Raw genomic sequence first — 46,718 nt, 5'->3', positions numbered from 1 at the left:
TCCCGGCGGCCACCCCGAGCGCCGCCCGCACCAGCGCCCTGCGCCGCCCCCGCGCCAGCAGCACCCCGCCCGCGACCAGCAGCAGCGACAGCAGCGGGGCGAGCCACTTCAGCACCCCGGCCCACCCGTAGTAGGTCTGCGCCTTCGCGAGCTGGTCGGAGCGGATCAGCGCGAAGGTCGGGTTGACGTCGGGGATCTGCTCGGCGACGGTCATCCCGTCCGCGATCAGCCGTTCCTTGACGGCCGCGACCAGCGGCCCCAGCTCCAGATCGACGGTCTCGCCGCCCGTCTGGACGAGCGCGGCGTCGTCTCCCGACAGGATCAGGTTGATCCGGCCGTGGGCGATCCGGTTGGTCTGGTCCCAGACCGTCCCGAACCCGTCGCTGGCCAGGACCTCGCCGGTCTGCTCCCGGACGAACCCGCGGACGAACGAGGCGGCGGGCCCCGACACCAGCGAGACCAGTTTTCCCGCTTTCGGCGGCAGCGCCCCGGAGGCGTTCCCGACCAGCCGCGGCACGTTCAGCTCCGTCATGATCACGGCCGTGACCTGGTCGGCGACGGCGTTCCGCACGGCGGGGTCGTCGGCGAGCGGGGAGACCGTCGCCACATAGCGGTCGGTGTCGGTGATCTGGTTCGCGGTCCAGGCGGCCGTCACGGCTACCGGCGCGCACAGGCACCCGGCCACGATCAGCAGAGCGGAGAGGACACGGCGCATACCCGGGGACGTATCCGGATCTCTGCCAAGCGAAAGTCACCCGCCGATCACGGGCCCGCCCCTTCGGTCAGGAGGGGGACGGGCAGGCCCGTGCGGCCAGCTCGTCCTCGACGGTGACGTCGCGGGCGGCGCGCAGCCCGGCCAGGAGCTGCGGAACCAGCAGCGCCACCAGCAGGACCAGCGGCACCGTCCAGGAACCGGTGTGCTGGTGGAGCACGCCGACCAGCAGCGGCCCGGGGATCGACAGCAGGTAGCCGCCGCTCTGCGCGAACGACGACAGCCGGGCGACGCCCTCGTGGCTGCGGGAGCGGAGCCCGAGCATGGTCAGCGCCAGCGAGAACGCCGACAGCGACACCCCGGCCAGCGCCGCCCACAGCCACGGCAGGGTCGCCGGGGCGAGGATCAGCCCGGTGTAGGCGACGACCCCGCAGGAGAGCAGCGCGGCGACGAGCAGCCGCTGGTCGCGGCGGCGGGCGGCCAGCGACGGCAGCACGAACGACAGCGGGACGCCCAGCAGCATGGTCAGCGACAGCATCAGCCCGGACGAGGCCGCCGAAAGCCCGGCGTCCTGGTAGATCTGCGGCATCCAGCCCATCAGCGAGTAGGCGGCCGTCGAGCAGAGGCCGAAGAACAGCGCCATCGACTTGGCGGTCGGGCTCTGCCACAGCGGCGGCCCCGACCGCTTCACCCCGGCGACCGGACGGCCGTCGCGGCGCAGGTAGGCGAGGTAGGCGCCCAGCAGTGCGGGCAGCGCCCAGACCGCGAGCCCGATCCGCCACGAACCGCCCAGCGCCTGCGTCACCGGGACGACCGTCGCCGCGGTGATCGCGGAACCGGCCGCCATGACGGTCGCGTACAGGCCCGTCATCGGCCCGGTCCTGCCGGGGAAGTAGCGGCTGATGATCGCGGGCATCGGCACGTCCGCGACCGCGATCCCGGCCAGCGCGCGCCCGGTCAGCAGCAGGAAGACGATCTCGGAGGGGGCGGCCGAGCGCAGCGCGATCCCGCCCGCGACCAGGGCGAGCCCGCCGCCGAGCACCCCCAGCAGCCCGAATCTGCGGGCCAGGGCGGGCGCGAGCGGGCCGAACAGCGCGAAGCAGAGCGGCGGCAGCGACGTCAGCAGCCCGGCGACCGCGCCGTTCATCCCCAGCGTCCCGCTGACGTCGGGGAGCAGCGGGCCGAGCGTGGTGATCGCGGGCCGGAGGTTCAGGGCGGCGATCACGACCAGCACCAGCAGCGCGGTCGCCGTCCTGGCCCGCGCGGGAGTGAGGGGGGTGGAGGGGCTCAGGGGGAGAGGGGTCGTGGTCGCCATACCTTCAATCATATAATCATTGGATGAATGCGACCAGTGAGAGAATGCTCTCATGAGCCTGTCGTCCGCGCGCCGCGCGCCCCTGTTCGATCAGGTCGTCGAGCAGCTCCGCGAGCAGATCACCACCGGCCGCTGGCCGGTCGGCAGCCGGATCCCCACCGAACCCGAACTGGCCGAACAGCTCGGCGTCGCCCGCAACACCCTGCGCGAGGCCGTCCGCGCCCTCGCCCACAACGGGCTGCTCGCCATCCGCCAGGGCTCCGGCACCTACGTCGTCGCCACCAGCGAACTGGCCGGCGTGATGAGCCGCCGCTTCGCCGGCGTCGCCCCCGCCGACATCAAAGAGCTCCGCTTCATGCTCGAGACCTCCGCCGCAGGCCTGGCCGCCACCCGCCGCACCGACGCCGACCTCGCCGACCTCGAAGCCGCACTGATCCGCCGCGAAGAAGCCTGGAAGTCCGACGATCTGGAAGCGTTCGTCGCCACCGACACCGCCTTCCACCGCGCCGTGGTCGCCGCCGCCCACAATCCGGCCCTCACCACCCTGTACGCCGACCTCGGCGACGTCCTCCACGACGAGCTCAAGGGCTACTTCTCCGGCGCCTCCCTCACCCCCGACCGGCACATCGACCACGCACGGCTCGTCGCCGCGATCCGCTCCGGCGACCCCGACGCCGCCACCAGGGAGGCCGCCTGTGTCTTCAACCAGCAGGCGTGATTCTTCAATCGGGACAGAAGTACCGATAGTTTTCACTTCCCAGGCCTGACCAGGAGGAGAGACACAAGGTGCCGCACAGGTCCGTGATCGGATGCGAAGGGGTCGTGACCGTCGCGACCCGCGGGGCCGCCGGGCCCGGCGAGGTGCTCGTCAAGATCAGAGGCGGGTCGGAAACCTATCTGGCCTGGTCGGAGCAGCCTCTCGCCCAGGGCACGAAAATTCTTGTGTTCGATTCGCGCGGAAACAGAACCGTTGACGTCATGGAATGGTCTGACCCTTTGACGCGCCCCTTGATTTAGGAGAAGAACCCGCATGTTCCTCTACCGTGTGCCCGTTCCCGACGAAGCGATGCTGATCTCCGGCGGCAAGCGGCAGAAGGGCGACGCCCCGTTCCGCGTGATCATCGGTCATGGCGCCTTCGTCATCCCGATCTTCCGCAAGGCCGAGTTCCTCTCCCTCGCCATGCACGAGGCCGAAGTGGCCGACATCTGCGTGACCAGGCAGGGCATCTCGCTGAAGGTCAAGGCGATCATCGCGTTCAAGGTCGGCAACGACCTCGAGAGCATCGTCAACGCGGGCCAGCGGTTCCAGTCCGACCAGGGCCAGATGGCCATCCTCACCGGCCGGATCTTCTCCGGCCACCTGCGCGCGATCGTCGGCTCGATGACCGTCGAGGAGATCGTCACCGAGCGGCAGAAACTCGCCACGGCCGTCCTCGACACCGCCACCCCCGAAATGCTGAAGATCGGTCTGACGATCGACTCGCTGCAGATCCAGTCGATCGACGACATGGGCGCCGGCTACATCGACGCGATGGCCGCCCCGCACGTCGCGGCGATCCAGCGGCAGGCCCAGATCGCCCAGGCGCAGGCCAAGCAGCAGTCGGCCGAGGCCGAGCAGGAGTCCGAGCGCAACCAGGCCGAGTACGCCCGGCAGACCGCGGTCGTCCGGGCCCAGTACAAGGCCGAGATCGACCGGGCGCAGGCCGAGTCCAACCAGGCAGGGCCGCTCGCCCAGGCGCACGCCCAGCAGGAGGTCGTCGCCGCGCAGACCGAGCTGGCCCAGAAGAACGCCGAACTGCGTCAGCAGGAGCTCGTCGCCGAGGTCGTCCGGCCCGCGCAGGCCGACGCCGAACGCATCAAGATCCTCGCCGAGGCGGAGGCCGAGCGGATGCGGATCCAGGCCGACGCCGCCGCGTCGCACGACCGCGTCGCCCTCGACCGGATGCTGATCGAGCAGCTCCCGCTGATCGTGGAGAAGGCCGCGCAGGGAATGCAGGGCGCCAACGTCAACATCCTGAACGGCGCCGACGGCCTGTCCGAACTCGCCGCTGGGCTCGTCGGACAGGGCCTCGCCATTCTCGACGCCGTGAAGCGCGACATCGATTCCGACAAGAAGCCGCAGCTCGACGCCTGATCATCTGGGTACCGGCCCCGCGCTGAGCGGGGCCGTTTCCAGTTCGCGTAGTCGGTGTGGACCGTGTATGGTTTTCCCTGCGAGCACGACAAGCCCCTTTAGCTCAGTCGGCAGAGCGTCTCCATGGTAAGGAGAAGGTCTACGGTTCGATTCCGTAAAGGGGCTCTAGAAACACCCAGGCCCGGCCCGCACCGTGTGGTCAGTGACACATACGGAACCGAGGCGGGCCTTCTGGTTGTTTCGAGACCGTCCGGCCTCAGGTACGCTGAACGAGGTTCAACCTGAGCCCGAGGACGGTTCACCCTGGCGGGGTAGCTCAGTCTGGCAGAGCAAGCGGCTCATAATCGCTGTGTCGCCGGTTCAAGTCCGGCCCTCGCTACTAACCTGAAGGAAGTCCCCCGGACTTCCCTTCGGGCTGTTTATCCAGATATCCCTTGAGCAGAAAGGCACTCCACCGTGGCTGCCACCGACGTTCGGCCGAAGATCACGCTGGCCTGCCAGGAGTGCAAGCACCGCAACTACATCACGCGGAAGAACCGGCGCAACGACCCGGACCGCATGGAGCTGAAGAAGTACTGCCCCAACTGCCGTACTCACCAGGCCCACCGCGAGACCCGCTAGCACTTCTGGATCCCGGGCGATCCACCGAACGGCCCTCCGACCACGCGTCGGGGGGCCGTTCGTCGTTTCCCGGCTCCCGGGCCAGCGGCCAGAACGCCATTCTGTTACCTTCTGCCGAGGCGCGAGATTCGTCACCTCGGAAGGATCGGCATGGCTCTGAACACCGACTTCATCGGGCGCACCTACCCGCCCACCCCACCCTACGAAGTCTCCCGCATCAAGATCCGCGAGTTCGCGCTGGCGATCGGCGACCACAACCCGATCTACCTCGACGGCGAAGCGGCCCGCGCCGCCGGCCACGACGACGTCATCGCGCCCCCCACCTTCCCCATCGTGGTCTCCCTCGGCGGCGACTTCTTCGCCGACCCCGACCTCGGCATCAACATGGCGATGGTCGTCCACGGCGAGCAGAAGTTCGCGTTCGAACGCCCCATCACCGCGGGCGACGTCCTCACCTGCCAGACCACGATCACCGACATCCGCAAAGCAGGCAGCAACCACCTGCTGAAACTGACCACGGAGATCCGCGACGACCAGGGCGAACTCGTCGTCACCACCTACAACACCATCGTGGAACGGGGCGCGTGAGATGACGGCGACAGTGAAGTACAGTGACGTCGAGGTCGGCGCCGAACTCCCCGCCGTCACCTACCCGGTGCAGCGGCTCAACCTGGTGATGTACGCGGGCGCGTCCGGCGACTTCAACCCCATCCACTGGAACGAGTCGTTCGCCAAGGCCGTCGGGCTGCCCGACGTCATCGCCCACGGCATGTTCACCATGGCCCAGGCCGGCCGCTACGTCACCGACTGGGCGGGCGACCCCGCCGCCGTCCTCGACTTCGGCGTCCGCTTCTCCGGCATGGTCGTCGTCCCCGACGCCACCGGCGCCGAAATCGTGATCAGCGGCGTCGTCGAAGAGAAGCTGGACGACAACAAGGTCACCGTCGGGCTCACCGCGCGCACCGGCGACCTCAAGGTCCTCACCCAGGCCAAGGCCACCGTCAAACTGGCCTAGGCTCCTAGAGGATCACAGGCCCAGCGGAGGGGGATCAGGATGACTGTTCGGTGCCAGGACGTCCGGCTTGCCGGATACACCACCCTCCGCCTGGGCGGGCCCGCCAGGACCTTCGTCGAAGTCGACACCGAAGACGACCTGATCTCCGAGCTGCGCCGCGCCGACGCCGCGGGCGAACCCGTCCTGGTGCTCGGCGGCGGCAGCAACCTCGTGATCTCCGACGCCGGGTTCGCCGGGACCGTCGTCCACATCTCCACCCGAGGGCAGGCGACCAGGGACGGCGGCGACGGCCGCAAACTCCTCACCGTCCAGGCGGGCGAGGACTGGGACGCGTTCGTGGCCCGCTGCGTCGCCGGCGGGCTGTCCGGCGTCGAATGCCTGTCCGGCATCCCCGGCCGGGTCGGCTCCACCCCCATCCAGAACGTCGGCGCCTACGGGCAGGACGTCAGCGAGACCATCACCGAGGTCCGCGTCTACGACCGCGCCACCGGCGAGATCCTGACGATGCCCGCCGCCGACTGCCGCTTCACCTACCGGCACAGCGTCTTCAAGAACAACGACCGGTACGTGGTGCTCGCCGTCACCTTCCAGCTCGAACTGTCCCCCGACTCCGCGCCGATCAAATACGCGGAGCTGGCCCGCCGCCTCGGCGTCGCCGTCGGCGAGACCGTCCCGCTCGCCCAGGCCCGCGAGACCGTCCTGGAGCTGCGCCGCGGCAAGGGCATGGTGCTCGACCCCGCCGACCCCGACACCCGCAGCGCCGGCAGCTTCTTCACCAACCCCCTCCTCGACGAGCAGCAGCTCAAAGAGCTCGCCACCCGAGGCGAAGGCTTCCCCGCCTTCCCCGAGGCAGACGGCCGCACCAAGACCTCCGCCGCCTGGCTCATCGACCACGCTGGCTTCCCCAAAGGCCACGCCAGGGGGCCCGTCCGGATCTCCACCAAGCACACTCTCGCCCTCACCAACCCCACCGGCGAGGCCACCGCCGAAGACCTGCTGGCCCTGGCCCGCGAGGTTCGCGACGGGGTACGCGCCGCGTTCGGCGTCACCCTCGTCAACGAGCCCGTCTTCATCGGCCTTACACTGGATCCCGTCGAGGGGGAGTAGCCCGCAATCGACCGGTCGACACACTGACGTCCCCTATGGACGTCCGGCCGGCGAACCAGCCAACACTGGTGGGCGAGACCTTCGGCCTGGTGACAATGTCGCCGGGCCGAGGTCGCGATTTCCCCGCCCTTCGCTCGGCGCGAGCGAAAGGGCACTCGTGCAAGCGTTCCTTCTGAGCACCGCGGTGATCTTCATCGCCGAGCTCGGCGACAAAAGCCAGCTCATGGCCATGACGTTCGCCACCCGGTTCACGATCCGCCAGGTGCTGATCGGGATCACCGCCGCGACCGCCCTCGTCCACCTGGCCAGCGTCGCCCTCGGCGCGCTCGTCGGCGCCGCGCTCCCCACCCGGCCGATCAACATCCTCGCCGGGCTCGCCTTCTTCGGCTTCGCCGCCTGGACGATGCGCGGCGACTCCCTCGACGACGAGGAGCAGAACAAGGCTGCCAAGGCCACCGGCTCGGCGATCCTCGCCGTCGGCGGCGCGTTCTTCCTCGCCGAACTCGGCGACAAGACCATGCTCGCCACCGTCACCCTCGCCGCCCAGGACACCGGCTGGTGGAACTGGACCGGCATCTGGCTCGGCTCCACCATCGGCATGGTCGCCGCCGACGCCCTCGCCATCGTCGTCGGCGGTCTGCTCGCCAGGAAGCTGCCCGACCGAGTGATCCAGATCGGCGCGGCGGCCAGCTTCGCCATTTTCGGCGCGCTGCTCCTCTTCGAAGGCATCACCGGTTGAATTTCCTCACCCTGACCGTGTTCCGAAAGTGCGGACCAGCGCGCAATATGGAACACACGGCTCGGTGAGGCGGTTATGGGGTTGACGGTTCCACGGGCAGGGCTGGGGCTAAGGCCCCAGCTCAGCGATGAGGTGGCGGCTCGAATACGTGAACAAATCATGTACGGGCAGGTCCGGCCCGGACAATTCCTACGGCTCGAACGGCTCGCCGCTGAATTCGGTATCAGTGTCACGCCCGTACGCGAAGCACTCCAGTCACTGCGCAGCGAGGGCTTCGTCGAACTCGAACCACGGCGCGGCTTCGTCGTCGCCGAGCTGTCCCGGCAGGACATCGACGACCTGTTCTGGATCCAGGCGCTGATCAGCCAGGAGCTGTCCGCGCGGGCCTGCCGCCAGCTCACCCCCGCCCTGCTCGCCGAACTGGAAGAGATCCACGCCCGGATGGTCGGGGCCGTCGCCGCCCGCTCCTTCGAACTGGTCGAAGACCACAACGACCGGTTCCACCGCGTCGTCCACCAGGCGGGGGCGTCCCGGAAACTGGCGTGGGTGCTGGGGGCCGTCACCCGCTACTTCCCCAGCGGGTTCTACGCCCGGATCCCGGGCTGGCCGGAGGCGTCCGCGCAGGGCCACACCGCGATGATGGAGGCGTTCCGGCAGGGCGACCCGCAGGCCGCGGCCGCCGCCACCCGGATGCACGTCGTCCGCGCCGGCGACCTGCTCATGGAGCATCTGGAACGTCAGGGCCTCTGGAACTAAGCGAGGGGGGCGGCCAGCCAGTCGTCGACGCCCTCCAGGAGGCGCTTCTGGACGTCGGAGGGGGCCGCCGAGCCGGTGATCGAACCGCGGGCCAGGTCGGCCAGTTCGGAGTCGGTGAAGCCGTGCTCGGTGCGGGCGATCTCGTACTGGGTGCCGAGCCGGGAGCCGAACAGCAGCGGGTCGTCCGCGCCCAGCGCCATCCGGACGCCCGCGTCGAACAGCCGCCGCACCGGCACCTCCGCCGGATCGTCGAACACCCCCAGCGAGACGTTCGACGCCGGGCACACCTCCAGGGTCACGCCGCTCGCCGCGATCCTGTCCACAAGGTGTGGATCCTCGATCGACCTGACGCCGTGCCCGATCCGGTCCGCCTGCAGCAGATCGAGGCACGGCCGCACCGCCTCGGGCCCCTGCAGCTCGCCGCCGTGCGGAGTCGACAGCAGCCCGCCCCGCTTCGCGATCCGGAACGCGCCCTCGAACTCGTACGGACGTCCGCGCCGCTCGTCGTTGGACAGCCCGAACCCCACCACGCCCCGGTCCCGGTACTGGACGGCCAGCCGCGCCAGCGACTTGGCGTCGAGCGGATGCCGGGTCCGGTTCGCCGCGATGATCACCCCGATGCCGACCCCGGTCTTGCGTGACGCGTCGTGCACCGCGTCCAGCACCAGTTCCACGGTCGGCGTCAACCCGCCGAACTTCGCGGCGTAACCGGACGGATCCACCTGGATCTCCAGCCACCCCGACCCTTCGGACGCCTCGTCCTCTGCGGTCTCCCGCACCAGCCGCCGCAGGTCGTCCTCTTCGCGCAGCACGGACCGCGCGATGTCGTACAGCCGCTGAAACCTGAACCACCCCCGCTCGTCGGTCGCCTTGAGTTGCGGCGGCCACTCCCCGGCGAGCGCCCCGGGCAGATGCTGCCCGTACTTCGCCGCCAGGTCGACCAGGGTGCTGTGGCGCATGGACCCCGTGAAATGCAGATGCAGATGCGCCTTGGGAAGCCGTGAAACGGCACGGAGCTCCATCGCCCAATCCTGCCCGATCCCCCCCAACCGACACGCCGACCACCCCCGACAACCACCCGTAAGAACTACCCTCCCTCCGGGCAACCTCCCGCACGGGCCACGTGTATGAGCAGGTGAAAGAGAGGAACTCCCCTTGGACGACGACTTCGAGGCCTTCGTCACAGCACGCGGCTCCGCCCTCCTCCGCACGGCCGTCCTGCTGTCGGCGGGCTCCCGCCACGACGCAGAGGACACCCTCCAGACCGCTCTGGAGAAGGCATACCGGCACTGGCGCCGCATCGACGGCGATCCCGAGCCCTACGTGCGGCGCATCCTCGTCAACCTGACGATCAACCGGACCCGAAGGTTCCGGATCCTCCGCGAGTTCAGCTTCGCCGACCCTCCCGACCCTCCCGACCGCCCCGGCGACGGCCCGGACGTCCCGCTCCGCACCACCCTCCTCGCCGAGCTCCGCACCCTCCCGCCCCGCCAGCGGGCCGTCCTCGTCCTCCGCTACTGGGAGGACCTGTCGGAGGCCGAGACCGCCGCGCTTCTCGGCTGTGCTGTCGGCACCGTCAAGTCCCAGGCCGCCAAGGGCCTCGCCAAACTCCGTGCCCGCACCCTGGAGGACGTCCGATGACCGAGCAGCAGTTCCGCGACGCCCTCCGGGCCGAAGTCGCCGACCTCACCGCCTCGCCCGCGCTTCTCGAAGGAATCGCCATAAAACGCCGCCGCAGGATAGTCCGGAACCGGGCCTTCGCCGCGACCGCCGCGGCCCTGGTGGTCATCGGCGGGGTGCCCCTCGCCCTCGACGGCGGCGGGGAGAAGCCCGCTCCACCTGCGGCGACCGCCACCGCGGCCGTTGTGCCGAGCCCGGCAGCGGACATCCATGTGGGCAGCGAGGCGACCTATGACGGCAAGGATGCCGATCTGCTCTGGGAGTCGAAAGATGAACAGATTCCGGTTGCCGACGCTCCCTTCGGTGTGGACTATCCGGCTGAGCCCGGGACTTACTTCCTCGCCGCGACCTGCGACGCGGAGCGCTCCGACTACAAGATCGTGCTGGAGCTGCGCGCTCCCGGCGCGAAACCGGTCGTCAAGACCATCAGGCCGAACAAGGGCATCGCCTTCGAGATCACCGCGTTGAAGCGGGGGGTGGTGAGCGCCGTCGCCCGGCCGGTGGGGGAGGGGCGGGCCGCCATCACGTGGCGGCTGTACAGGGACAAATAGGGTGATGGGGGTATCCGGTTCGACGTATGGGGCTGGGGGACGTATGCTTCTGGTCCTAGCGGAGCATGACGCCTCAGGCGGCGCGCCCTGCTGGTGAAGGGCAATGGCTCAATTGGTAGAGCTCCGGTCTCCAAAACCGGCGGTTGGGGGTTCGAGTCCCTCTTGCCCTGCGGAGCAGCGTCTCGTTCCTAATCCACGGGACCACGCATACAGTGGACGCGAGCACGGCGCCGGCCCAGCCCGCCGTGTCGGATTGATCGCAAACCGATTCCGAGCGAGGGTGACATGGCGACTGAGACGCGCGACGCCGCGACCGAGGACAAGGGCAAGCCTGCCAAGCGCAAGCGCACCAGCCCTGCCCTGTTCATCCGTCAGGTCGTAGGCGAACTGCGCAAGGTCATCTGGCCGACGCGCAAGGAGCTCATCAACTACACGATGATCTCGATGGCCTTCGTCCTGGTCATGATCGGTATCGTGTCTCTGCTCGACTGGGGTCTGTCGAAGGGTATTTTCGCGCTCTTCGCCGACTAGGCTGAGTCTCAGCGCGTCACCTTTCCACCACAGACTTCAGAAAGAGAGTCACTGCCGTGTCCGAGTACTCGCAGTTCCACGATGAGCTCCCCGAGGAGTCGCTGGTGGAGGGAGTGGCGGGCACGCCGGCCGAATCGAAGATCGAGGACCTCGAGCAGATCGAGGGCATCGAAGGCCTGGAAGTCGTCGGCGACGAAGCCGCCGAGACCGACGAAGAGTTCGAGAAGGCCGACGAGGGTCTCGAAGCCGTCGAAGACGCGGACATCGAAGACGCTGAAGAGGCCGAGGCCGACGCCGTCGAACTCCCGGTCGGCGACCCGTACGAGGACTTCAAGCGCGAACTGCGGATGCAGCCGGGCGACTGGTACGTGATCCACTCCTACGCGGGCTACGAGAACCGGGTCAAGAGCAACATCGAGACCCGGACGACGACCCTCAACATGGAAGACTTCATCTTCCAGATCGAGGTGCCCCAGCAGGAGGTCACCGAGATCAAGAACGGCAAGCGCCAGAAGGTCAACGAGAAGGTCCTGCCGGGCTACATCCTGGTGCGCATGGACCTGACCGACGAGTCCTGGGGCGCCGTCCGCAACACCCCGGGCGTCACCGGCTTCGTCGGCCTGTCGAACAAGCCGTCGCCGCTGAGCCTGGACGAGGTCGCGAAGCTGCTGGCCCCCGAGCCCGCCGAAGTTCCCGGCGCGCCTGCCGGCAAGTCCTCCTCGTCGAAGTCCGTCGCCACCGTCGACTTCGAGGTCGGCGAGTCGGTCACCGTCATGGACGGCCCGTTCGCCACCCTCCCCGCCACGGTCAACGAGATCAACCTCGACACCCAGAAGCTCAAGGTGCTCGTCTCGATCTTCGGCCGCGAGACCCCGGTCGAGCTCTCGTTCAACCAGGTCACGAAGATCTGACCTTCGGGTAGACTGACTCAGTCTCGGCCCCCGCTGTCTCTGACACCGGGGGCTTTATACCGGGCTCCAACATCCAGGTTCACGTTCCGACCATGATGTTGCCTGCGCAGCAGGAGCCGGAGCCACAGCACAACGGAACGAAAGGACGGCGTCATGCCTCCGAAGAAAAAGAAAATTAGCGCGATCGTCAAGGTCCAGCTCAAGGCCGGTGCCGCGACCCCCGCGCCGCCCGTCGGTACCGCTCTCGGTCCGCACGGCGTCAACATCATGGACTTCTGCAAGCAGTACAACGCTGCTACCGAAGCCCAGCGCGGCAGCGTGATCCCCGTTGAGATCACCATCTACGAAGACCGCTCGTTCACGTTCGTCACCAAGACGCCCCCGGCGCCGAAGATGATCCTGAGCGCCGCCGGCCTCGACAAGGGCTCCTCGAACCCGCTCAAGACCAAGGTCGGCTCGATCACCGAGGCGCAGGTCCGCGAGATCGCCGAGTTCAAGATGAAGGACCTCAACGCCAACGACATCGAGGCCGCCGCGAAGATCATCGCCGGCACCGCCCGTTCCATGGGCATCGAGGTCAAGTAGTCCCGCTCCAGGCGTGAGCCTGGTGTTTCCACCAGTGGTAGGGCCCGCGCGGTCCGTCAAGCCACGAACTCCCGGAAAGGGGAGCAGCATGAAGCGCAGCAAGGGTTACCGCAACGCCCAGGCGAAGATCAACGACGACGAGCTGTACTCGCCGCTCGCCGCCGTCCGTCTCGCCAAGGAGACCACGGTCACCAAGTTCGACCCGACCGTCGAGGTGAACACCCGCCTCGGTGTCGACCCGCGTAAGGCCGACCAGATGGTCCGCGGCACCGTCAACCTGCCGCACGGCACCGGTAAGACCGCCCGCGTGGCCGTCATCGCCGGTGGCGCGAAGGCCGACGAGGCCCGTGAGGCCGGCGCCGACATCGTCGGTGCGGACGACCTGATCGAGCAGATCGCCGGCGGAATGCTGGACTTCGACTCGGTCGTGGCGACCCCGGACATGATGGGCAAGGTCGGTCGTCTGGGCCGCGTGCTCGGTCCGCGTGGTCTCATGCCGAACCCGAAGACCGGCACGGTCACGATGGACGTCGCGAAGGCGATCACCGAGATCAAGGGCGGCAAGATCGAGTTCCGCGTGGACCGTCACGCGAACCTCCACTTCATCATCGGCAAGGCCTCGTTCACCGAGCGTCAGCTGGTGGAGAACTACGCCGCCGCTCTCGAAGAGGTGCTGCGTCTCAAGCCGTCCGCGGCGAAGGGTCGCTACATCAAGAAGATCACCGTCACCTCGACGATGGCCCCCGGCATCCCCGTGGACCCGTCGGTGACCCGCGGCTTCACCGCGGAGATCGACGAGGCCTGAGGGTCGCGCTAGTGCTTTAGCACCGCAGTACGGAGCCCCATCCCGATCTTCGGGGTGGGGCTTTCGTACGTCTCAGGTCTAACCCTTAGGGGTGAGGTTGGTCCCGACGAGGGATGTGTGCACCTTAGAGTGCATTGCACACTCGGAGGCATGATGAAGAAGCTCGCCACCGGCGCAGTGGCCGGTACCGCCCTCGCCCTGGCCCTCACCGCTTGCGGCGGGCAGGGCGCGAACAACCCCAAGACCGTGAACCTGAGCGCCAACCAGGCGTTGACGGAGTCCGTCAGCAAGACCGAGGACGTGAAGTCGTTCGGTGCGGAGCTGACGGTCGGCGGCGGCGCGACCGTGCACGGCGTCGGCAGGTTCCAGATCAAGCCCGAGGTGGCGCTGAGCGTCGACCTCGACCAGATCTCTCTCGGTGGCCTGAACATCGGGACGGGCGGCACGAAGGTGTTGCTGGTCGGCCAGAACGTCTATGTGTCGAACAAGCAGCTCAACCAGTTCACCGGCGGCACCAAGCCGTGGATCAAGGTGGATCTGGGGACGGTCGGCAGTGCCGTCGGCTTCAACCCGCAGGACATCCTGAAGCAGGTCACCCAGGCCAACCCGGCCGACCTGGCGAAGATCGTCTCTCAGTCGACCGATGTGGCCAAGGTCGGCGAGGAGAAGATCGACGGCGTGCAGACCACCCACTACAAGGGCACGGTCGACGTCCAGAAGGCGCTCAAGGAGCTCGCCCCCGACCTGAAGGTGAAGGCCGAGGAGCTGGCTAAGGGCGCCGAGTCGCTGTCGTTCGACTACTGGCTGGACGGCGACCAGCTTCCGCGCAAGGTCACCGCCCACGCGACGTCCACGGAGAACAAGTCCTACGACGTGACCGTGGTCTTCCGCGACTACAACACGAAGGTCTCCGTCGCCGCCCCGCCGGCCGACCAGACCAGCGACTTCAAGCTCCCGTAGTAAGCGGGAACACCCTCGGGAAGAGGCGGCGGGACGCTCGATTTGGCGTCCGCCGCCTCTTGACGTACTCTGGCTCTTGCCGAAGACCGCCGGTCGCTGCCTGCTAGGGCAGCCGAAGGTTCCTGGACCGCTCAGGGCGACCCGCGCATGGTGCGAAGATAGATCAAGATCTCTTGTGACGTCCCGTGCGCCTGCGCCGGGACGTTTTGTGTGTTTCAGGGCTCTTCGGTGCATCGGCGGAGACATTTGGAAGGAGTCCCATGGCGAGGGCGGACAAGGGCGCGACAGTCGCCGAGCTCAAGAATGAATTCGAGAGCTCCAACGGCGCTGTCCTGACCGAGTACCGCGGGCTCACCGTGGCGCAGCTCAAGGAGCTCCGTCGCGGCCTCGGTGACACGACGAAGTTCGCGGTCGTGAAGAACACGCTGACCAAGATCGCCGCGAAGGACGCGGGCGTCAACGGACTGGACGAGCTTCTCGTCGGTCCGTCCGCCATCGCGTTCGTCAAGGGCGATGTGGTCGAGGCCGCCAAGGGCCTGCGTGACTTCGCGAAGGCGAACCCGCTGCTCGTGATCAAGGGCGGCTTCATCGACGGTAAGCCGATGAACGCCGACGAGATCAAGAAGCTGGCCGACCTGGAGTCGCGCGAGGTTCTGCTCGCGAAGCTCGCGGGTGCGATGAAGGCGTCGATGAGCAACGCTGCGGCGACGTTCAACGCGCTTCCCACGCAGATGGCGCAGCTCGCCGAGGCTCTGCGCGCCAAGCGCGCCGAGGGTGGAGAGACCGTCGCGGAAGTCGTCACCGAGGAGGCTGCGGCCGAGTAATCGGCTTCAGCTCACCCCCGTGGTCGTAAGACACACAAGTACTTAAGCAAGCCTGTTCTGGAGGAACACATCATGGCGAAGCTCAGCACCGAAGAGCTGCTGGACACCTTCAAGGAGATGACTCTCCTCGAGCTCTCCGACTTCGTGAAGCTCTTCGAGGAGACCTTCGACGTCAAGGCCGCCGCTCCGGCTGCCGTCTTCGCCGGTGGCCCGGTCGGCGGCGGCGCCGCCGCTGAGGCCCCCGAGGAGAAGGACGAGTTCGACGTCATCCTCGAGTCCGCCGGCGACAAGAAGATCCAGGTCATCAAGGAGGTCCGCACCCTGACCTCCCTCGGCCTCAAGGAGGCCAAGGACCTGGTCGACGGCGCTCCGAAGCCGCTCCTGGAGAAGGTCAACAAGGAGGCCGCGGACAAGGCCAAGGCTGCCCTCGAGGCCGCCGGCGCCACGGTGTCCGTCAAGTAAGTAGCTCTGTTTCGGTTCTGTAACGAACCGATCGGCTCTTCGCAACGGCCGGTCACCCCGGAAACGGGGTGACCGGCCGTTCGCATTCCCCCATGCCGAACAATCGCCGGACCGTTTTTGTCACGTCACTGACAAGACGGGAAACGATCTTTGTTGCGGCCGGTGGACCGCTCGGGCCCTGCACTTGAGCAGGGAAACCGCAGCCCAGTAGGCTCTCCTGTGACATAAGTAACGATTGCCTTACAGCGTCGCTTTTGTGCCTACAACTTAGTCTCAGACCCTTCCTTTTTGCGAAAAGGTCACTAAGTTAGTGGAACCCGCCAGATTGCTACTGGCCGGTAGTCACGAGGCCGACGCGCTGAGTGACGTAGGAACTTCTACTCGCTCATGGATCCGGATATCCCCCCCGGCTGGACGAGAGGTGACGAGTGGGCGTCGAAATCAGGGTCGAAGGACTGACCAAGCGCTTCGGCCGACAGACCATTTGGGAAGACGTCTCATTGACGCTTCCCGCAGGTGAGATCAGCGTCCTGCTGGGCCCCTCCGGAACCGGCAAGTCCGTGTTCCTGAAGACCCTCGTCGGCCTGCTCAAGCCCGAACGAGGCAACGTCTGGATCGGTGACCGCAACCTGCCGCAGCTGCCCGAGAACCTGCTGTACGAGACCCGGAAGCTGTTCGGGGTCCTGTTCCAGGACGGCGCGCTGTTCGGCTCGATGAACCTCTTCGACAACATCGCGTTCCCCCTGCGCGAGCACACGAAGAAGTCCGAGTCCGAGGTCAAGCGGATCGTGATGGAGAAGATGGACATGGTCGGCCTCATCGGGGCCGAGGGCAAGCTGCCCGGCGAGATCTCGGGCGGTATGCGCAAGCGTGCCGGCCTGGCTCGCGCCCTGGTCCTCGACCCCGAGATCATCCTGTTCGACGAGCCGGACTCCGGCCTGGACCCGGTCCGCACCGCGTACCTGAACCAGCTCATCGTCGACCTGAACGCGCAGATCGGCGCGACGTTCCTGATCGTCACGCACGACATCAACACCGCCAGGACCGTCCCGGACAACATCGGGCTGCTCTTCCGCCGTGAACTGGTCATGTTCGGCCAGCGGGAGATGCTCCTGTCGTCCGAGGAGCCCGTGGTCCGCCAGTTCCTCAACGCCCGCCGCGTCGGCCCCATCGGCATGTCCGAGGAGAAGGACGTCAGCGAGCTCGAGGCCGAGGCCGCCGCCGGTAACGACCCGGGCAAGCTCCCCCCGATCCCCCCGCAGCTCATGCCGTCTTCCGGCCTGATCCGCCCGACCCAGCACGCGCCCGGTTCGTGGCTGCGCGCCCACGGTGTCACCCCGCCGCCCGGTTCGTTCATCGACGACCTGGGCCGCAACTGGGTGGAAGAGTGGCCGCGTTACGTCGCTTCCGTCAACGCGGCATCCGCCGGAGGCTACCAGCGATGACATCCCGACCCGGCGCAGGCGCACACCCCGGCCGCCTGCGCCCCGTCGCCGATGGTGCCGTCAACCTCCTGATCAAGGAGCCCGGCCGTTTCTTCGGCCTGTGTCTCGACGTGTTCCGGGCCATGTTCCAGTGGCCTTTCCAGTGGCGCGAGTTCATTCAGCAGGCGTGGTTCATCGTCGGTGTGACGGTGGTCCCGACCGCTCTGGTGGCGATTCCGTTCGGCGCCGTCCTGTCCCTCCAGATGGGCGGCCTCATCCGCCAGCTCGGCGCGCAGTCCTACATCGGCGCGACGAGCGTCGTGGCGATCGTCCGCGAGGCTTCGCCGATCGTGACGGCGCTGCTGATCGCCGGTGCGGCGGGCAGCGCGATGTGCGCCGACATCGGCGCGCGGAAGATCCGTGAAGAGATCGACGCCATGGAGGTGCTGGGCATCAACCCGCTGCACCGCCTGGTCGTCCCGCGGATGCTGGCCTGCGCGTTCATCGGGCTGTTCCTGAACGGCCTGGTGTCGGTCGTCGGCATCGTCGGCGGTTATGTCTTCAACGTGATGCTGCAGGGCGGCACTCCGGGCGCCTACCTGTCGAGCTTCAGTGGCATGGCCCAGCTTCCCGACCTCTACCAGGCGGAGGCGAAGGCGTTCGTCTTCGGTCTGACCGCCGGTCTGGTCGCGGCCTACAAGGGCCTCAACGCGAAGGGCGGCCCGAAGGGCGTGGGCGACGCGGTGAACCAGACCGTCGTCATTACCTTCATGCTGCTCTTCCTGGAGAACTTCTTGATCAGCGCGCTGTACCTGCAGCTCGTCCCGGCGAAGGGCATGTGATGGCGCCGCTCTACCGCAAGCCCATCGACAGTCTCGACGACCTGGGCCGTCAGCTCTCCTTCTACGCGCGTGCGTTCGCCTGGTTCTTCCGGGCGATGACCCGCTACCGGACCGAGGTCCTGCGGCTGCTCGCCGAGGTGACCCTCGGGACGGGCGGTCTGGCGGTCGTCGGCGGTTCCGCCGCGATCGTCGGCTTCATGACGTTCTTCACCGGTACCGAGGTCGGTCTCCAGGGCTACCAGGCCCTGAACCAGATCGGTTCGGAGGCGTTCACCGGGTTCATCTCGTCGTACTTCAACACCCGTGAGCTCGCCCCGCTGGTGAGCGCGCTGGCGCTGTCGGCGACGGTCGGTTGCGGTTTCACCGCGCAGCTCGGCGCGATGCGGATCTCGGATGAGATCGACGCGCTGGAGGTCATGGCCGTCCCGTCGCTGCCGTTCCTCGTCTCGACCCGCCTGGTGGCGGGCATGATCGCGGTCATTCCGCTGTACGTGATCGGCCTGCTGGCCTCCTACGTGGCGACCCGGATCATGGTGACGACGTTCTTCGGCCAGTCCGCCGGTACGTATGACCACTACTTCAATCTGTTCCTGTCGCCGTACGACATCCTGTGGTCGTTCGGCAAGGTGATCATCTTCGCGGTGATCGTCATGCTGATCCACTGCTACTACGGCTTCAACGCCTCCGGCGGCCCCGCCGGGGTGGGCATCGCCGTCGGCCGTGCGGTGCGGACCTCCATCGTGACCGTCAACGTCCTGGACCTGATGCTCGGCATCGCCATCTGGGGCGCGACCACGAGCGTCAGAGTGGCGGGGTAGCGAAAATGCCAGAGAAGATCCGGAACCGCGTCTCCGGCGTGTCGTTCCTCATCGTGTGCGCGTTGCTGTTCGTCCTCTGCATCGCCTTCTACAACCGGGCGTTCTCGGACGTCGTGAAGATCAAGTACACCGCTGACCGGGCGGGGCTCCAGTTGCTGCCCCACTCGGACGTCAAGATCCGCGGCCTGATCATCGGCGAGGTCAAGTCCATCAGGTCGGCGCCCGACGGCAGCGCCGTCATGGAGCTGGCGATCCAGAAGGACAAGGCAGGGCACGTCCCGTCGAACGCGACGGGCCGGCTGCTCCCCAAGACCCTGTTCGGTGAGAAGTACATCGATCTGTCGGTCTCGGCGCAGCCCGCGGCCCCGATCAAGAACGGCTCGGTGCTGACGCAGGACAAGTCGGCGGTGTCGGTCGAGATCGACCAGGTGCTGAACGACATCATGCCGCTGCTGGAGGCGGTCGAGCCGGCGAAGCTGAACGCGACGCTCAACGCCGTCGCCACGGCGCTCGACGGCCGGGGTGACCAGCTCGGCGAGACCGCGGAGCAGCTCGACACCCTGCTCGCCAAGGTCAACCCGAACCTGAAGACGTTCCTGTACGACCTGAAGGCCCTCGGTGACGTGTCGGACGTGTACGCGGCCGCCACTCCCGACCTGATGCGCGTGCTGCGGAACCTCAACTTCACCAGCGGGACCATCGTGGAGAAGCGTGCCGCGATCGAGGAGCTGATCCCGAGCGTGACCCAGGTGGCCGACAAGGGCACCCGGTTCATGAACGACAACAGCAGCAAGATCATCGGCATCAACATCTCCTGGAAGGCGCCGCTCAAGGTGCTGGCCAAGTACTCGGTGTCGTTCCCCTGCGTGATGTCCGGTCTGGACACCCTCAGCAAGAACAACAACGACGCGGTCGGTGCGGGCAAGCGTCCGTCCAGCAACCTGTGGATCGAGATCGTGAAGCCGCGGCCCGGCTACAAGTACCCGCTCAACAAGCCCGAGGCCCGCGACTACCGCAACCCGCGCTGCTACGGCCTGCCCAACCCCAAGGTGCCGTTCGACGACTGGCTGGCCCTGGACGGCAACGAGGACGACATCTGGTGGAAGAAGAACCGCGAGGTCTCGAACCTGTTCGTGACCCCCGGCCCCGGACAGTCCCAGAACGACGTGATCAAGGCCGTGGTCGCCCCCACCCTGGACATGGAAGCCGATGACGTGCCCGACTTCGCGACCCTGCTGTTCGGTCCGCTGGCCACGGGAGGGGTGGTGAACGTCCAGTGAGCGAGAACCGCAGAACCGTCGTCGACGGCCTCAAGCTGACCGCGTTCGTCGCCTTCACCTCGCTGATCACGGGCATTCTCGCCGTGACCATCGCCAACCACCGGTTCGGCCCGTCCACCGACTACAAGGCGATCTTCGTCGACTCCTCGGGCCTGCTCAAGGGCGACGAGGTGCGCGTCGCGGGCGTCCGGATCGGGCAGGTCAACGAGATCAAGCTGGCCCCCAACGGCACCCAGGCGGAAGTCCACTTCTCGCTGGAGCGGTCGGGTCCGTTCAGCGGCGGCGTGCCCGCCTCGACCCTCGCCCAGGTCCGGTACCGCAACCTCATCGGGCAGCGGTACCTGTCGCTGACGCAGGGCCCCGGCACCTCCGGTGAGGTGCTGTCGGGCAACGGGACCATCCCGGTCGAGCACACCGAGCCGGCCCTCGACCTCACCGCCCTGTTCAACGGCTTCCGGCCGCTGTTCCAGGCGCTGAACCCCGAGGACGTCAACAAGCTGTCGTTCGAGATCGTCAAGGTGCTCCAGGGTGAGGGCGGCACGATCAACTCGCTGCTCACGCATGTGGCGTCGCTGACCAACACCCTCGCCGACCGCGACGAGGTCATCGGCCGTGTCATCACCAACCTCAGTGAGGTGCTCGGCACCATCTCCGACCGCACCGACCAGACGAACACGCTGCTCAAGGAGCTGTCGGGTTTCGTGTCGGGGGTCGCGGACGACCGCAAGGCCATCATGGACTCGCTGTCGTCGCTGAACACCCTGACCGGCGTCACCGCCGACCTGCTGAAGCAGGCCCGCCCGTCGATCCAGACCGACATCGACGGCCTGAACACCCTGACCAGGACCCTCGCCGACAACGACGCGGTGCTGGACAAGTCGTTCAAGAACATGCGGAGCCGGCTGGAGAAGCTGAACCGGACCACCTCCTACGGTTCCTGGTTCAACTACTACCTCTGCAGCATGGACGCGCGGATCGTGCTGCCCGGCGCGCCGGCCTACTTCACGCCGAAGATCGTGAACGACAACGCGAGGTGCAAGCAGTGAGGATCCCGTTCCGAGAGAAGAACCCCACGGTCCTCGGCCTGGTCTCGCTCGGCTCGATCGCCCTGGGCGTCGCGCTGGCGTTGAACCTCGACAGCCTTCCGCTGGTCGGCGGCGGCACCACCTACCACGCGGAGTTCGCCGAGGCGGCGGGTCTGCGCGATGGCGAGGAGGTGCGGATCGCGGGCGTCAAGGTCGGCAAGGTGACCGGGCTCGACCTGGAGGGCGACCACGTGCGGGTCGACTTCAAGATCAACGACGGGGTGAAGATCGGCAACGCCACCCGCGTCGAGATCAAGATCAAGACCCTGCTGGGCTCGCACTACCTCGACGTCCATCCGCGCGGCCCCGAGAAGCAGCGGCCGTCCCTGGCCATCCCGCGCTCCCGCACCACCACGCCCTACGAGGTCGTCCCCGCGATCGCCGATCTGTCGAAGAACCTCACGCAGATCGACGACAAGCAGCTCGCGACCGCCTTCGACACCATGTCGGAGACGTTCAAGAACTCGCCCGAGGAGATCAAGGCCTCGCTCCAGGGCCTCCAGCGGCTGTCGAAGACGATCTCCTCGCGGGACGACGAGCTCGCGCAGCTCATCACCCGCGCCAAGGACGTCACCGGGGTGCTGGCCGACCGCAAGGACGACTTCCTGAAGGTCGTCCAGCGGGGCGACCAGATCCTCCAGGCCGTCCAGGCGCGCCGCGACACGATCCACCAGCTCCTGCTCAACACCTACGCGGTGTCCCAGCAGATCAACGCGGTGATCGACGAGAACGACGACGAGCTCAAGCCGCTGCTCAAGAACCTGCAGACCGTCTCGGCGCTCCTGTTGAGGAACAAGGAGACGCTCGACCGCAACCTCCAGCTGATGGCGGTCTACGGCCGGCAGTTCACCGACGCGACCGGCAGCGGCCGCTGGTTCGACAGCTACATCCAGAACTTCATCCCCATCCCCGCCAGCATCGGCCCGGCGTCCAAGGACAAGAAGCCGAAGAACAACGACAAGAAGAATTCCAACGACCCGCTCCCGCTGCTCCCGTGAGGCCCGCTGTGAGAACCCTCTTGCGTGTCGCGGTGCCGTTCCTGGTGGTGGTGGTCGCCGTCGCAGCCGTCGTGCTGTTCTGGCCGAGCGCACCCCAGAACAAGATCACCGCTTATTTCTCGAACACGGTCGGCCTCTACCCCGGGGCCGACGTCAGGATCCTCGGCATCCCCGTCGGAAAAGTCGACAGCATCCAGCCCGCGGGCGAGACCGTCAAGGTCGAGATGTCCTACGACCGGAAGCGGAAGATCCCGGCGGACGCCCAGGCCGTCATCGTCGCCCAGTCGCTGGTCTCCGACCGGTTCGTGCAGATCACCCCGGTCTACACCGGGGGAGCGGTGCTCGCGAAGTCGGCGACCTTCGACATCCGCCGCACCGCGGTGCCCGTCGAGGTCGACGAGGTCGCCCAGAGCCTGAACGACCTGAACAAGGCGCTCGGCCCCGACGGAGCCAACAAGGACGGCGCGCTGTCCCGCTTCCTCGAGGTCGGCGCCGCCAACCTCGAAGGCAACGGCGACGACCTGCGCAAGACCATCTCCGCCTCGGCCGACGTCCTGTCGACCCTGTCGGAGAACCGGCAGGACATCACCGCCTCCATCAACAACCTCGAGGCGCTGACCAAGGTCCTGGCCGACAACGACGGCGACGTCCGGCGGTTCACCGACCATCTGTCGTCGGTGTCGACCCAGCTCAACGGCGAGAAGGAGGAGCTCAGCCAGGCGCTGCAGATCCTCGGCCCGACGCTGCAGAAGGTCACCAAGTTCGTCAAGGAGAACAAGGGCAGCATCTCCAAGAGCACCGCCGACCTGGCGGCCGCGACGGCGGTGCTGGTCAAGCAGAAGGAAGCGCTCGGCGACTTCCTCGGGACCGCGCCGCTGGGCATCGCCAACATGGCGCGCGCCTACGACCCGATCTCCGGGACCCTGCACACGCGCACCAACTTCCTCCAGTTCAAGAACCCCGCGGACTGGATCTGCTCGCTGGCCTACTCCCTCGGCAGCCCGCCCCAGGACTGCCTGAAGACCCTCGCGCCGATCGCGGGCGGCCTCGGCTTCGACCTGAAGTTCGACCTGTCGTGGATCACCGCGCTGACCACCACCTACAACCCGCACCCCGTGCCCTGCGACGCCTACGCGCCGAACGACAAGCGCAAGCCGGCCAAGTGCAAGGGCGTCAAGACCGGCCAGGCGGGCGGCAAGCCCGACCAGACGCTCGGCGGGTTGCTCCCGGACGGAGGAGGCCAGTGAAGAAGCGGCTAGCTCTCGCCACCGCCGCGGTACTCGCGGTGTCGGGCTGCTCGTTCGACGGGGTCTCCTCGATCCCGCTGCCCGGCGGCCCCGACCTGGGATCGCACCCGTACGAGGTGCACATCCAGTTCGCGAACGTCCTCGACCTGGTGCCCCAGGCGACCGTCAAGGTCAACGACGTGTCCGTCGGCCGGATCGAGGAGATCAAGCTGGACGGCTGGCGCGCCGACGTCACCGTCAAGCTGAACGGGTCGGTCAAACTGCCCGACAACGCCACCGCCACCATCGCCCAGACCTCACTTCTGGGTGAGAAGTATGTTGCGCTGAAGCCACCGGCTTCCGGAGCGAGCGGTGAGCTCTCAGGCGGCGACCTCATCCCGATCGAGGCGACCAAGCAGAACACCGAGGTCGAAGAGGTCCTGTCGGCGCTGTCGATGCTCCTCAACGGCGGCGGCATCGAGCAGATCTCCACGATCACCCGGGAGCTCAACGCGGCGATGTCCGGCCGCGAGGAGACGATCAAGTCGGTGCTCAAGCGGGTCGACAAGTTCGTCACCGTGATCGACAAGCAGAAGTACGTCATCACCGACGCCCTCGACAAGATCGACAAGCTGATGGTGAAGCTCGAGGCGGAGAAGGGCACGATCGCCGACACGCTCGAGCAGACCGCGCCGGCCGTGTCGATCCTCCGCCAGAACCGCGCCGACCTCACCAAGATGCTGGTCGGGCTCTCCAAGTTCGGCGACATCACCTCCAGCACGATCACGAAGTCCAAGAAGGACTTCCTGGCCAACCTGAAGGCGCTCCAGCCGGTCCTGAAGAACATCAACAAGAGCGGTGACCTGGTGCCGAAGAACATCGGCAACCTGCTGACGTTCCCGTTCCCCGACGACTTCGCCAACACCGTCCGCGGTGACTTCGCGAACATGAACATGACGGTCTCGCTCGACATGAACGAGATCATGCACAACCTGCTCACCGGCACCTCGGCCGACAAGTCACTCGCCAAGTCGCTGTCCAAGCAGGCCGCCGCGCTGCGCAACCTCATCGCGCCGCCCGGCACCTCCCTCACCCAGCAGCCGCCGGGCGTGCTCGGCGTCGGCGACGGCAGCGGCCCGGGCACCTCGATCCTCCCGACGGTCGGGATGACCGACCCGTCGCTCGACGCACTCCTGGGAGGCACGTCGTGATCCTCAAGCCGGGCGTCAAAGTCCAGTTGCTCGTGTTCCTGATCATCACGGTGCTGGGCGTCGGGTACACCGCCTACCGGTACATCGGGGTCGGTCAGCAGTTGCTGAACAACAGCTACACGGCCTACGTCGAGCTGCCGGACTCCGGCGGCGCGTTCACCAACTCCGAGGTCACCTACCGCGGCGTCACCATCGGCAAGGTCGGGCCGATCAAGCTCACCGACACCGGGGTCCGGATCGAGCTGCTGCTCAAGAAGGACCACAAGGTGCCCGCCGACACCCTCGCGGTCGTCGCCAACCGGTCCGCGGTCGGCGAGCAGTACGTCGACCTGCAGCCGCGCAGCGACAAGGCGCCCTACCTGTCCGACGGTCCCGCCCACACGATCCCGGCGACCGACACCCGCATCCCGGTGCGCGTGTCCGAGCTGCTGGTCAACCTGGACAACACCGTCGCGTCGGTCAACCCGAAGAACCTCAAGACCATCGTCGACGAGCTCGACAAGGCGTTCAAGGGCACCGGCTCGGACCTGCAGTCGATCCTCGACGACAGCGGCCGGATCATCAAGGAGATGGACCAGAACTACGCGACCACCGAGGACCTGCTGGACAACAGCAAGGTTGTGCTGACCACCCAGCGCGACAAGGGCACCGCCATCCAGAACTTCGCGCGGCAGCTCGCCTCGTTCACCGACCAGATCCGCAAGGACGACGCCGCCATCCGCAAGGACATCGACGTCACCGTCCCCGCCGTGGACCAGGCCGACGACCTCATCGACCGGCTCGCGCCCGACCTGCCCGTCCTGCTCGCCAACCTCACCTCCACCGGCCAGGTCATCACCCGGTACGAGGACGGCCTGCGGACCCTGCTCCTGCTGTTTCCCGCCGCGCTCGGCGGCGGCCCGACGATCCTGCCGGGCGACGGCTACCAGCACATGGGCCTGGTGCTCAACGGCGACACCCCGGCGCCGTGCACCAAGGGCTACGAGAAGACCAAGAAGCGCTGGCCCCAGTTCACGCAGGAGACCCCCGCCCGTCTCGACATCGGCTGCACCGACCCGGACAAGAACATCGCGGTCCGCGGCGCGAAGAACGCGCCGAAGCCGCGTCCGGCTCCGATCCTGCCGCCCGGCGCCCTCGACGGAGCGGGCGAACCCCCCGCCGCGTCCGTCGTCAGGAACGTCTCGGACGAGGACTCCGACGACGACCAGCGCAAGCCGTACCAGACGCAAACGTCCAAGTCGGTCTATGTGACCGGCTACGATCCGACCACCGGAAAGTACGTCGGACCGGACGGAAAGACGTATGTCGTCGGTTCGACCGGCGGTCAGAAGAGCCTCTTGGGGGATGAATCGTGGAAGTGGCTGCTCCTCGGCCCGCTGTCATGAGGCGCGTCGCCGCGCAATGGCGCTGGGGGGTGACGGCCCTGCTGGTCGTCGCCCTGCTCGTCGCCGGCGCGCTGCTCGTCCCGCCCGCCCAGAAGGCCTGGTCCGCCTCGTCCGACATGGACCGGCGGAACGAGGCCCTCACGGCCGCACGGCAGGTCGCGCTCAACATGGTGACCATGAACTACGACACCGTCGACGCCGACGTGCAGCGCGTGCTGTCCGGCGCGACGGGCGGGTTCAAGGACCAGTGGGGCGGCGAGACCAAGAACCTCGCCGACCAGCTCACCAAGAACCAGTCGAAGTCGAGCGGATCGGTGCTCAGCGCCGGAGTGGTCTCGCTCGACGAGGACTCCGCCGAGGTCATCGTGGCCGTCACCTCCGTGGTGACCACCCCTCAGGTGCCCAACGGAGCCGCCCGGAACATGCGGTTCCGGATGAGCCTCGTCAAGGAACACGGCAAGTGGCTCGTGTCGGACTTTGCGATGGTGCAGTGAACCTCTTCAAGAAGTCCTCGTCCGCGATCGCCGAGATCGAGACCGAGGAAGACGCCACCGTCATCGAGCCCGTCGAGGGCCAGCTCAGCCTCGACGACCTCGACGGCACGCCCACCACCTCCGACGAGGAGGTCGAGGACCAGCTCGCGCTGGACGTCGACCTGCCGGAGGACGAGACGGTCGCCGACGAGCCGGAGAAGACCCCGGCCAAGGCGCCCGCGGCCAAGAAGAAGATCTCCACGGCCAAACCCGCCGCAGCCAAGCCCGCCGCCGCCAAGCCCGCCACGGACAAGCCCGCCACGGACAAGCCCGCCACGGACAAGCCCGCCACGGACAAGCCCGCCGGCGGTCCGCCGCTCTGGGTGATGATCACCCTGGGTCTGGTGGCCGCGGCGCTGCTCGGCGGCGCGTTCTTCCTGCGGGCCGAGACCGACGGCAAGTACTCCGAGAAGGAGCTCGACTCGGCGAGCCGGGCGGCCGTCAACGCCGCGCAGGACATCTCCTCCTGGGACTACCGGACCATCGAGTCCGACACCAAGAACGTCCTGAAGGAGACCACCGGCGACTTCCGGGCCGCCTACGAGAAGAGCGCCGCCAAGCTCCTCGCGCAGGCCCCCGAGCAGGAGGCCGTCGTGCTGGGCACCGCCAGCAAGGCCGGGGTCGAGTCGGCCGACGAGAACGGCGTGCGGGTCCTGGTGTTCCTCAACCAGTCCACCAACCGCAAGGGCGCGGAGCCCTCGACCGACCTGCACCGGCTCCGGCTGACCATGGTCGAGTCGGGCGGCTCCTGGCTGGTCTCCAAGCTGGAAGTGCTCTGACCGCTTTCCCTTCGAGTTTCCCTTCGAGGAACGGCACCGGTCTCCCCCGACCGGTGCCGTTCTTCTTTTTCCTAACGCACCAGCTTCAGATTGAAGTGGGAAGTCCCCGTCGCCTGCATGATCCGCAGCCAGAGGGGGAGCAGCATCTCGGTGCCCCTGGCCGTCGACAGATCCCCGAGATCGACGACGTCCCGGTGGCCGATCTCGGTGAGCAGCCCCGCGACGGCCTTCTTGGCGCCGGCGTCGTCCCCCGACACGAAGATCGTGTGATCGCCGTCCGCCAGGGTCTCCGGATGGACCATCAGATCGGCCGTCATCGTGTTGAACGTCTTGACGACCAGCGCGTCGGGGAACGCCGCCTGGATCCGCTCGGCGAGCGAGTCGGTGTCCTTGACGAACAGGGTGGGCGGGAACCCCTGCGAGAAGTCCAGCGGATTGGTGACGTCAATGAGGATCTTGCCCGCCAGGTTCCCCGCTCCCGCCCCCTCCAGGGTCTGCAGCGTGGTCTGCCCGGACGAGGCGTTGACGACGATCTCAGCCCCGGCCGCCGCCTCGGCGAGGGTCGCCACCCCGATCCGCCCGTGCCGCGCCGCCCAGACCCCGAACCCCTCCTGGCCCTGCTGATCGGGCTCCGTCCTGGCCAGGGTCGCCGCGACGTCCCGCGTCCCGACCGTCACGGTGTGGCCGAGTTCGGCGAACCGCCCCGCCAACGCCCGTCCGACCCCGCCGGTCCCCAACACGGCAATCCGCATGATCTTCTCCTAGCGAGTACGCACTGATGAACGGCTCGAACAACCCCGCCGAACCGCTCGGTATTTCCCCTTCCGCCCGCCGATTCTGATCAAGTCACGCCTTCTGATCAAGCCACGCCTGATCAAGCAACGCCGCGAACCCGTGGGCCTACTCCCGCCGCGCCAGGATGTGCCCGTCAAGGAATCCCGGTCGTCCGCCGCCTTCACCGACGAACCGCGCGACGGGGGCCAGCCCCGCCTCGCCGAGCATCCTTCCCACAATTCCCGCGGGCCATGCGAACGCGGGCGCCACTTGATGCGCGAATTCCAGCGGCCCGTCGCCCTCGATCGCGAAGAAGCTGACCAGGGTGTGCCGGCCGGGTGCCAGCACCCGGGCGAACTCGGTGAAGATCGCGGGCACCTCGGCCACCGGCGTGTGGATCACCGAGTACCGGGCGAGCAGCCCGCCGAGCGCCCCGTCGGCGACGGGCAGCGCCCCCAGTTCGCCCCGGACGAAGGTCAGTTCCGGCCACGCCCGCCGGGCGAGCTCCACCATCTCGGCGGAGGCGTCAAGCCCGAACGCGTCCACCCCGAGCGTGCGCAGCAGCCCCGTCACATGCCCGGGCCCGCACCCCACGTCGGCGACGGGCCCCCGGGTGAGCTCGGCGAAGGCGCCCAGCATGGCCCGCGCGAACGGCTCGTCCTCCAGCGCGTTCCCGAACCGCTCCGCATAGAGCTCCGCGACACCGTCGTAGGCCGCCGCGACCCGCCGTGTATGGTCCCCCACGCCACAGCAATCTAGCCCTGCCACCACCCCCGCAGGAACCCTCTTCTCCACGCTCCAGGCGTCCGCGTACGCGGCGTAGCCGGTGAGGGTCGGGCGAGCCTTCCGGTAGGTCCGGTTCGTCCGTTGAGGTCAAGATCTTGCCAAGGCGGGGCAGGTGTGGGCAACGTCAAGATCGTTTGGTGACGGCCTGGGGCGGGCTTGATCCAAGGGGGCCGCGACGTGTCCGGTAAGCAGCGGGTTTGTGGTTATTCCTTGTGAGCCGCGTCTCTAAACTATGAACCTCGTCACTGCTGCTCAGAGCCCGAAAAGTCCGCGTGCGGCCTTGACTTGTAGGGCCTGAAGGACGATGCTGCGAGGCAACGATGATGTGCATAGAGACCGTAGAGTTGCGTGCAGTGTGCCAGTCGGCTACACTGCCCCTTTGCGCTGCCCTTTAACTATCCGCCGTGGCAACCTTGTCGTGATCTTGACTTATGATCACTGTTTTCTCGGGGATGGTTTGGCGTGCACGCCCGTCACCGCCGCGAGCCCTCGGAAGGACCACTCTTGGCAGCCTCGCGCAACGCCTCGAAGACCCTGACCGGTCCGAACCGCGTCTCTTTCGCGCGCATCGATGAACCGCTTGAAGTCCCGGATCTTCTCGCTCTGCAGACAGAGTCCTTTGACACTCTGCTCGGCAATGAGCGTTGGAAGAACCGTGTCCAGGCGGCCCAGGATGCCGGTCGCAAGGACGTCCCGACCCAGTCGGGTCTCGAAGAGATCTTTGAGGAGATCAGTCCCATTGAGGACTTCTCCGGGACCATGTCGCTCTCGTTCCGCGACCACCGGTTCGAGCCGCCCAAGTACTCCGTTGAGGAGTGCAAGGACAAGGACATGACCTACTCCGCCCCGATGTTCGTCACGGCGGAGTTCATCAACAACACCACTGGTGAGATCAAGAGCCAGACGGTGTTCATGGGTGACTTCCCGCTCATGACGCCCAAGGGCACTTTCATTATCAACGGCACCGAGCGTGTCGTCGTCTCTCAGCTCGTCCGCTCCCCGGGCGTCTACTTCGAGCGTCAGCTCGACAAGACCTCGGACAAGGACATCTACAGCTGCAAGGTGATCCCCTCGCGGGGCGCCTGGCTCGAGTTCGAGATCGACAAGCGCGACAACGTCGGCGTCCGTATCGACCGCAAGCGCAAGCAGGGCGTCACCGTCCTGCTCAAGGCGCTCGGCTGGGACGAGGCCCGCATCCTCGAGCGCTTCGGCGACTACGAGTCGATGCGCATCACCCTCGAGAAGGACCACACCGCTGGTCAGGACGAGGCGCTGCTCGACATCTACCGCAAGCTGCGGCCGGGCGAGCCCCCCACGAAGGAGTCCGCGCAGACCCTTCTCAACAACCTGTACTTCAACCCGAAGCGGTACGACCTCGCCAAGGTCGGTCGGTACAAGGTCAACAAGAAGCTCGGCCTGGACATCGAGATGAACCAGGGCACCCTGACCGAGGACGACATCGTCGCCACGATCGAGTACCTGGTCCGCCTGCACGCCGGCGAGGAGGAGTTCAACGCTCCCGACGGCCGTGACCTGCCGGTCGAGGTCGACGACATCGACCACTTCGGCAACCGCCGCCTGCGCAGCGTCGGCGAGCTCATCCAGAACCAGGTCCGTCTCGGCCTGGCCCGGATGGAGCGCGTCGTCCGCGAGCGGATGACGACTCAGGACGTCGAGGCGATCACGCCGCAGACCCTGATCAACATCCGCCCGGTCGTGGCGTCGATCAAGGAGTTCTTCGGCACCTCCCAGCTGTCGCAGTTCATGGACCAGACCAACCCCCTCGCGGGCCTGACGCACAAGCGTCGTCTCTCCGCGCTGGGCCCGGGTGGTCTGTCCCGTGAGCGCGCCGGCATGGAGGTCCGTGACGTCCACCCGTCGCACTACGGCCGCATGTGCCCGATCGAGACCCCGGAAGGCCCGAACATCGGCCTGATCGGCTCGCTCGCCGCCTTCGGCCGGGTCAACCCGTTCGGTTTCATCGAGACCCCGTACCGCAAGGTCATCGACGGCAAGGTCACCGAGCAGATCGACTACCTGACGGCCGACGAGGAGGACCGCTTCGTCAAGGCGCAGGCCAACTCGGGCCTCAACGCCGACGGCACCTTCGCCGAGGCACGGGTCCTGGTCCGCACCAAGGGCGGTGAGACCGAACTGGCTCGCGCGTCCGAGGTCGACTACATGGACGTGTCCGCGCGTCAGATGACGTCGGTCGCGACCGCGATGATCCCGTTCCTCGAGCACGACGACGCCAACCGCGCCCTCATGGGCTCGAACATGCAGCGTCAGTCCGTCCCGCTGCTCCGCTCCGAGGCCCCGCTCGTGGGCACCGGCATGGAGTACCGCGCCGCCACCGACGCCGGTGACGTGATCACCGCGGAGAAGGCCGGCGTGGTCGAGGAAGTGTCCGCCGACTACGTGACCGTCATGAACGACGACGGCACCCGGCAGACCTACCGCGTCGCCAAGTTCAAGCGTTCCAACCAGGGCACCTGCTTCAACCAGAAGCCCATCGTGGACGAGGGCCAGCGGGTCGAGTTCGGCCAGGTCCTCGCCGACGGCCCCTGCACCGACCAGGGCGAGATGGCCCTCGGCAAGAACCTCCTCGTGGCGTTCATGCCGTGGGAAGGCCACAACTACGAAGACGCGATCATCCTCAGCCAGCGGCTGGTCCAGGACGACGTCCTGTCCTCGATCCACATCGAGGAGCACGAGGTCGACGCCCGCGACACCAAGCTCGGCCCCGAAGAGATCACCCGGGACATCCCGAACGTCTCCGAAGAAGTGCTCGCCGACCTCGACGAGCGCGGCATCATCCGGATCGGCGCGGACGTCGTCACCGGCGACATCCTCGTCGGCAAGGTCACGCCCAAGGGCGAGACCGAGCTGACCCCGGAAGAGCGCCTGCTCCGCGCGATCTTCGGTGAGAAGGCGCGCGAAGTGCGCGACACCTCCCTGAAGGTCCCGCACGGCGAGTCCGGCAAGGTCATCGGAGTCCGCGTGTTCTCGCGCGACGAGGGCGACGAGCTCCCGCCGGGCGTCAACGAACTGGTCCGCGTGTACGTGGCCCAGAAGCGCAAGATCACCGACGGTGACAAGCTGGCCGGCCGCCACGGCAACAAGGGCGTCATCTCCAAGGTGCTGCCCGTCGAGGACATGCCGTTCCTCGAAGACGGCACCCCGGTCGACATCGTCCTCAACCCGCTGGGTGTTCCGGGCCGGATGAACGTCGGCCAGGTCCTCGAAACCCACCTCGGCTGGGTCGCCTCGCGCGGCTGGAAGATCGAGGGCGACGACGAGGACTGGAAGCGCTCCCTCAAGGCCATCGGCCTGGAGGAGGCCCCGCCGTGGACCAACACGGCGACCCCGGTCTTCGACGGCGCGCACCAGGAGGACGTCACCGGCCTGCTGGCCAGCACCATCCCCAACCGGGACGGCCAGCGCATGGTCAGCGGCGGCGGCAAGGCGATGCTCTTCGACGGCCGCTCCGGCGAGCCGTTCAAGGACGCGATCTCCGTCGGCTACATCTACATCCTGAAGCTGCTCCACCTGGTGGACGACAAGATCCACGCCCGCTCGACCGGCCCGTACTCGATGATCACGCAGCAGCCGCTGGGTGGTAAGGCGCAGTTCGGTGGTCAGCGGTTCGGTGAGATGGAAGTGTGGGCCCTCGAGGCCTACGGCGCGGCCTACGCGCTCCAGGAGCTGCTCACCATCAAGTCCGACGACGTCCTCGGCCGCGTGAAGGTGTACGAGGCCATCGTCAAGGGCGAGAACATTCCGGAACCGGGCATTCCTGAGTCCTTCAAGGTCCTCATCAAGGAAATGCAGTCCCTGTGCCTGAATGTGGAAGTGCTTTCTTCGGACGGCATGAACATCGAGCTTCGCGACAGCGACGAAGACGTGTTCCGCGCCGCCGAAGAGCTGGGCATCGACCTTTCTCGGCGTGAGCCGAGCTCGGTCGAGGAAGTCTGAGAGGGGAGCCAGTGCTAGACGTCAACTTCTTCGACGAGCTCCGCATCGGCCTTGCGACCGCCGACGACATCCGTCAGTGGTCGCACGGCGAGGTGAAGAAGCCCGAGACCATCAACTACCGGACCCTCAAGCCCGAGAAGGACGGACTCTTCTGCGAGAAGATCTTCGGTCCGACCCGGGACTGGGAGTGCTACTGCGGTAAGTACAAGCGCGTCCGGTTCAAGGGCATCATCTGTGAGCGCTGCGGCGTCGAGGTCACTCGCGCCAAGGTGCGTCGTGAGCGGATGGGCCACATCGAGCTGGCCGCCCCCGTCACCCACATCTGGTACTTCAAGGGCGTCCCGTCGCGGCTCGGATACCTTCTCGACCTTGCTCCCAAGGACCTCGAGAAGATCATCTACTTCGCGGCGTACATGATCACGTCGGTGGACACCGAGAAGCGCGACCGCGACCTGCCGACGCTGGAGGCGCACGTCTCCGTCGAGCGTCAGCAGCTCGAGCAGCGCCGTGACGCGGACGTGGAGAACCGGCAGCAGAAGCTCGAGTCCGACCTGGCCGAGCTCGAAGCCGCCGGCGCCAAGGCCGACCAGCGCCGCAAGGTCCGTGAAGGCGCCGAGCGTGAGATGAAGCAGCTGCGCGACCGTACGCAGCGCGAGATCGACCGCCTCGACGAAGTGTGGACGCGTTTCAAGAACCTCAAGGTCCAGGACCTCGAGGGCGACGAGATGCTCTACCGCGAGATGCGCGACCGGTTCGGCAAGTACTTCCAGGGCGGCATGGGCGCCGCGGCCATCCAGGCCCGGCTCCAGAACTTCGACCTCGACCTCGAGGCCGAGAAGCTGCGCGAGATCATCCGCACGGGCAAGGGCCAGAAGAAGGCTCGTTCGCTCAAGCGGCTGAAGGTCGTCAGCGCCTTCCTGAACACCACCAACAGCCCGCTGGGCATGGTGCTGGACTGCATCCCGGTGATCCCGCCGGACCTGCGTCCGATGGTGCAGCTGGACGGTGGCCGCTTCGCGACCTCCGACCTGAACGACCTGTACCGCCGCGTCATCAACCGGAACAACCGGCTGAAGCGCCTCCTCGACCTCGGCGCGCCCGAGATCATCGTGAACAACGAGAAGCGGATGCTTCAGGAGGCCGTCGACGCCCTGTTCGACAACGGCCGTCGCGGCCGTCCCGTCACCGGGCCCGGCAACCGGCCCCTGAAGTCCCTGAGCGACATGCTCAAGGGCAAGCAGGGACGTTTCCGCCAGAACCTGCTCGGCAAGCGCGTCGACTACTCCGGCCGTTCGGTCATCGTCGTCGGCCCGCAGCTGAAGCTGCACCAGTGCGGTCTGCCCAAGCAGATGGCCCTGGAGCTGTTCAAGCCGTTCGTGATGAAGCGCCTGGTCGATCTCAACCACGCGCAGAACATCAAGTCGGCCAAGCGCATGGTCGAGCGCGCCCGCCCCGTCGTGTGGGACGTCCTCGAAGAGGTCATCACCGAACACCCGGTGCTCCTCAACCGTGCGCCCACGCTGCACCGTCTGGGCATCCAGGCGTTCGAGCCGCAGCTCGTCGAGGGCAAGGCCATCCAGATCCACCCGCTCGTCTGCACCGCGTTCAACGCGGACTTCGACGGCGACCAGATGGCGGTGCACCTGCCGCTGTCCGCTGAGGCCCAGGCCGAGGCGCGGATCCTGATGCTGTCGACGAACAACATCCTCAAGCCGTCCGACGGCAAGCCCGTGACGATGCCCACCCAGGACATGGTCATCGGCCTGTACTGGCTGACCGGCACCGACCCGGACCTCGCCGGCGAAGGCCGCGTGTTCTCGACGGTGTCCGAGGCGATCATGGCCTACGACCGGAACGAGCTCTCGCTCCAGGCCGAAGTCCAGATCCGGTTCAAGGACATCGTCCCGCCGCGCGGCTGGGTGGCGCCCGAGAACTACGAGGCCGGCGACCCGATCCGTCTCACGACGACCCTCGGCCGCGCCCTGTTCAACGAGACCCTGCCCGCCGACTACCCCTTCGTGAACTTCGAAGTCGGTAAGAAGCAGCTTTCGGTCATCGTGAACGAGCTCGCCGAGACCTACCCCAAGGTCCAGGTCGCCGCCGCGCTGGACGCCCTCAAGAGCGCCGGTTTCCACTGGGCCACCCGGTCCGGTGTCACCATCGCCATCGACGACGTCATCTCGCCGCCCAACAAGGCCGAGATCCTCGGCGGGTACGAGAAGCGCGCCGAGAAGGTCCAGCGGGAGTACGAGCGCGGTCTGATCACCGACGACGAGCGCCGCCAGGAGCTCATCGAGATCTGGACCCACGCCACGACGGACGTCGCGGACGACATGATGAAGTCGTTCCCGAAGCACAACCCGATCTGGATGATGGTGAACTCCGGAGCGCGAGGCAACCCGCTCCAGGTCCGCCAGATCTCCGGTATGCGTGGTCTGGTGTCCAACCCCAAGGGTGAGACGATCCCGCGTCCGATCAAGTCCTCGTTCCGCGAGGGCCTGTCGGTCCTGGAGTACTTCATCTCCACCCACGGTGCCCGCAAGGGTCTGGCCGACACCGCGCTGCGCACCGCCGACTCGGGTTACCTGACCCGTCGTCTGGTGGACGTCGCGCAGGACGTCATCGTCCGGGAAGAGGACTGCGGCACCGACCGCACCATCCCCTTCCGGATCGCCGAGGACGAGCGCGCCGCCGACGGTTCGCTGGTCAAGCTGGCGACGTCGGAGTCCAGCCTCGTCGGCCGCACCATCGCGGTGGACATCGAGGTCGACGGGACCGTGATCTTCCCGGCCGACACCGACCTGTCCGACGCCGTCATCTCCAAGCTGGTCGAGGTGGGCGTCGAAGAGGTCAGGACGCGCTCCGCCCTGGTCTGCGAGGCCAAGATCGGCGTCTGTGCCGCCTGCTACGGCCGTTCGCTGGCCACCGGCAAGCGCGTGGACGTCGGTGAGGCCGTCGGTATCATCGCGGCGCAGTCCATCGGTGAGCCCGGCACCCAGCTGACCATGCGTACCTTCCACACCGGTGGTGTGGCGGGTGGCGACATCACGCACGGTCTGCCGCGTGTCCAGGAACTGTTCGAGGCGCGCATCCCCAAGGGTGTCGCCCCGATCACCGAGGTCGCCGGCCGCGTCAAGATCGACGAGACCGACCGCACCCGCAAGATCGTCATCGTGCCGGACGACGGCAGCGACGAGATCGCCTACCCCGTCTCGATGCGTTCGCGCTTCGAGGAGGGCGTGTCCGAGGGTGCGCACGTCTCCGTCGGCCAGCAGCTCATCAAGGGTGCGATCAACCCGCACGAGGTGCTCCGCATCCTCGGCCCGCGCGCGGTCCAGCTTCACCTCGTCGCCGAGGTGCAGGAGGTCTACCGCTCGCAGGGTGTGTCGATCCACGACAAGCACATCGAGATCATCGTCCGCCAGATGCTCAAGCGCGTGAACGTGCTCGAGGCTGGCGACACCGCGCTCCTCCCGGGTGACCTGGTCGAGCGTCCGATCTTCGAGCGCACCAACCGCGCCGTCGTGGCCGAGGGTGGAACCCCCGCGGCCGGACGTCCGGTCCTGATGGGCATCACCAAGGCGTCGCTCGCCACCGAGTCCTGGCTGTCGGCGGCCTCCTTCCAGGAGACCACCCGAGTCCTCACCGAGGCGGCCATGCACTCCAAGAGCGACTCCCTGCTGGGCCTCAAGGAGAACGTCATCATCGGTAAGCTCATCCCGGCCGGTACGGGTATGCCCCAGTACCGCAACGTCCGGGTCGAGCCCACCGAGGAAGCGAAGGCGGCCGTCTACTCGGTCGGCTCCTACGACGACACCTCCGAATACACCTTCGGCACGGGCTCCGGCGAAGCCGTCCCCCTGGAGGAATACGACTTCGGCCAGTACGGCCGCTAGTCACACAGCACGACAGAAGGGCCGCCTCCCCTCGGGAGGCGGCCCTTCGCCGTTAGGGTGGCCACGTATATACATAGGGAGGCACCGGTTGTCTGCGATCTTTGAATGGGCGACGCCCGAGAACCTCCAGCCGGAACCGATCACCGAGGAGATCTGGCGGGAGCTGCCCGAGGATTTCTGCCGTCTCGTCGAGGTGGTCAACGGGCAGGCGATCCGCTGCGACTCGCCGACCCGGGAGCACCAGAGCGCCGTGGCCAGGCTCACGGAGATGTTGGACGCGAACATCGACCGGTATGTGAGTGCGGACCGCCACGGCTGCGTCGACGTCAGCATGGACTTCGATGTCCGGCTGTGGCGGGTCCCCTTTCTCACGATCCGCCGTCCCGACGTGGCGCTCTTCTCCTGCTCCGATGAGAGGCCGTTGCCGGCCCAGCTGGTGAAGGTGGTGATCGAGGTGGTGTCGGGCAACGGCAAGGCCGAGACCGCCGACAAGATGGGGGAGTACGCGCTGGCGGGCATCCCGTGGTACTGGCTGGTGTGGCTGTCGGGGAACGAGGTCGCCTCCGTTGACGTGCACGTTCTCGACCACACCGTCGGCCAGTACCGCAAGTACCGGACCTTCTATCCCGAGGAGGAGACCCTGGTGATGGACGCGCCGTTCCCGATCCGGCTGGAATGGTCACGTCTCGCGCGGCTCACCCGATAGATTCCGGCCCATGGAGATCATCAATGTGATCGTGCTGCTGGTCTGCCTGGTGTCCGTGGTGGTGGGGTGTGTTGGGCTGGTCAGGGCGTTGGGGAGGTTGAGGTAGGGCTACGCTTGGTGAGCATGGAGCTCGAGTTCTCGTATGACCTGCATCCGGATCTGAAGAACCTCGAATGGCTGCTGGGCACCTGGGAAGGTGACGGCATCGGGGACTATCCGACGATCGAGAAATTCCGGTTCGCCCAGCAGCTGTCGATCAGCCATGTGGGGAAGCCCTACCTGATCCACACCAGCCGCACCTGGAAGCTGGACGACGAATTCAAGAAAGGGCCGCTGCTCGCGGTCGAGACGGGGTTCTGGCGGGTGCCCGGCGGGGAACGCGACGTCGAGCTGATGCTCACCCACCCGACCGGGATCATGGAGCTTTACGTCGGGGAGATCGCGTTCAACCAGGTCCAGCTCGTCACCGACGCGGTCGTCCGCACCCCGACGGCCAAGGAGGTGACGGCCGGGAAGCGCCTGTACGGGCTGTTCCCTGCCGCCGAAGGCCAGGAGGAACGGGACCTCGGCTGGGTCCACGAGATGGCCGCCGAAGGGCAGGACCTCCAGGTCCACATGTCGGCGCAGCTCAAGCGGGTGCCGGGAGTCACGGGCCACGAGTACAAGCCGTAGCGGGCCCGGAAAAGAGGCGATCCCCGGACCTTCCGCGGGTGCGGAGTGCCGACGGGACTGGTCGGCGGTCCGGGGATCGGGTGTCTGCCGCGTATTGCCAGGAGACAGTCCCGAAAACGGGCTGCTACCGGCGAGCAGCCACCTCGCTAGTCCCAGTGCGAATCATTACTTGGACCACCTCCTTTCGAGCGTGCGCCCAAGTTATGCGAGCTCCCCGCGGCAGGCAAATGTTTTTCCGGACGTAGGATTCGGGTATGTCGGCTACGTGGCAGGACGAGCTTCGGGCGCGCGGGTATCGCGTCACCCCGCAGCGGCAGCTTGTTCTGGAGGCGGTCGCCGCGCTGGAGCACGGCACTCCTGAGGAGATCTGCACGCAGGTGCAGCGGACGGCCACCGGCGTCAACATCTCGACGATCTACCGGACTCTGGAGCTCCTGGAGGAGCTCGGACTGGTCAAGCACGCCCATATCGGGCACGGTCCGCCGAATTACCACCTGGCGACGGAAGCAGATCACGTCCATCTGCGTTGTCGTGGATGCGGCAAGGTGGAGGACGTTCCGCCGACCGTGGCGGACGGCCTCGTCCAGGCCCTCGAGGACGGGTACGGGTTCGAGACCGACGTCCACCATCTGACGGTCTTCGGACGCTGCCGCCAGTGCCGGAGTTGAACCAGAAACCGGGGCAGGAATTGATCATTTACGCGGACGCGCCGGACGACACCGTTCCGGCCCATTTCGGGGATTTCTACGGCGAGCAGAAGGCGCTGGAAGCGGGCACGGCGCTCGTGGACCGGGGCAACCGGGGCGTGGTGACCGTCAGCGGCCCCGACCGGCTGTCGTGGCTGCACAGCCTGCTCAGCCAGCATCTGACGGCCCTCAAGCCGGGCGAGGCGACGCAGGCGCTGCTGCTGAGCCCCAACGGCCATCTGGAGCATCTGCTGCATCTCGTCGACGACGGCGAGAAGGTGTGGATCCATGTGGAGCCGGGCACGGCCGCCGAGCTGGCCGCGTTCCTGGACCGGATGCGGTTCATGCTCCGTGTCGAGGTCGCCGACGTCTCCGCCGACTACCGGGTCGTCACCGGGGAGCCGGGCCGCGCCCTGAACCCCGTCGCCCCCGAGTTCCCCGACGTCGCGGGCCCCACCTTCATCATCCCGCGCGAGACGGCCGTCGAGCCGACGGCGGGCCTGTGGGCGTACGAGGCGCTGCGGATCGCGGCGCACCGGCCGCGGCCGGGTTTGGACACCGATCACAAGACCATCCCGCACGAGGTGGGGCTGATCGAGACGGCCGTCCATCTCAACAAGGGCTGTTACCGCGGCCAGGAGACGGTGGCCCGGGTGCACAATCTGGGGCGTCCGCCGCGGCGGCTGGTCTTCCTCCATCTCGACGGCGGCGCGGACCGTCTTCCGGCCGCCGGAAGCCCGGTTGAGCTGGACGGACGCCAGATCGGGACGGTCGGCACCTCGGCCCGCCACTACGAGCTCGGCCCGATCGCGCTGGCCCTGGTGAAGCGGAACGTTCCTGTCGAGGCGGTCTTGACCGTCGATGGGATCGCGGCGAGCCAGGAAGTGATCGTTTCCCCTGACACGGGGCAGAACGTCACGATCGACCCGGCGTTGCGGGGCCGCCGACTGTGATTCACCGCCGGGAATGCGGGATATACACGATCCATGGCGTCGAACCCCCGACCGACGGTCGTCCCCCCGCCGTCCCCGCGGCAGCCCCGCAGATCGCGTGCGGGCCGCGACTACGAGCAGCTCGCCTGGTGGACCCTGTTCGCGGTGCTGGCCGCCGCGGCGGTCTGGACTCTGAGCTGGCGGCTGCTGCTGCTGACCGTGCTGCTGTGGAGCTTCTATGAGGTCTGTCTGGTCCGCGCCCGCTGCCGGGTGAAGACCAGGGAGGGCTTCGAGTGCAAGGAGTTCGTGCGCGGCCGGGTCTTCGCCCATGACAAGAAGCACCAGGAAGTGAAGAACGACGGCCTGTGGCTGATGGTCGGCCGTCCGAACCCCTACTACGACGAGAACAAGCAGAAGGGCCCCCGCGACACCGGCGTGGTGCTCGTCGCCCCCCGGATCCGCGGCCGGCTGGCCCGCCAGGACCGCGTCCTGATCTATCTGGCCTTCGCCGGCCTGGTCGCCTCGCTGACCGGGATGTTCTGGGGGCTGTTCTCCTAGCTCCAGGATCGGCTAGAGCTCCAGGATCACCGTGAAGGGCCCGTCGTTGAGCAGGGAGACCTTCATGTCGGCGCCGAAGCGGCCGGTGGCGACGGTCGCGCCCAGGGCGCGCAGCTCGGCGACGACGGTGTCGACCAGGGGTTCGGCGACGTCGCCGGGGGCGGCGGCCAGCCAGGACGGGCGGCGGCCCTTGCGGGCGTCCCCGTAGAGGGTGAACTGGCTGACGACCAGGAGCGGCCCCCCGACGTCGGAGCAGGACTTCTCGCCGTCCAGGATGCGCAGCCCCCACAGTTTCGCCGCGAGCTTCGCGGCCGTCGCCGGAGTGTCGTCGTGGGTGACGCCGACGAGGGCCAGCAGCCCCGGCCCTGTGATCTCTCCGACGATCTCGCCGTCGACCCGGACGGACGCCTCGCTGACCCGCTGAACCACTGCACGCATGGTCCCAGTCTCCCACCGCGATCACCGGAGAACGCCCTGGTTATGCTGGGTTATATGGCAGGAACAGCGGGTTTCGAACGTCCAGTACTTGTTGAGGTGGAGAGGTCCGGTTTCGTGGAGTCGCGGCACCGCGGGACGGCCGTCGCGCTCAACGCCGACGGCACGATCCGCGCGCAGCTCGGCCCGATCGACGCGCCGATCTTCCCCCGGTCCACGGTGAAGCCGTTCCAGGTCGAGGCGATGCTGGGCCTCGGGCTGGGGCTGAGCGGCGAGCTGCTGGCGCTGGCGGCGTCCAGCCATTCGGGGGAGCCGTTCCAGATCGCGGGCGTCGAGAAGATCCTCGGCGAGGCCGGGCTGACGGAGAAGGCGCTCCAGTGCCCGCCCGACTGGCCGATGGACCCCGAGGCGGCGCGGGCGCTGGTCAGGGACGGCGGCGGCCGGTCGCCGCTGTACATGAACTGCTCGGGCAAGCACGCCGCGATGCTGCTGACCTGCGTCCGCAACGGCTGGCCGACCGAGGGCTACCTCGACCGCGACCACCCGCTCCAGCGGGCCATCAGGGAGACGATCGCCCGCTACACCGGCGGCCCGATCTCGATCATCGGCACGGACGGCTGCGGCGCGCCCCTGTACGCGGTCACCCCGCTGGGCCTGGCCCGCGGCTTCCACGCCCTCACCAGCGGCCCGGTCGTCGAGGCGATGCGCGCCCACCCCGTCTGGACTTCCGGGACGGACCGGGACGAGTTCAAGGTCTCCCAGGCCGTCCCCGGGCTGCTGCTGAAGTGCGGCGCGGAGGGCGTCGACGCGTTCGTGCTGCCCGACGGCCGCTCCGGCGTCGTCAAGATCGAGGACGGGGCGATGCGCGCCCGCACCCCCGTCACGGTCGCGCTGCTGCACGCCCTGGGTGTCGCGGCGCCCGAGCTGACGGCTCTGGCGACCACGCCCCTGTACGGCGGCCGCGAGATCGTCGGCTCGATCAGGCTGGCGTCCGGGCTGCCGCTGTAGGCGTCAGCCGATCGGCAGGGTCAGTGTCGCCGGAGCGTCCGCGCTGCCCGCGAAGGTCAGCGAGCCGCCCGTCTTGCTGGTGGTCCGGTAGCGCAGGTCGACGGTGTCGACGACCAGGGTGAACCGGTGGCCCGGCTTGAGGGTCCACCGGATCGGCTGGAGCCGCAGATCGAGCCGGACGGCCCGGCCGGGCACGGCGTTCCGCAGCGAGTACGGCACATGCGTGACGAGCACCGCGTTCCCGCCCGGCGCCTCGTCGTACACGTAGGCGAACAGCGAGGTGTTCTTCGCCGACGGCGTGACCGTGGCGCGCAGCACCGGGAAGCCGCTGAGCGTGGTCGTCCGCCGGAGCTTCGGCCCGCGGATCAGCAGCGCGTCCCGCCGGTCCACCTCGGACGTCTTGATCTTCCAGTGGATCCCGGCCTGCGCCGCGAGCCCGGAGACCTCGACCACCCCGCTGTCGGCGACCGTCCCGCGCCCCGTGGCGATCTTCTGACGCCAGGCGGCCCGCCCCCGGTCCATGGTCCGCGACGTCCGCAGCGTGTACCGCAGGGTCTTCGCGCTGACCGCGCGCCAGTCCGGGAAGTTCCGCTGCCCGCCGCCGTTGTTGGCGGTCAGCCCGACCTGCCCTTCGCGGTCCGCGCCGTTGTCGACGCCGCGCAGATAGTGGTCGAACCAGCGGCGCGCGGCCGTGAACGAGGCGTTGGGCAGCCCGACCGCGCCGGTCAGATCGGCGGTGCCGTGGTCGCCGGGCGTGAACACGAGCCGTTTGGGCGTGGTCAGCCGGGTGAAGAAGTCGGTGATCTGGGCGGGCGGGAACAGCCCGTCCTGCCAGCCGTTGGTGATGAGGATCGCGGCGCCGTTGGCGTTGACCCGAGGCAGATAGCTGCCCGCGCCGCGCACCCTGGCCAGCGGGATCGCGGTGCCGAACTCGTCCTTGAGGTAGCCGTCCTGGACGGTCAGCAGATCGTCGCCCGGACGTCCGGTGAGGTGGCCGACGCCCAGCAGCATCGCGGCGGCCTGCTCGCTGACGGTCTCGTTGAGGAACAGCGAGTCCTCGAGGCTGGCCCAGGCGCTCATCGCCGCGACGGCCTTGATCCGCTTGTCGAACGCGGCGCCCAGCAGCGCGATCCCGGCGCCGTAGGAGATGCCGCCCGCGCCGACCCGGTCGGGGTCGCCGCCGTGCGCGACCCCCCAGTCGATGACCTTGGTGAGGTCGGCGACGTCGGGCCTGCCCGCCACCTCGATATGGCCGTCGGAGTCCCAGAAGCCGCGGCTGGTGTAGGCGATCACCTGGTAGCCGGCGGCGCTCCACTTGGCGGCGGCGCCCGCGTACTCGGCGTGGAAGATCGCCCAGCTCGACGGCAGGACGATCAGCGGGAACGGCCCCTTGCCCTTCGGCCGGAACACCAGCGCCTTGATCGCGGTGCCGCCGTCGCCGCGGATGGTCTCGTAGCTCGTGGTGAAGGAACCGGCCGCGGCGGCCGGACCGGCCGCCGTCAGCGAACCGGTCAAAGCCACCGCGGCGGTCAGCGCGCCGAGTCTCCTGCGCACGCGGCGCCTCCTCTTACCTAGCGTCGAACCGGGCTAAGTAAGTAAAGAGGTACTTATCCGTGTGGTCAATGACCTTGGGTCGGCTCACTACGCTGGAACAGGACGTACAGCCAGGCGAGGCTCGGCACCAGGAACAGCCCGCCCACGCCGAGCGCGAGGTAGACGATCTCCAGGGTGGCGTCCGAGGAGGCCGCCGCCTCCAGATCGAGCTCGGCCAGCGAGGCCGCGCCCCACAGCACCGACACCACGGCCAGCGCCGCGCTCACCCGCACCGCGACATAGCGCCGCCGGTACAGCAGGACGATCGAGACCAGACCGGCCAGCGCCGACAGCGCCAGCAGCGGCGACCGCACCCCGAGCGTCACCGCGCCCGGCAGGGCGAGGGCCCCGACGACCGCGCCCGTGGCCAGGGCGCGGCGCCGGAAGTTCTCGGTGGCCTCGGCGTCCATCCGGGCCGCGTCCCAGGTCAGGTAGACGGCCGCCAGGTAGGCGCAGAGCGCGCACGCCAGCACCCCGGAGTAGATCCCGGCGGCGCCCAGCCACGGCCCGTCCGTCGCGACGGCCCCGGCCACCGCGCCGAAGCAGAACGGGGTCAGCACCGACGACAGCCCGAACGCCCACCCGTACGGCCCGTCCGGCACCTCCTTGTGGAACACGAACGCGCTGCCCCGGATCACGATCCCGAGGACGGCCAGGCTGAGCGGCACCCAGTGCGAGCCCATGACGTCGGCGAAGACCGGCGGAAAGGCCGTCCACGTCATCACCATCACGAAGATGAGCCAGACGTGGTTGGCCTCCCAGACGGGCGCCATGGCGTGTTCGATCACCTTCCGGTCGGCTCCGCCGCGCGCGACGAGATGCCAGACCCCGGCCCCGAAGTCGGCCCCGCCGAACAGCAGGTAGGCCGACAGCCCCGCGATGATCAGAATTTCGGCGATCTGGCTCATACCGTCACTCCTTCGGCCTTCTCGGCTTCGGCCTTCTCGACAGGCGTCACATGCTTGAACCGCTTCAGCACCAGGACGGTCAGCACGGCGAGCACCGCGTAGACGACCAGCACCACATAGAGCCCGAACCGCAGCCCGCCCGCCGGGTTCACCGCCTCCGACGTCCGCATATATCCGTAGACGATCCACGGCTGCCGGCCCACTTCGGTGACCGTCCACCCGGCCTCCATGGCCACCACGGCCGCGACCCCGCTGATCAGGGCGCCGCGCAGGAACCACCGGTGCAGCGGCCCGTCGTAGGCGCGGCGCCTGGAGATCCAGAACCAGAGCAGCGAGAGGCCGAGCAGCACCATCCCGCAGGTGATCATCAGCTCGAACGCCACCCGGACGACCTCGTGCGGCGGCCGGTCGGCCTCCGGCCAGGAGTCCAGGCCCTGCAGGACGGCGTCCTTGTCGAACTTGAGCATGAGGCTGAGGCCGTCGGGGATGGTGAAGGGGCCCGCCTTGAACGGCACCCCGGCCTGGGTGTGGTCGATCCCCTCCATCGCCGCGAACTTCAGCGGCTGGCGTTCGGACACGAACCGCGACGCCCAGTCGCCGATCAGCAGCTGGATCGGGGTCAGCACGGCCGCCATCGTGAACGGGATCGCGAACCCGAGCCGGTGATACCGGTCACGTGAACCCTTCAGCAGCGGCACCGCGTAGACCGACGCGACCAGGAATCCGCAGACCATCAGCGAGGCGACGATGAGGTGGGCGGCCTGGGGCGGTGTCGCCGGATTGAACATCGCGGTCAGCGGTCTGACGTTCTCCACATGCCCGTCGACCAGCGTGAATCCCTGCGGCTGGTTCATCCAGGAGTTGACGCACACCACGAAGAACGCCGACAGCAGACCGGACACCACGACCGGGATCCCGGTCAGCAGATGGACCCTGGGGGACAGGCGGTCCCAGCCGTAGAGGTAGATCCCCATGAAGATCGCCTCGATGAAGAAGGCGATACCCTCCATCGCGAAGGCCGCGCCGAAAACCTCGCCGTAGGTCTCCATGAATCCCGGCCAGAGCGTCCCCATCTCGAAGGACAGCACGGTCCCGGACACCGCGCCGACCGCGAACAGCACCCCCGCCGCCTTCATCCAGGTTCTGGCGAGCTCTTGGTAGGCCGGATCTCCCGTTTTCTGCCCGCGCCATTCGGCGAGCACCGTCAGTGCCGGCAGCCCCACGCCGATGCTGGCGAGCACGATGTGGAAGCCGAGGGTGAAGGCCATCTGCTGGCGCGCCGCCACGAAGTCGGCCGTGGTGGGGGATTGCGCGATGTAACCCAACGCGTTCATACGACAGAACGTAGTACTACAGCCTGTAGTACTACCACGTGTCCTCGATCACAGGCTAGGATGTGCTTTGTGAAGGGTTTGGGAGAGCTTGAACGCGCCGTGATGGAACTGCTGTGGGCCCGCGAGACACCGGCCACGGCACGCGACGTCAGCCGTGCGCTGGCCGACCGCGACCTCGCCCACACCACGGTCATGACTGTGCTCGACCGCCTCGCCAAGAAGGACTTCCTCGTCCGCGAGCGCGACGGCCGCGCCTGGGCCTACCGCCCCGCCGCCACCCGCGAGTCCTACGTCGCCGAACTGATGCTCGGCGCCCTCGCCATGTCCGGCGACCGCACCGAGGCGCTCGCCCACTTCGCGCGCTCCGTCACCGACGACGAGGCCGCCGCCCTGCGCAGAGTCCTCGAAGGTCTCGAATGAACGGGCGCAACGCCCCGGGGGCGACGGAGCCGACGCCATGAGCTGGGTCGCGCTGGCGCTCATCGCCGTCGCGACGATCCCCGCCGCCGATCTGCTGTCGCGGGCCCGCTGGACGTGGCGCTCCCCCCGGATCGGGATCTTCCTCTGGCAGGCCCTCGGCCTGGCCTGGGGGCTGGCGACCATCGGCGCGCTCCTCGGCTTCGCCCTCGCCCCGTACGACGCCGGGGTGATCGGCGGGCTGGTCGCGCTGCCCGACGGCGGCGCGGAACTCAACCTGGCCCGTGAAGCGGCCCTGCTCGCCGGGATGGCGCTGGCCGGATCGCTGATCGGGATGCTGATCGTCTCGGGGTTCCAGGTGGTCAGGGCGCGGGCCCGGCACCGGGCGCTGCTCACGCTGATCGCCCACCGCGGCGGCAAGGGCACCCTCGTCGTCGATCATCCGGCGGCCGCCGCCTACTGCCTGCCGGGGGTCCGCTCCCGCGTGGTGATCTCGGCGGGCACCCTGGCGCTGCTGGACTCCGCCGAGCTCGACGCCGTCCTCGCCCACGAGTTCGCGCACGCCAGGGAACGTCACGACCTGGTGCTGCTGCCGTTCACGTCACTGCCGCGCACCGGGCTCGTCGCCCGGATGCTCGACGCGGTGGCCCTGCTCATCGAGATGACCGCCGACGACCGCGCCCTGCAGAACCGGCCCGCCAAGGAGCTCGCCACCGCGCTGCTGCGGTTCGCGACCGCGCCGTCGGCCG

Annotated in this window: 48 protein-coding genes and 3 tRNA genes; 42 read left to right on the top strand and 9 right to left on the bottom strand. The window is 67.8% G+C overall.

What is annotated here, in order from left to right; all coding sequences use genetic code 11:
* Together ACYVE7_RS01815 and ACYVE7_RS01810 are read right to left on the bottom strand one after the other, a co-directional pair.
* Positions 1–715: hypothetical protein (locus ACYVE7_RS01815; RefSeq protein ID WP_460362576.1), on the bottom strand; the 715-nt coding region annotated here is incomplete at its 3' end.
* A 67-nt stretch (positions 716–782) separates the two neighbouring features.
* On the bottom strand, positions 783–2,027 hold the full coding sequence (locus ACYVE7_RS01810) for a CynX/NimT family MFS transporter (RefSeq protein WP_460362575.1): 1,245 nt from the start codon (positions 2,025–2,027) through the stop codon (positions 783–785).
* Positions 2,028–2,079: 52 nt separating this feature from the next.
* Here ACYVE7_RS01810 and ACYVE7_RS01805 point away from each other — a divergent pair, with 52 nt between their 5' ends.
* From ACYVE7_RS01805 to ACYVE7_RS01755, 11 genes are all read left to right on the top strand, one after another.
* On the top strand, positions 2,080–2,745 hold the full coding sequence (locus ACYVE7_RS01805) for a FadR/GntR family transcriptional regulator (RefSeq protein ID WP_460362573.1): 666 nt from the start codon (positions 2,080–2,082) through the stop codon (positions 2,743–2,745).
* A 104-nt stretch (positions 2,746–2,849) separates the two neighbouring features.
* Positions 2,850–3,044 carry a hypothetical protein gene (locus tag ACYVE7_RS01800; protein ID WP_460362572.1) on the top strand — a complete coding sequence of 65 codons (195 nt, stop codon included), beginning with the start codon at positions 2,850–2,852 and terminating at the stop codon, positions 3,042–3,044.
* Between the two features lie 13 nt (positions 3,045–3,057).
* Positions 3,058–4,161, top strand: coding sequence for an SPFH domain-containing protein (locus tag ACYVE7_RS01795; RefSeq protein ID WP_460362570.1), 1,104 nt, complete (start codon positions 3,058–3,060; stop codon positions 4,159–4,161).
* A 92-nt stretch (positions 4,162–4,253) separates the two neighbouring features.
* Positions 4,254–4,326: transfer RNA gene (locus ACYVE7_RS01790), tRNA-Thr, on the top strand.
* A 140-nt stretch (positions 4,327–4,466) separates the two neighbouring features.
* Positions 4,467–4,540: transfer RNA gene (locus tag ACYVE7_RS01785), tRNA-Met, on the top strand.
* A gap of 77 nt (positions 4,541–4,617) precedes the next feature.
* Complete coding sequence (gene rpmG / locus ACYVE7_RS01780) at positions 4,618–4,782, top strand: 50S ribosomal protein L33 (protein ID WP_460362568.1); 165 nt, start codon at positions 4,618–4,620, stop codon at positions 4,780–4,782.
* Between the two features lie 150 nt (positions 4,783–4,932).
* The gene (locus tag ACYVE7_RS01775) at positions 4,933–5,370 is read left to right on the top strand and encodes an FAS1-like dehydratase domain-containing protein (RefSeq protein ID WP_460362566.1); all 438 of its coding nucleotides are present in this window, start codon (positions 4,933–4,935) and stop codon (positions 5,368–5,370) included.
* A 1-nt stretch (position 5,371) separates the two neighbouring features.
* Entirely contained in the window at positions 5,372–5,797 is a 426-nt protein-coding gene (locus ACYVE7_RS01770) for a MaoC family dehydratase (protein ID WP_460362564.1), read from the top strand.
* Positions 5,798–5,836: 39 nt separating this feature from the next.
* Positions 5,837–6,904 (top strand): UDP-N-acetylmuramate dehydrogenase, encoded by a 1,068-nt coding sequence (locus tag ACYVE7_RS01765; RefSeq protein ID WP_460362562.1) that lies wholly within the window; start codon positions 5,837–5,839, stop codon positions 6,902–6,904.
* Between the two features lie 157 nt (positions 6,905–7,061).
* Positions 7,062–7,643 carry a TMEM165/GDT1 family protein gene (locus ACYVE7_RS01760; protein ID WP_460362560.1) on the top strand — a complete coding sequence of 194 codons (582 nt, stop codon included), beginning with the start codon at positions 7,062–7,064 and terminating at the stop codon, positions 7,641–7,643.
* A 75-nt stretch (positions 7,644–7,718) separates the two neighbouring features.
* Positions 7,719–8,399, top strand: a complete 681-nt coding sequence (locus ACYVE7_RS01755) for a GntR family transcriptional regulator (RefSeq protein WP_460362558.1) — start codon at positions 7,719–7,721, stop codon at positions 8,397–8,399.
* On the opposite strand, the gene ACYVE7_RS01750 is transcribed toward ACYVE7_RS01755, so the two are convergent.
* Complete coding sequence (locus tag ACYVE7_RS01750; protein ID WP_460362556.1) at positions 8,396–9,421, bottom strand: adenosine deaminase; 1,026 nt, start codon at positions 9,419–9,421, stop codon at positions 8,396–8,398. The genes ACYVE7_RS01755 and ACYVE7_RS01750 overlap by 4 nt on opposite strands.
* Positions 9,422–9,554: 133 nt before the next feature.
* Between ACYVE7_RS01750 and ACYVE7_RS01745 the strand changes: the two genes are divergently transcribed.
* From ACYVE7_RS01745 to ACYVE7_RS01645, 21 genes are all read left to right on the top strand, one after another.
* Positions 9,555–10,040, top strand: coding sequence for a SigE family RNA polymerase sigma factor (locus ACYVE7_RS01745; protein ID WP_460362554.1), 486 nt, complete (start codon positions 9,555–9,557; stop codon positions 10,038–10,040).
* Positions 10,037–10,630, top strand: a complete 594-nt coding sequence (locus ACYVE7_RS01740) for a hypothetical protein (protein WP_460362552.1) — start codon at positions 10,037–10,039, stop codon at positions 10,628–10,630. Before ACYVE7_RS01745 ends, ACYVE7_RS01740 begins: the two co-directional genes overlap by 4 nt.
* Before the next feature lie 97 nt (positions 10,631–10,727).
* Positions 10,728–10,800: transfer RNA gene (locus ACYVE7_RS01735), tRNA-Trp, on the top strand.
* A gap of 115 nt (positions 10,801–10,915) precedes the next feature.
* Positions 10,916–11,161: a preprotein translocase subunit SecE gene (gene secE, locus ACYVE7_RS01730; RefSeq protein ID WP_460362551.1), complete on the top strand. Its 246-nt coding sequence runs from the start codon at positions 10,916–10,918 to the stop codon at positions 11,159–11,161.
* 56 nt (positions 11,162–11,217) lie between these two features.
* Positions 11,218–12,072 carry a transcription termination/antitermination protein NusG gene (gene nusG / locus ACYVE7_RS01725; protein ID WP_460362550.1) on the top strand — a complete coding sequence of 285 codons (855 nt, stop codon included), beginning with the start codon at positions 11,218–11,220 and terminating at the stop codon, positions 12,070–12,072.
* A gap of 153 nt (positions 12,073–12,225) precedes the next feature.
* Positions 12,226–12,657, top strand: a complete 432-nt coding sequence (gene rplK / locus ACYVE7_RS01720; protein ID WP_460362549.1) for a 50S ribosomal protein L11 — start codon at positions 12,226–12,228, stop codon at positions 12,655–12,657.
* Between the two features lie 88 nt (positions 12,658–12,745).
* Positions 12,746–13,462, top strand: a complete 717-nt coding sequence (gene rplA, locus ACYVE7_RS01715; RefSeq protein WP_460362547.1) for a 50S ribosomal protein L1 — start codon at positions 12,746–12,748, stop codon at positions 13,460–13,462.
* Positions 13,463–13,612: 150 nt separating this feature from the next.
* Positions 13,613–14,422: an LppX_LprAFG lipoprotein gene (locus tag ACYVE7_RS01710; RefSeq protein WP_460362545.1), complete on the top strand. Its 810-nt coding sequence runs from the start codon at positions 13,613–13,615 to the stop codon at positions 14,420–14,422.
* Between the two features lie 260 nt (positions 14,423–14,682).
* Positions 14,683–15,246 (top strand): 50S ribosomal protein L10, encoded by a 564-nt coding sequence (gene rplJ / locus ACYVE7_RS01705; RefSeq protein ID WP_460362543.1) that lies wholly within the window; start codon positions 14,683–14,685, stop codon positions 15,244–15,246.
* A gap of 72 nt (positions 15,247–15,318) precedes the next feature.
* The gene (rplL, locus tag ACYVE7_RS01700) at positions 15,319–15,708 is read left to right on the top strand and encodes a 50S ribosomal protein L7/L12 (protein ID WP_460362541.1); all 390 of its coding nucleotides are present in this window, start codon (positions 15,319–15,321) and stop codon (positions 15,706–15,708) included.
* A gap of 428 nt (positions 15,709–16,136) precedes the next feature.
* On the top strand, positions 16,137–17,153 hold the full coding sequence (locus tag ACYVE7_RS01695; RefSeq protein WP_460362540.1) for an ABC transporter ATP-binding protein: 1,017 nt from the start codon (positions 16,137–16,139) through the stop codon (positions 17,151–17,153).
* The gene (locus ACYVE7_RS01690) at positions 17,150–17,974 is read left to right on the top strand and encodes an MlaE family ABC transporter permease (RefSeq protein WP_460362539.1); all 825 of its coding nucleotides are present in this window, start codon (positions 17,150–17,152) and stop codon (positions 17,972–17,974) included. The genes ACYVE7_RS01695 and ACYVE7_RS01690 overlap by 4 nt, the downstream gene beginning before the upstream one ends.
* Positions 17,974–18,792: an MlaE family ABC transporter permease gene (locus tag ACYVE7_RS01685; protein ID WP_460362538.1), complete on the top strand. Its 819-nt coding sequence runs from the start codon at positions 17,974–17,976 to the stop codon at positions 18,790–18,792. Before ACYVE7_RS01690 ends, ACYVE7_RS01685 begins: the two co-directional genes overlap by 1 nt.
* 5 nt (positions 18,793–18,797) lie before the next feature.
* Positions 18,798–20,072 carry an MCE family protein gene (locus ACYVE7_RS01680; protein WP_460362537.1) on the top strand — a complete coding sequence of 425 codons (1,275 nt, stop codon included), beginning with the start codon at positions 18,798–18,800 and terminating at the stop codon, positions 20,070–20,072.
* The gene (locus ACYVE7_RS01675; protein WP_460362535.1) at positions 20,069–21,118 is read left to right on the top strand and encodes an MCE family protein; all 1,050 of its coding nucleotides are present in this window, start codon (positions 20,069–20,071) and stop codon (positions 21,116–21,118) included. Before ACYVE7_RS01680 ends, ACYVE7_RS01675 begins: the two co-directional genes overlap by 4 nt.
* Positions 21,115–22,155 carry an MCE family protein gene (locus ACYVE7_RS01670; protein WP_460362534.1) on the top strand — a complete coding sequence of 347 codons (1,041 nt, stop codon included), beginning with the start codon at positions 21,115–21,117 and terminating at the stop codon, positions 22,153–22,155. The genes ACYVE7_RS01675 and ACYVE7_RS01670 overlap by 4 nt, the downstream gene beginning before the upstream one ends.
* 8 nt (positions 22,156–22,163) lie before the next feature.
* Complete coding sequence (locus ACYVE7_RS01665; RefSeq protein WP_460362533.1) at positions 22,164–23,402, top strand: MCE family protein; 1,239 nt, start codon at positions 22,164–22,166, stop codon at positions 23,400–23,402.
* A complete protein-coding gene (locus ACYVE7_RS01660) occupies positions 23,399–24,592 on the top strand; it encodes an MCE family protein (RefSeq protein WP_460362532.1) in 1,194 nt (397 codons plus the stop codon). Before ACYVE7_RS01665 ends, ACYVE7_RS01660 begins: the two co-directional genes overlap by 4 nt.
* On the top strand, positions 24,589–25,977 hold the full coding sequence (locus ACYVE7_RS01655; protein WP_460362531.1) for an MCE family protein: 1,389 nt from the start codon (positions 24,589–24,591) through the stop codon (positions 25,975–25,977). Before ACYVE7_RS01660 ends, ACYVE7_RS01655 begins: the two co-directional genes overlap by 4 nt.
* Positions 25,974–26,471: a hypothetical protein gene (locus tag ACYVE7_RS01650; protein ID WP_460362530.1), complete on the top strand. Its 498-nt coding sequence runs from the start codon at positions 25,974–25,976 to the stop codon at positions 26,469–26,471. Before ACYVE7_RS01655 ends, ACYVE7_RS01650 begins: the two co-directional genes overlap by 4 nt.
* A complete protein-coding gene (locus ACYVE7_RS01645; protein WP_460362529.1) occupies positions 26,468–27,289 on the top strand; it encodes a hypothetical protein in 822 nt (273 codons plus the stop codon). The genes ACYVE7_RS01650 and ACYVE7_RS01645 overlap by 4 nt, the downstream gene beginning before the upstream one ends.
* 71 nt (positions 27,290–27,360) lie before the next feature.
* On the opposite strand, the gene ACYVE7_RS01640 is transcribed toward ACYVE7_RS01645, so the two are convergent.
* Together ACYVE7_RS01640 and ACYVE7_RS01635 are read right to left on the bottom strand one after the other, a co-directional pair.
* Positions 27,361–28,041 (bottom strand): NADPH-dependent F420 reductase, encoded by a 681-nt coding sequence (locus ACYVE7_RS01640; protein ID WP_460362528.1) that lies wholly within the window; start codon positions 28,039–28,041, stop codon positions 27,361–27,363.
* Positions 28,042–28,189: 148 nt separating this feature from the next.
* On the bottom strand, positions 28,190–28,807 hold the full coding sequence (locus tag ACYVE7_RS01635) for a class I SAM-dependent DNA methyltransferase (RefSeq protein ID WP_460362527.1): 618 nt from the start codon (positions 28,805–28,807) through the stop codon (positions 28,190–28,192).
* Between the two features lie 546 nt (positions 28,808–29,353).
* Here ACYVE7_RS01635 and rpoB point away from each other — a divergent pair.
* From rpoB to ACYVE7_RS01600, 7 genes are all read left to right on the top strand, one after another.
* Positions 29,354–32,824: a DNA-directed RNA polymerase subunit beta gene (rpoB, locus tag ACYVE7_RS01630; RefSeq protein WP_460362526.1), complete on the top strand. Its 3,471-nt coding sequence runs from the start codon at positions 29,354–29,356 to the stop codon at positions 32,822–32,824.
* Positions 32,825–32,835: 11 nt separating this feature from the next.
* Positions 32,836–36,720, top strand: a complete 3,885-nt coding sequence (locus tag ACYVE7_RS01625; RefSeq protein ID WP_460362525.1) for a DNA-directed RNA polymerase subunit beta' — start codon at positions 32,836–32,838, stop codon at positions 36,718–36,720.
* A gap of 88 nt (positions 36,721–36,808) precedes the next feature.
* Positions 36,809–37,426 carry a Uma2 family endonuclease gene (locus ACYVE7_RS01620; protein WP_460362524.1) on the top strand — a complete coding sequence of 206 codons (618 nt, stop codon included), beginning with the start codon at positions 36,809–36,811 and terminating at the stop codon, positions 37,424–37,426.
* A 123-nt stretch (positions 37,427–37,549) separates the two neighbouring features.
* Entirely contained in the window at positions 37,550–38,098 is a 549-nt protein-coding gene (locus ACYVE7_RS01615; protein WP_460362522.1) for a heme-binding beta-barrel domain-containing protein, read from the top strand.
* 254 nt (positions 38,099–38,352) lie between these two features.
* On the top strand, positions 38,353–38,766 hold the full coding sequence (locus tag ACYVE7_RS01610) for a Fur family transcriptional regulator (RefSeq protein ID WP_460362520.1): 414 nt from the start codon (positions 38,353–38,355) through the stop codon (positions 38,764–38,766).
* On the top strand, positions 38,763–39,737 hold the full coding sequence (gene ygfZ, locus ACYVE7_RS01605) for a CAF17-like 4Fe-4S cluster assembly/insertion protein YgfZ (protein WP_460362578.1): 975 nt from the start codon (positions 38,763–38,765) through the stop codon (positions 39,735–39,737). The genes ACYVE7_RS01610 and ygfZ overlap by 4 nt, the downstream gene beginning before the upstream one ends.
* A gap of 33 nt (positions 39,738–39,770) precedes the next feature.
* Positions 39,771–40,274 carry a hypothetical protein gene (locus ACYVE7_RS01600; protein ID WP_460362518.1) on the top strand — a complete coding sequence of 168 codons (504 nt, stop codon included), beginning with the start codon at positions 39,771–39,773 and terminating at the stop codon, positions 40,272–40,274.
* A gap of 12 nt (positions 40,275–40,286) precedes the next feature.
* Here ACYVE7_RS01600 and dtd read toward each other — a convergent pair whose 3' ends face one another.
* Positions 40,287–40,712, bottom strand: a complete 426-nt coding sequence (gene dtd / locus ACYVE7_RS01595) for a D-aminoacyl-tRNA deacylase (RefSeq protein WP_460362517.1) — start codon at positions 40,710–40,712, stop codon at positions 40,287–40,289.
* A 54-nt stretch (positions 40,713–40,766) separates the two neighbouring features.
* Here dtd and ACYVE7_RS01590 point away from each other — a divergent pair, with 54 nt between their 5' ends.
* Positions 40,767–41,717, top strand: coding sequence for an asparaginase (locus tag ACYVE7_RS01590; protein ID WP_460362516.1), 951 nt, complete (start codon positions 40,767–40,769; stop codon positions 41,715–41,717).
* A gap of 3 nt (positions 41,718–41,720) precedes the next feature.
* On the opposite strand, the gene ACYVE7_RS01585 is transcribed toward ACYVE7_RS01590, so the two are convergent.
* From ACYVE7_RS01585 to ACYVE7_RS01575, 3 genes are all read right to left on the bottom strand, one after another.
* A complete protein-coding gene (locus ACYVE7_RS01585; RefSeq protein WP_460362515.1) occupies positions 41,721–43,271 on the bottom strand; it encodes a CocE/NonD family hydrolase in 1,551 nt (516 codons plus the stop codon).
* Positions 43,272–43,336: 65 nt separating this feature from the next.
* Positions 43,337–44,218, bottom strand: a complete 882-nt coding sequence (locus tag ACYVE7_RS01580; protein WP_460362513.1) for a cytochrome d ubiquinol oxidase subunit II — start codon at positions 44,216–44,218, stop codon at positions 43,337–43,339.
* Positions 44,215–45,552 (bottom strand): cytochrome ubiquinol oxidase subunit I, encoded by a 1,338-nt coding sequence (locus tag ACYVE7_RS01575; RefSeq protein WP_460362512.1) that lies wholly within the window; start codon positions 45,550–45,552, stop codon positions 44,215–44,217. Before ACYVE7_RS01575 ends, ACYVE7_RS01580 begins: the two co-directional genes overlap by 4 nt.
* Positions 45,553–45,612: 60 nt before the next feature.
* Between ACYVE7_RS01575 and ACYVE7_RS01570 the strand changes: the two genes are divergently transcribed.
* Together ACYVE7_RS01570 and ACYVE7_RS01565 are read left to right on the top strand one after the other, a co-directional pair.
* The gene (locus ACYVE7_RS01570; protein WP_460362510.1) at positions 45,613–45,972 is read left to right on the top strand and encodes a BlaI/MecI/CopY family transcriptional regulator; all 360 of its coding nucleotides are present in this window, start codon (positions 45,613–45,615) and stop codon (positions 45,970–45,972) included.
* 37 nt (positions 45,973–46,009) lie between these two features.
* The coding region (locus ACYVE7_RS01565) for a M56 family metallopeptidase (RefSeq protein WP_460362508.1) at positions 46,010–46,718 on the top strand (709 nt) is incomplete at its 3' end.

The organism is Actinocorallia lasiicapitis (assembly GCF_054778695.1).
Note: the sequence above shows the minus strand (reverse complement) of the source record. Positions and strands in the feature narration are given on the sequence as shown.

Bases quoted from the DNA above. Each gene is read 5' to 3' on its own strand.
- ACYVE7_RS01680 (WP_460362537.1), top strand. From the start codon at position 18,798: ATGCCAGAGAAGATCCGGAACCGCGTCTCCGGCGTGTCGTTCCTCATC.
- ACYVE7_RS01650 (WP_460362530.1), top strand. From the start codon at position 25,974: ATGAGGCGCGTCGCCGCGCAATGGCGCTGGGGGGTGACGGCCCTGCTG.
- ACYVE7_RS01575 (WP_460362512.1), bottom strand. From the start codon at position 45,552: ATGAACGCGTTGGGTTACATCGCGCAATCCCCCACCACGGCCGACTTC.
- ACYVE7_RS01755 (WP_460362558.1), top strand. From the start codon at position 7,719: ATGGGGTTGACGGTTCCACGGGCAGGGCTGGGGCTAAGGCCCCAGCTC.
- ACYVE7_RS01770 (WP_460362564.1), top strand. From the start codon at position 5,372: ATGACGGCGACAGTGAAGTACAGTGACGTCGAGGTCGGCGCCGAACTC.
- ACYVE7_RS01795 (WP_460362570.1), top strand. From the start codon at position 3,058: ATGTTCCTCTACCGTGTGCCCGTTCCCGACGAAGCGATGCTGATCTCC.
- ACYVE7_RS01740 (WP_460362552.1), top strand. From the start codon at position 10,037: ATGACCGAGCAGCAGTTCCGCGACGCCCTCCGGGCCGAAGTCGCCGAC.
- rplL (WP_460362541.1), top strand. From the start codon at position 15,319: ATGGCGAAGCTCAGCACCGAAGAGCTGCTGGACACCTTCAAGGAGATG.
- ACYVE7_RS01685 (WP_460362538.1), top strand. From the start codon at position 17,974: ATGGCGCCGCTCTACCGCAAGCCCATCGACAGTCTCGACGACCTGGGC.
- rplJ (WP_460362543.1), top strand. From the start codon at position 14,683: ATGGCGAGGGCGGACAAGGGCGCGACAGTCGCCGAGCTCAAGAATGAA.
- ACYVE7_RS01570 (WP_460362510.1), top strand. From the start codon at position 45,613: ATGTGCTTTGTGAAGGGTTTGGGAGAGCTTGAACGCGCCGTGATGGAA.
- ACYVE7_RS01710 (WP_460362545.1), top strand. From the start codon at position 13,613: ATGATGAAGAAGCTCGCCACCGGCGCAGTGGCCGGTACCGCCCTCGCC.
- ACYVE7_RS01640 (WP_460362528.1), bottom strand. From the start codon at position 28,041: ATGCGGATTGCCGTGTTGGGGACCGGCGGGGTCGGACGGGCGTTGGCG.
- ACYVE7_RS01590 (WP_460362516.1), top strand. From the start codon at position 40,767: ATGGCAGGAACAGCGGGTTTCGAACGTCCAGTACTTGTTGAGGTGGAG.
- ACYVE7_RS01610 (WP_460362520.1), top strand. From the start codon at position 38,353: ATGTCGGCTACGTGGCAGGACGAGCTTCGGGCGCGCGGGTATCGCGTC.
- ACYVE7_RS01615 (WP_460362522.1), top strand. From the start codon at position 37,550: ATGGAGCTCGAGTTCTCGTATGACCTGCATCCGGATCTGAAGAACCTC.
- ACYVE7_RS01750 (WP_460362556.1), bottom strand. From the start codon at position 9,421: ATGGAGCTCCGTGCCGTTTCACGGCTTCCCAAGGCGCATCTGCATCTG.
- secE (WP_460362551.1), top strand. From the start codon at position 10,916: ATGGCGACTGAGACGCGCGACGCCGCGACCGAGGACAAGGGCAAGCCT.
- rplK (WP_460362549.1), top strand. From the start codon at position 12,226: ATGCCTCCGAAGAAAAAGAAAATTAGCGCGATCGTCAAGGTCCAGCTC.
- ACYVE7_RS01690 (WP_460362539.1), top strand. From the start codon at position 17,150: ATGACATCCCGACCCGGCGCAGGCGCACACCCCGGCCGCCTGCGCCCC.
- dtd (WP_460362517.1), bottom strand. From the start codon at position 40,712: ATGCGTGCAGTGGTTCAGCGGGTCAGCGAGGCGTCCGTCCGGGTCGAC.
- ACYVE7_RS01765 (WP_460362562.1), top strand. From the start codon at position 5,837: ATGACTGTTCGGTGCCAGGACGTCCGGCTTGCCGGATACACCACCCTC.
- ACYVE7_RS01810 (WP_460362575.1), bottom strand. From the start codon at position 2,027: ATGGCGACCACGACCCCTCTCCCCCTGAGCCCCTCCACCCCCCTCACT.
- ACYVE7_RS01600 (WP_460362518.1), top strand. From the start codon at position 39,771: ATGGCGTCGAACCCCCGACCGACGGTCGTCCCCCCGCCGTCCCCGCGG.
- rplA (WP_460362547.1), top strand. From the start codon at position 12,746: ATGAAGCGCAGCAAGGGTTACCGCAACGCCCAGGCGAAGATCAACGAC.
- ACYVE7_RS01775 (WP_460362566.1), top strand. From the start codon at position 4,933: ATGGCTCTGAACACCGACTTCATCGGGCGCACCTACCCGCCCACCCCA.
- ACYVE7_RS01805 (WP_460362573.1), top strand. From the start codon at position 2,080: ATGAGCCTGTCGTCCGCGCGCCGCGCGCCCCTGTTCGATCAGGTCGTC.
- ACYVE7_RS01580 (WP_460362513.1), bottom strand. From the start codon at position 44,218: ATGAGCCAGATCGCCGAAATTCTGATCATCGCGGGGCTGTCGGCCTAC.